This is a genomic window from Aquabacterium sp., assembly GCF_050725395.1.
GTDB lineage: Bacteria > Pseudomonadota > Gammaproteobacteria > Burkholderiales > Burkholderiaceae_C > Aquabacterium.
This window is the reverse complement of record NZ_JBOHHL010000024.1, coordinates 1-55,833: the sequence shown is the minus strand read 5'-3', so window position 1 is coordinate 55,833 and position 55,833 is coordinate 1. Positions and strand designations below refer to the sequence as shown.

55 protein-coding genes (1 of these 55 only partly in view) are annotated in these 55,833 nt (G+C 64.0%); 29 read left to right on the top strand and 26 right to left on the bottom strand.

The genetic code is table 11. The features are described 5' to 3' along the window. Both ACREB4_RS14795 and ACREB4_RS14790 read right to left on the bottom strand, forming a co-directional pair. On the bottom strand, positions 1–58 hold the start of the coding sequence (locus ACREB4_RS14795) for a sterol desaturase family protein (RefSeq protein WP_431588996.1). It extends 848 nt beyond the left edge of the window; 58 of the gene's 906 nt are visible here — the first part of the coding sequence; the start codon lies at positions 56–58; its stop codon lies beyond the left edge, outside the window. Further along, the gene (locus ACREB4_RS14790; protein WP_431588995.1) at positions 42–2,558 is read right to left on the bottom strand and encodes an ATP-binding protein; all 2,517 of its coding nucleotides are present in this window, start codon (positions 2,556–2,558) and stop codon (positions 42–44) included. The genes ACREB4_RS14795 and ACREB4_RS14790 overlap by 17 nt, the downstream gene beginning before the upstream one ends. A gap of 141 nt (positions 2,559–2,699) precedes the next feature. Here ACREB4_RS14790 and ACREB4_RS14785 point away from each other — a divergent pair, with 141 nt between their 5' ends. Both ACREB4_RS14785 and ACREB4_RS14780 read left to right on the top strand, forming a co-directional pair. Then, positions 2,700–5,711: an ATP-binding protein gene (locus ACREB4_RS14785; RefSeq protein WP_431588994.1), complete on the top strand. Its 3,012-nt coding sequence runs from the start codon at positions 2,700–2,702 to the stop codon at positions 5,709–5,711. A 77-nt stretch (positions 5,712–5,788) separates the two neighbouring features. Beyond that, positions 5,789–6,022 (top strand): hypothetical protein, encoded by a 234-nt coding sequence (locus ACREB4_RS14780; protein WP_431588993.1) that lies wholly within the window; start codon positions 5,789–5,791, stop codon positions 6,020–6,022. A 64-nt stretch (positions 6,023–6,086) separates the two neighbouring features. Here ACREB4_RS14780 and ACREB4_RS14775 read toward each other — a convergent pair whose 3' ends face one another. Further along, on the bottom strand, positions 6,087–6,395 hold the full coding sequence (locus ACREB4_RS14775; RefSeq protein ID WP_431588992.1) for a DUF883 family protein: 309 nt from the start codon (positions 6,393–6,395) through the stop codon (positions 6,087–6,089). Positions 6,396–6,575: 180 nt separating this feature from the next. Between ACREB4_RS14775 and ACREB4_RS14770 the strand changes: the two genes are divergently transcribed. Continuing rightward, complete coding sequence (locus ACREB4_RS14770; protein ID WP_431588991.1) at positions 6,576–8,210, top strand: ATP-binding protein; 1,635 nt, start codon at positions 6,576–6,578, stop codon at positions 8,208–8,210. Between the two features lie 45 nt (positions 8,211–8,255). Here the strand turns inward: ACREB4_RS14770 and ACREB4_RS14765 are convergent, their stop codons facing one another. Beyond that, positions 8,256–8,756, bottom strand: coding sequence for an FxDxF family PEP-CTERM protein (locus tag ACREB4_RS14765; RefSeq protein ID WP_431588990.1), 501 nt, complete (start codon positions 8,754–8,756; stop codon positions 8,256–8,258). Between the two features lie 172 nt (positions 8,757–8,928). Here ACREB4_RS14765 and ACREB4_RS14760 point away from each other — a divergent pair, with 172 nt between their 5' ends. The 3 genes from ACREB4_RS14760 to ACREB4_RS14750 all read left to right on the top strand — a co-directional run bounded on the left by ACREB4_RS14760 (position 8,929) and on the right by ACREB4_RS14750 (position 11,546). Next, a complete protein-coding gene (locus ACREB4_RS14760; RefSeq protein ID WP_431588989.1) occupies positions 8,929–9,114 on the top strand; it encodes a CsbD family protein in 186 nt (61 codons plus the stop codon). A gap of 323 nt (positions 9,115–9,437) precedes the next feature. Then, on the top strand, positions 9,438–9,941 hold the full coding sequence (locus tag ACREB4_RS14755) for a pyridoxamine 5'-phosphate oxidase family protein (protein ID WP_431588988.1): 504 nt from the start codon (positions 9,438–9,440) through the stop codon (positions 9,939–9,941). Positions 9,942–10,139: 198 nt separating this feature from the next. Continuing rightward, positions 10,140–11,546 carry a sigma-54-dependent transcriptional regulator gene (locus ACREB4_RS14750; protein ID WP_431588987.1) on the top strand — a complete coding sequence of 469 codons (1,407 nt, stop codon included), beginning with the start codon at positions 10,140–10,142 and terminating at the stop codon, positions 11,544–11,546. A gap of 50 nt (positions 11,547–11,596) precedes the next feature. Here ACREB4_RS14750 and ACREB4_RS14745 read toward each other — a convergent pair whose 3' ends face one another. From ACREB4_RS14745 to ACREB4_RS14735, 3 genes are read right to left on the bottom strand one after another with little or no spacing between them, the layout of a single operon-like run. After that, positions 11,597–11,812 (bottom strand): hypothetical protein, encoded by a 216-nt coding sequence (locus tag ACREB4_RS14745; protein ID WP_431588986.1) that lies wholly within the window; start codon positions 11,810–11,812, stop codon positions 11,597–11,599. Between the two features lie 21 nt (positions 11,813–11,833). Next, positions 11,834–12,292: a response regulator gene (locus tag ACREB4_RS14740; RefSeq protein WP_431588985.1), complete on the bottom strand. Its 459-nt coding sequence runs from the start codon at positions 12,290–12,292 to the stop codon at positions 11,834–11,836. Positions 12,293–12,336: 44 nt separating this feature from the next. After that, positions 12,337–12,687 carry a hypothetical protein gene (locus tag ACREB4_RS14735; RefSeq protein ID WP_431588984.1) on the bottom strand — a complete coding sequence of 117 codons (351 nt, stop codon included), beginning with the start codon at positions 12,685–12,687 and terminating at the stop codon, positions 12,337–12,339. Between ACREB4_RS14735 and ACREB4_RS14730 the strand changes: the two genes are divergently transcribed. Beyond that, positions 12,656–13,687 carry a lyase family protein gene (locus ACREB4_RS14730; protein WP_431588983.1) on the top strand — a complete coding sequence of 344 codons (1,032 nt, stop codon included), beginning with the start codon at positions 12,656–12,658 and terminating at the stop codon, positions 13,685–13,687. The genes ACREB4_RS14735 and ACREB4_RS14730 overlap by 32 nt on opposite strands. A 218-nt stretch (positions 13,688–13,905) precedes the next feature. On the opposite strand, the gene ACREB4_RS14725 is transcribed toward ACREB4_RS14730, so the two are convergent. Continuing rightward, positions 13,906–14,562 carry a DJ-1/PfpI family protein gene (locus ACREB4_RS14725; RefSeq protein WP_431588982.1) on the bottom strand — a complete coding sequence of 219 codons (657 nt, stop codon included), beginning with the start codon at positions 14,560–14,562 and terminating at the stop codon, positions 13,906–13,908. 273 nt (positions 14,563–14,835) lie between these two features. On the opposite strand from ACREB4_RS14725, the gene ACREB4_RS14720 reads away from it, so the two are divergent. The 5 genes from ACREB4_RS14720 to ACREB4_RS14700 all read left to right on the top strand — a co-directional run bounded on the left by ACREB4_RS14720 (position 14,836) and on the right by ACREB4_RS14700 (position 20,726). Further along, positions 14,836–16,809 carry an AsmA family protein gene (locus ACREB4_RS14720; protein ID WP_431588981.1) on the top strand — a complete coding sequence of 658 codons (1,974 nt, stop codon included), beginning with the start codon at positions 14,836–14,838 and terminating at the stop codon, positions 16,807–16,809. A 29-nt stretch (positions 16,810–16,838) separates the two neighbouring features. Then, positions 16,839–17,714, top strand: a complete 876-nt coding sequence (locus ACREB4_RS14715; protein WP_431588980.1) for a DUF6279 family lipoprotein — start codon at positions 16,839–16,841, stop codon at positions 17,712–17,714. Further along, the gene (locus tag ACREB4_RS14710) at positions 17,711–18,133 is read left to right on the top strand and encodes a DUF2177 family protein (protein ID WP_431588979.1); all 423 of its coding nucleotides are present in this window, start codon (positions 17,711–17,713) and stop codon (positions 18,131–18,133) included. The genes ACREB4_RS14715 and ACREB4_RS14710 overlap by 4 nt, the downstream gene beginning before the upstream one ends. A gap of 84 nt (positions 18,134–18,217) precedes the next feature. After that, positions 18,218–19,570, top strand: coding sequence for a PQQ-dependent sugar dehydrogenase (locus ACREB4_RS14705; RefSeq protein WP_431588978.1), 1,353 nt, complete (start codon positions 18,218–18,220; stop codon positions 19,568–19,570). Between the two features lie 43 nt (positions 19,571–19,613). Further along, positions 19,614–20,726 (top strand): catalase family protein, encoded by a 1,113-nt coding sequence (locus tag ACREB4_RS14700; RefSeq protein WP_431588977.1) that lies wholly within the window; start codon positions 19,614–19,616, stop codon positions 20,724–20,726. Between the two features lie 11 nt (positions 20,727–20,737). Here the strand turns inward: ACREB4_RS14700 and ACREB4_RS14695 are convergent, their stop codons facing one another. After that, positions 20,738–22,195 (bottom strand): RNA polymerase factor sigma-54, encoded by a 1,458-nt coding sequence (locus ACREB4_RS14695; protein ID WP_431588976.1) that lies wholly within the window; start codon positions 22,193–22,195, stop codon positions 20,738–20,740. Here ACREB4_RS14695 and ACREB4_RS14690 point away from each other — a divergent pair. Further along, positions 22,194–22,385 carry a hypothetical protein gene (locus ACREB4_RS14690; RefSeq protein WP_431588975.1) on the top strand — a complete coding sequence of 64 codons (192 nt, stop codon included), beginning with the start codon at positions 22,194–22,196 and terminating at the stop codon, positions 22,383–22,385. The genes ACREB4_RS14695 and ACREB4_RS14690 overlap by 2 nt on opposite strands. Positions 22,386–22,652: 267 nt before the next feature. Here the strand turns inward: ACREB4_RS14690 and ACREB4_RS14685 are convergent, their stop codons facing one another. Continuing rightward, positions 22,653–23,567: a YihY/virulence factor BrkB family protein gene (locus ACREB4_RS14685; protein ID WP_431588974.1), complete on the bottom strand. Its 915-nt coding sequence runs from the start codon at positions 23,565–23,567 to the stop codon at positions 22,653–22,655. A 2-nt stretch (positions 23,568–23,569) separates the two neighbouring features. Then, entirely contained in the window at positions 23,570–24,244 is a 675-nt protein-coding gene (locus tag ACREB4_RS14680; protein ID WP_431588973.1) for a porin family protein, read from the bottom strand. A 216-nt stretch (positions 24,245–24,460) separates the two neighbouring features. On the opposite strand from ACREB4_RS14680, the gene ACREB4_RS14675 reads away from it, so the two are divergent. Genes ACREB4_RS14675 through ACREB4_RS14665 form a run of 3 tightly spaced genes read left to right on the top strand, consistent with a single transcriptional unit; the run spans position 24,461 to position 26,755 of the window. Continuing rightward, entirely contained in the window at positions 24,461–24,919 is a 459-nt protein-coding gene (locus tag ACREB4_RS14675) for a PA2169 family four-helix-bundle protein (RefSeq protein ID WP_431588972.1), read from the top strand. Positions 24,920–24,957: 38 nt separating this feature from the next. Beyond that, positions 24,958–25,707 (top strand): DUF4142 domain-containing protein, encoded by a 750-nt coding sequence (locus ACREB4_RS14670; RefSeq protein WP_431588971.1) that lies wholly within the window; start codon positions 24,958–24,960, stop codon positions 25,705–25,707. A gap of 4 nt (positions 25,708–25,711) precedes the next feature. Further along, complete coding sequence (locus tag ACREB4_RS14665) at positions 25,712–26,755, top strand: DNA topoisomerase IB (RefSeq protein WP_431588970.1); 1,044 nt, start codon at positions 25,712–25,714, stop codon at positions 26,753–26,755. Here the strand turns inward: ACREB4_RS14665 and kefC are convergent. The 7 genes from kefC to ACREB4_RS14630 form a co-directional block, all read right to left on the bottom strand. Beyond that, on the bottom strand, positions 26,731–28,548 hold the full coding sequence (gene kefC / locus ACREB4_RS14660; protein WP_431588969.1) for a glutathione-regulated potassium-efflux system protein KefC: 1,818 nt from the start codon (positions 28,546–28,548) through the stop codon (positions 26,731–26,733). The genes ACREB4_RS14665 and kefC overlap by 25 nt on opposite strands. A 2-nt stretch (positions 28,549–28,550) precedes the next feature. Further along, the gene (locus tag ACREB4_RS14655) at positions 28,551–29,165 is read right to left on the bottom strand and encodes an NAD(P)H-dependent oxidoreductase (protein ID WP_431588968.1); all 615 of its coding nucleotides are present in this window, start codon (positions 29,163–29,165) and stop codon (positions 28,551–28,553) included. Between the two features lie 65 nt (positions 29,166–29,230). Next, complete coding sequence (locus ACREB4_RS14650; protein WP_431588967.1) at positions 29,231–29,803, bottom strand: ferritin-like domain-containing protein; 573 nt, start codon at positions 29,801–29,803, stop codon at positions 29,231–29,233. Positions 29,804–29,929: 126 nt separating this feature from the next. Further along, positions 29,930–30,436, bottom strand: coding sequence for a YgjP-like metallopeptidase domain-containing protein (locus ACREB4_RS14645; protein ID WP_431588966.1), 507 nt, complete (start codon positions 30,434–30,436; stop codon positions 29,930–29,932). Further along, on the bottom strand, positions 30,433–31,857 hold the full coding sequence (gene sbcB, locus ACREB4_RS14640; RefSeq protein WP_431588965.1) for an exodeoxyribonuclease I: 1,425 nt from the start codon (positions 31,855–31,857) through the stop codon (positions 30,433–30,435). The genes ACREB4_RS14645 and sbcB overlap by 4 nt, the downstream gene beginning before the upstream one ends. Before the next feature lie 2 nt (positions 31,858–31,859). Then, positions 31,860–32,282 (bottom strand): UPF0158 family protein, encoded by a 423-nt coding sequence (locus ACREB4_RS14635; RefSeq protein WP_431588964.1) that lies wholly within the window; start codon positions 32,280–32,282, stop codon positions 31,860–31,862. 19 nt (positions 32,283–32,301) lie between these two features. Continuing rightward, entirely contained in the window at positions 32,302–33,000 is a 699-nt protein-coding gene (locus ACREB4_RS14630; RefSeq protein ID WP_431588963.1) for an RluA family pseudouridine synthase, read from the bottom strand. A 130-nt stretch (positions 33,001–33,130) separates the two neighbouring features. On the opposite strand from ACREB4_RS14630, the gene ACREB4_RS14625 reads away from it, so the two are divergent. Continuing rightward, positions 33,131–35,980, top strand: a complete 2,850-nt coding sequence (locus ACREB4_RS14625) for an aconitate hydratase (RefSeq protein ID WP_431588962.1) — start codon at positions 33,131–33,133, stop codon at positions 35,978–35,980. Positions 35,981–35,997: 17 nt separating this feature from the next. Here ACREB4_RS14625 and ACREB4_RS14620 read toward each other — a convergent pair whose 3' ends face one another. Next, the gene (locus ACREB4_RS14620; protein WP_431588961.1) at positions 35,998–36,357 is read right to left on the bottom strand and encodes an ArsC family reductase; all 360 of its coding nucleotides are present in this window, start codon (positions 36,355–36,357) and stop codon (positions 35,998–36,000) included. A 59-nt stretch (positions 36,358–36,416) separates the two neighbouring features. Between ACREB4_RS14620 and ubiG the strand changes: the two genes are divergently transcribed. Then, entirely contained in the window at positions 36,417–37,127 is a 711-nt protein-coding gene (gene ubiG, locus ACREB4_RS14615; protein WP_431588960.1) for a bifunctional 2-polyprenyl-6-hydroxyphenol methylase/3-demethylubiquinol 3-O-methyltransferase UbiG, read from the top strand. Continuing rightward, the gene (locus ACREB4_RS14610) at positions 37,124–37,822 is read left to right on the top strand and encodes an HAD-IA family hydrolase (protein ID WP_431588959.1); all 699 of its coding nucleotides are present in this window, start codon (positions 37,124–37,126) and stop codon (positions 37,820–37,822) included. Before ubiG ends, ACREB4_RS14610 begins: the two co-directional genes overlap by 4 nt. A gap of 77 nt (positions 37,823–37,899) precedes the next feature. Here ACREB4_RS14610 and ACREB4_RS14605 read toward each other — a convergent pair whose 3' ends face one another. The 4 genes from ACREB4_RS14605 to ACREB4_RS14590 are packed head-to-tail and all read right to left on the bottom strand — an operon-like array spanning position 37,900 to position 43,124. Next, positions 37,900–39,354 carry a mannose-1-phosphate guanylyltransferase/mannose-6-phosphate isomerase gene (locus ACREB4_RS14605; RefSeq protein WP_431588958.1) on the bottom strand — a complete coding sequence of 485 codons (1,455 nt, stop codon included), beginning with the start codon at positions 39,352–39,354 and terminating at the stop codon, positions 37,900–37,902. Positions 39,355–39,384: 30 nt separating this feature from the next. Beyond that, a complete protein-coding gene (gene galE / locus ACREB4_RS14600) occupies positions 39,385–40,416 on the bottom strand; it encodes a UDP-glucose 4-epimerase GalE (protein ID WP_431588957.1) in 1,032 nt (343 codons plus the stop codon). A gap of 11 nt (positions 40,417–40,427) precedes the next feature. Continuing rightward, positions 40,428–41,717 carry a hypothetical protein gene (locus tag ACREB4_RS14595; RefSeq protein ID WP_431588956.1) on the bottom strand — a complete coding sequence of 430 codons (1,290 nt, stop codon included), beginning with the start codon at positions 41,715–41,717 and terminating at the stop codon, positions 40,428–40,430. 12 nt (positions 41,718–41,729) lie between these two features. After that, positions 41,730–43,124, bottom strand: a complete 1,395-nt coding sequence (locus ACREB4_RS14590) for an undecaprenyl-phosphate glucose phosphotransferase (protein ID WP_431588955.1) — start codon at positions 43,122–43,124, stop codon at positions 41,730–41,732. Between the two features lie 217 nt (positions 43,125–43,341). Here ACREB4_RS14590 and ACREB4_RS14585 point away from each other — a divergent pair, with 217 nt between their 5' ends. From ACREB4_RS14585 to clsB, 10 genes are all read left to right on the top strand, one after another. After that, the gene (locus tag ACREB4_RS14585; RefSeq protein ID WP_431588954.1) at positions 43,342–43,908 is read left to right on the top strand and encodes a hypothetical protein; all 567 of its coding nucleotides are present in this window, start codon (positions 43,342–43,344) and stop codon (positions 43,906–43,908) included. Further along, positions 43,908–45,458 carry a ubiquinone biosynthesis regulatory protein kinase UbiB gene (gene ubiB / locus ACREB4_RS14580; protein WP_431588953.1) on the top strand — a complete coding sequence of 517 codons (1,551 nt, stop codon included), beginning with the start codon at positions 43,908–43,910 and terminating at the stop codon, positions 45,456–45,458. Before ACREB4_RS14585 ends, ubiB begins: the two co-directional genes overlap by 1 nt. 62 nt (positions 45,459–45,520) lie before the next feature. Further along, on the top strand, positions 45,521–46,969 hold the full coding sequence (locus ACREB4_RS14575; protein WP_431588952.1) for a sodium:solute symporter family protein: 1,449 nt from the start codon (positions 45,521–45,523) through the stop codon (positions 46,967–46,969). A 49-nt stretch (positions 46,970–47,018) separates the two neighbouring features. Next, complete coding sequence (locus ACREB4_RS14570; RefSeq protein WP_431588951.1) at positions 47,019–47,366, top strand: FmdB family zinc ribbon protein; 348 nt, start codon at positions 47,019–47,021, stop codon at positions 47,364–47,366. A gap of 76 nt (positions 47,367–47,442) precedes the next feature. Beyond that, the gene (locus tag ACREB4_RS14565) at positions 47,443–48,099 is read left to right on the top strand and encodes a DUF502 domain-containing protein (protein ID WP_431588950.1); all 657 of its coding nucleotides are present in this window, start codon (positions 47,443–47,445) and stop codon (positions 48,097–48,099) included. 100 nt (positions 48,100–48,199) lie between these two features. Beyond that, on the top strand, positions 48,200–49,999 hold the full coding sequence (gene aspS / locus ACREB4_RS14560; RefSeq protein ID WP_431588949.1) for an aspartate--tRNA ligase: 1,800 nt from the start codon (positions 48,200–48,202) through the stop codon (positions 49,997–49,999). A 99-nt stretch (positions 50,000–50,098) separates the two neighbouring features. Beyond that, positions 50,099–50,944, top strand: coding sequence for a CsgG/HfaB family protein (locus ACREB4_RS14555; RefSeq protein WP_431588948.1), 846 nt, complete (start codon positions 50,099–50,101; stop codon positions 50,942–50,944). Positions 50,945–50,947: 3 nt separating this feature from the next. Next, complete coding sequence (gene nudB, locus ACREB4_RS14550) at positions 50,948–51,451, top strand: dihydroneopterin triphosphate diphosphatase (protein ID WP_431588947.1); 504 nt, start codon at positions 50,948–50,950, stop codon at positions 51,449–51,451. Positions 51,452–51,528: 77 nt separating this feature from the next. Continuing rightward, complete coding sequence (locus tag ACREB4_RS14545; RefSeq protein ID WP_431589006.1) at positions 51,529–52,344, top strand: endonuclease/exonuclease/phosphatase family protein; 816 nt, start codon at positions 51,529–51,531, stop codon at positions 52,342–52,344. Continuing rightward, positions 52,341–53,657 (top strand): cardiolipin synthase ClsB, encoded by a 1,317-nt coding sequence (gene clsB / locus ACREB4_RS14540; protein ID WP_431588946.1) that lies wholly within the window; start codon positions 52,341–52,343, stop codon positions 53,655–53,657. Before ACREB4_RS14545 ends, clsB begins: the two co-directional genes overlap by 4 nt. Positions 53,658–53,681: 24 nt before the next feature. Here the strand turns inward: clsB and ACREB4_RS14535 are convergent, their stop codons facing one another. The 3 genes from ACREB4_RS14535 to cobT all read right to left on the bottom strand — a co-directional run. After that, positions 53,682–54,245 (bottom strand): histidine phosphatase family protein, encoded by a 564-nt coding sequence (locus ACREB4_RS14535; RefSeq protein ID WP_431588945.1) that lies wholly within the window; start codon positions 54,243–54,245, stop codon positions 53,682–53,684. Further along, positions 54,242–55,060, bottom strand: coding sequence for an adenosylcobinamide-GDP ribazoletransferase (gene cobS, locus ACREB4_RS14530; RefSeq protein WP_431588944.1), 819 nt, complete (start codon positions 55,058–55,060; stop codon positions 54,242–54,244). Before cobS ends, ACREB4_RS14535 begins: the two co-directional genes overlap by 4 nt. Beyond that, the coding region (gene cobT, locus ACREB4_RS14525; RefSeq protein WP_431588943.1) for a nicotinate-nucleotide--dimethylbenzimidazole phosphoribosyltransferase at positions 55,060–55,833 on the bottom strand (774 nt) is incomplete at its 5' end. The genes cobS and cobT, both read right to left, overlap by 1 nt.

Genomic DNA, 55,833 nt, shown 5'->3' with positions numbered 1-55,833 from the left:
TGGCAGGCACCACCACGAACAGGAGGATGGCGTCAATGCTGTCAAGCTTGCTGTTCATGTTGACTCACCGCGCGACTGGCCTTGTTCAAAGCACCTTGCATGGCCTGTTGCAAGGTCTCGGCGCCAAAGGGCTTGGGCAACACGGCGATGCCTTCTTCAATGGCACGGCACAGCTCTTTCGTGTACCCCGTCACCAGCAGCACGGCCAAGGCAGGGTATTCGCGCCGGATCATCGCCGCCAGGTCGATGCCGCTGGCCTGTCCGGGCATGATGACATCGCTGATCACCAAGTCAACACTTTGATGCCGCGCCTGCAGCCAGGGCAAAGCGGCATCGGCGCTGTCCAGGTGGGTGACCTGACAACCCAGCGCGCGGATGAGTTCGCAGGTGGCTTCGGCCACCTCGGGGTTGTCTTCGACCAGCAGCACCTTGGCCATCAAGGGCGGCACCGACAACAGCACATCCTCGGCGGCCGCTTCGGCCTGCACGGATTGGTCCACGGGCAGGCGGATGATCACGCTGGTGCCCTCGCCATAGTTCGAACGGACCAGCACCTCGCCCTTGGCCTGCACGCAGAAACCGTACACCTGGCTGAGGCCCAGGCCCGTGCCCTCGCCCGGCGCCTTGGTGGAGAAGAATGGCTCGAAGATGCGGTCCCGGATGGCCTCGGGAATGCCAGCGCCGGTGTCGGTCACCACCAGTTCCACGGCGGCGCCGCTGACCGAGGACGATTCGGACAGCAAATCGGCCGCCCCCAGGTTGCGGGAAGTGATGAGCAGTTGCCCGCCACTCGGCATGGCGTCCCGCGCATTGATGATCAGGTTCAGCAAGGCCAGCTCGAGTTCAGCCGGGTCGACCATCAGGGGCGAGGTGTCGGCGGCCAGCTCGATGCTCAGTTGGACCGAGCCGCCCAGGGTGGTCCGGAACAGGTCGGACAAGGCCGGCAGCACCTCCTGCAGCAGCACGGTTTCCGGGCGCAAGGCCTGGCGCCTTGAAAACGCCAGCAATTGCCGCGTCAGCTTGGTCCCGGAAGCCACCGCCCGGTTGATGGCCCCCAGCGGCTTGCTGTCCTTGACGGCAGGGTACAACTGCCCCATCAGGTAGGCGTTGGTGTTGACCACCATCAACAGGTTGTTGAAATCATGCGCCACCCCACCCGTGAGTTGGCCCAGCGCTTCCAGCTTCTGCGAATGCCGAAGCGCTTCTTCGGCGCGCATCCTTTGCTCGGACTCTTCCTGCAGGCGCCGCACGGCATTCAACTCGCGAGAAGCGCGCCGCAGCGCCACCGAGGCCACATAGGCCAAAGCCAGACCTGCCGGGAAGGTGGCAGCGGCCAGCACGGCCAAGCGGCCCTGCCATTCGGCCAGCAAGGCGCCCCGGTCAATGGACGCGGCCACCGACACCGAATAGGGCTCCAGGCGCCTGACCGAGATCAGCGGCCCCACGTTGTCGTCCGAAGCCGAAGAGCCCTCAGCGGCCTGGACCGAGCTGGCGCTGCGTTTCACGAGGCCGGCAATGTCGGAGTCCAGCCGGGCCTGCTGCGATCCTGGATCGACGGCGGGGTAGCGCGCCAGGACCGTGCCATCGGCGCGCATCAAGGCCACTCTCAAGCCCGGCTCGGCATCGGCCATCTTGCGGTAGAAATCCGTGAAGTACTGCGGCAGCAAGGAAACGGCCACCGCCCCCAGCAGGCTGCCATCCTCGGCAAAGCGGCACCGGCTGACATTGAAGAACGAGCGCCCCGTGGTCCGGCCGACCGCCACGTTCGACACGTACCACCCATCAGAACGCTTGCTGCACCAGGCCAGGTAGTCGCGGTCCGTCACGTTCAGGCCCGCGGGCACCGGGAACATGCGGTTGGACACCAACGGGTAGCCATCGGCACCCCAAACCCAGATGGACCGGATCTGCTCTACCTCGGAGGCCACCTGGACCAGCCTCTGGTGCAAGAATGCCTCCCGCTCACGGATGGCGCTGGCGGGCTGCGTGCCCAGTTCATCCATGATGAAGTTGACGATGACCCCGTTCGTTTCGATGACGCGCGCCGCGTGCTCGCGAACTATGGTGGCTGCCCGATCGACACGCGCCTGCCCCTCCTGCAGGATCTGGCCACGGGTGTACCAGGCGATGCTGCCAAAGAACACCACGGGCAGGATCAGGGACATGGCGATCCAGACGCGCAACCACCAGAGGGAGTTCTCGGGCAGGGTGGCGGCATGGGGGTCGTCGGCCGCGTCCAGGCGGCTCACGCCAAGGAATCGGTCCAGGAACAAGGCGATGGCCACGGCCGCCACGAAGAACACGGCCACGTGCAGCACGCTGGGGTGGGGGTTGAGGCCGGGCACCAGTGCCCACACGACACAACCCAGCGCCCCCCAGGTCGCCGCCGCGCGGCCGGCGATGGCCTGCACGGCGATCAAGGCGGGAAATGCCAGGACGAATGGAACGGAATCGGCCAACCAGGGCTGCAGCAAGGCCCGCGAGCCCATGCCGATCACCACGCCCGCCAGCACCACGCCCTGCCTGCGCCAGGACAGATTTTCAGCTAAACCACTCAAGCGTTGTCTCCGATACGCCGACCGCTGGGTCAGAACCGCAGTCTACAACCGCCGGACCATCCCTGGGTGTGGGGTCTCCTCGCGTCGAACAGCCTCGGCGGCCTGTGTCAACATGGCGGGATTGACGTTTTCGCCAGTTCCATGCCCCACCCCTCGCTGAATTTGCGCCCCCTCCTGAGCAAGTTCCACGGCCTTTTCCACTGGCCGCTGGCCTCGCTGCGCGGCTACTTCACCGCGGTCATCATCGTGGCCACGGTGCCCATGTCGGGGCTGGCCTGCTACCTGGTCGTCCAGGAAACCCTCGCCGGCAACCAGGCGCTGGAGGACAGCCTGCTGCGAACGGCCTCCACCTTCGCGCTCACGGTCGAGCGCGAAATGGTGTCTTCCATTGACGCGCTGGCCATCCTGTCGTACTCGGACTCCCTGCAGCGCGACGACGTGGCGGGTTTCTTCGCCACGCTCACGGCCCTGCCCAAGATGCGCAGCACCTGGAGCAGCGCCTACCTGGTCGACCTCAACGGCGACGTGGTGTTCAACACCAAACAACCCCTGGGCAAGCCCCTGGAGAAAATCAGCGACCGGCAGGCGTTGGAACGCCTGGTCAAAACGGGCGAGCCCGAGGTCACCAGCCTGATCGTGGGGCCCAACGGCCAACGCGTCACGGGTGTCCTCGTGCCGGTGTTCGTGCAAGGGCACGTCAAGTACGCCCTGGGGGCCTGGATCACCCCGGCCAACTGGCAAAAGCTGATGACGGGCGTGACCGTCGCCCCTGGCGGCTTCGTCTCGATTTTCGATTCACGCTTCCAGATCATCGCGCGTAGCCTGGAACCCGAGCGCTTCATCGGGCAGAAGATTCCCGATGCCGCCCAAGGCGTGATGGGCGACCGGGTGGCGGGCATCCAGCGCGCCCAGCTCGCCGACGAGACCGCCGACGTCTACGTGGCCTGGAAACGGATCCCCATCTCGGGCTGGGGCGTGGGTGTGGGCGTGCCAGCCGCGCCCATCGACCGCAACCACGCGCAATCGATCGCCACGGCCTTGGGGGCCGGCATGCTCTCGCTGATGGCGGGGCTGGCCTTGGCCATGCTCGTGGCCCGCCGCGTCACCATTCCCCTGCAGCAATTGGCCATCGGGGGCCCGCAGGCCGTCCACCAGCCCAGCGAAGTCAGAGAACTGGCCCTGCTGCAAAGCGCCCTGCGGGTGCTGGAACTGCAACGCGAACTGGCCCGAGAGCGGCTCCAAGCCAAGGCCGACGAGTTCGAGACCCTGTTCCAGAGCAGCCCCATCGGCCTGGCCATCGCGCAGGACAAGGAAGGGCGCAGCGTTCTGCGCAACCCCGCGCTGGCCGCCATGTTCAACGAGGGGAACGACGGCCAATTGCCGCCCCACCAGGTTCTCAAGGATGGTCAGGAACTGCTCGCCGACGAGCAGCCGCTGAAGCACGCGGCCCTGACTGGCACCAAGACCAGCGACATTGAATTGGACGTGGTCCACCAGGACGGCCGCACCTTGCGCCTGATCGCCCACGCCGTCCCGCTGTACGACCACGCCGGCCAACCCCGTGGCGCGATTGGCGCCTACACCGACATCACCGAACGCAAGCAGGCCGAGCAAGCCCTGGTCACCGCCGAGCGCCGATTGCGCGAAAGCCAGCACATGGTGGAGCTGGCGCAGGCGGCCGGTCACGTGGGCTTCTTCGACTACGAATTCGTCCCCGACCGCACCACGTGGACCTCGGGCATGGCGCCGCTGTTCGGCATCAATGTCGCGGAATTCGAAGGCACCTGGGAAGGCTGGCTCAAACTCATCGACGAAAAAGACCGCCAACAGGTCCAGGACGTGCTGACACAGGCCACGCGCGACCGCGAGGAACAGGCTGTTTTCGAGTTCCGCACGTGCCCGCCCGACCAATCCGTGCGCTGGTTGTCCGGCCGCGTGGTGCTGAAGTACGACGACACTGGTCGCCCACTGCACATGATCGGCGTGATGGTCGACGCCACGCAGCAGAAGTCGGTTGAACTGGCCCGCGCCGAGTTCGTGGCCCGTGAGCAAGCCGCCCGCGTCGAAGCCGAGAACGCCAACCGCGCCAAGGACGAATTCCTGGCCATGCTCGGCCATGAATTGCGCAACCCGCTGGGCGCCATCGCTGCCGCATCCGAAGTACTGAACCGCCTCGGCTCGGAAAATCCGGCCGCCATGAGCGCCCGCCAGATCATCACCCGGCAGACCCGCCACCTGGCCCGCCTGATGGACGACCTGCTGGACGTGGCCCGGGTGATCACCGGCAAGATCATGCTGACGCGCCATCCACTGGACCTGGCGCAGGCCACGCAGCGCCTGGTGAACACGCTGGAAGTCTCCGGCATGCTGAAGGCGCACACGCTGCAAACCGAACTGGAAGAGGTCTGGGTGCAGGCCGATGGCACGCGCATCGAACAAATCATCTACAACCTGATGACCAACGCCCTGAAATACACGCCCGACGGCGGCCGGGTCAAGGCCACCGTGCGCAAGGAAGGCGAGATGGGCGTGCTGGAAGTCGCCGACAGCGGCGTGGGCATGACCGAGCCATTGCTCTCCCGGGTGTTCGACCTCTTCGTGCAGGGCGACCGCTCGCTGGACCGCCGCCAGGGTGGCCTGGGCATCGGACTGACGCTGGTCCGCCGCCTGACGGAACTGCACGGCGGCAGCGTCGCGGCGCGCAGCGACGGGCACCAGCAAGGCAGCACGTTCATCGTGCGCTTTCCCTTGGTGCCCCGTGAAGGCACGGCCTTGCCCAGCCCCGAAGCCGTGAAGGCATCGGCCAAGACGGTGGTCGTGGTTGAAGACAACGAGGATGTCCGGGAAGCCTTGCAGGTGTTACTCACCCTGGCCGGGCACACGGTGTCAACGGCTGAAGATGGCCTGACGGGCGCCCAACTGGTGATCGACAGCCGCCCCGACATTGCCTTGATCGACATCGGCCTGCCAAAACTCAATGGTTACGAGGCCGCGCAACGCATCCGGCAAACCGGTTTCAAGGGGCAACTGGTGGCACTGTCAGGCTATGGGCAACCCAAGGACGTGGCACAGGCGCTGGAAGCCGGATTCGATGCCCACCTGGTCAAGCCGGTGGACCCCGCTCAACTTGAACAGTTGATGAACAAGGTCTGAGCCCCATGGGCATGGCCATTGCTGGCTTGAACATGTGCAACCCCGCACGGTTTTTTCAAAACTGAAGGAGCACTTTCATGACACAGCAGCAAAACCAACCTGGTCAACAAAAGAACCAAGCCAACCAGCAACAAGCGGGCGACCAAGCCAAACCCCAAGCCGGTCGCCAGCAGGAGCAGGAAGGCAAGCAGCGTCAGCAGCAGGGATCCGACAACATGTCTTCTTCTGGCTCAAACCAAGGCCAGAACCAATCCCAGCAAGGCGGCCAGGCCAGCCGCAAGTCGTCTGACACCAAGACCGACAACCGCTGAGGCTGAGCGGTGACCGTTGCTGGGCTACCTCATCAGGTGCCCAGCAACGGCAGACCTGATCGTCTCAGCGGGTCAGGCGGCTCAAAAGAACGCCCGCCAACAAACCGACGGCCACTGCTGTCAGCGGCTGTTCGCGAATGTGCGTGCGGGCACTGTCCAACCATTGGTCCTCCCACTCATTGAGCGCATCGGCCTTGGCGTGAAGGACATCAGCGGCCTGACTGGCCGCGTTTTGAACACGCTCAACCGCCGGTTTGGCCTTGGCGGCCACGCTGTCGATGGCTTCGTGGGCCTTCTGGGCCATGCGGTCCACCGTGGCACTGGATTCGAAAGCGTCTCGGTCCGGGACCAGGGATTGGGTCCTGTCATTCATTGGGAATTCTCCTGATTTGATTCAAAGGCCATGAAACCCGGCAAATGGCATGCCGTGTGCATGTCATTTGAAGAACCACGAAAAAAGCAGTTTTTCAAACCCAGGGACCGGCAAGATTTTCTGGATCAGGTAAGCGCTACCGCCTTCACCCACCGAGGAGCACTGCATGAGCAGTCCGTCATGACCAAGCACGAGGTTTCATCTTCAAGCGCACAAGCGATCGAGCTCGTGATGCGGGACACGCCATTTCAACGTTTCACCGAAAGCAGCGACGATGTGTTCTGGCTGGCAGATCTGGGCACCCAGCAGTTGCTGTACGTCAACTCCCGCTTTGAACATTTCTGGGGGATTGGCAGTGACGCCCTGTTGAAGGACGCGTCGCTGTGGGGGCAAGCGGTCATTGACGCCGACGCCCACTTGCTTCCCGACCCCTTCTTCGCCGACACAGCCGCCACCGAAAACACGGTTCGCGAGTACCGAATCCTGGACACCCAAGGCCAATGCCATTGGATTCGCGACCGTCGCTTTTATGTGCGCGATGCCCATGACAAGGCCCTTCGCGTGGGCGGCATCGCCGAAGACATCACCGAACGCAAGCAAGTCGAGCTGGAGCGTGAACAGGTGCTGCAGCGTGAGCAACTGGCACGCAAGGATGCCGAAGCGCTCGCGTCGTCGAAAGACGAGTTCCTGGCGGTGGTCACCCACGAACTGCGGTCGCCGCTCAACGCCATGCGCGGTTGGGCCCATGTCCTGCGCCGGGCCGGGTCGCTCAATGCGCTTCAGGAAAAGGCCCTGGACGCGATCGACCGCAACACCCAGGCGCAAGCCCGCCTGGTGGACGACCTCCTCGACAGCCAGCGCATGCTGTGTGGGACCCTCGAACTCCAATGGGGTCTCGCCAAGCTGCCCACCCTGGTGGAAGATGCCGTGGCGGCCATGCACGACCGCGCCGCCGCCAAGCGCATCACCCTGGAGGTCAGCCACGACGAGCGCATTGACACCGTTTCGGCCGACGTGAACCGCTTACAGCAGGCCGTGAGCAATCTGCTGTCCAACGCCATCAAGTTCTCACCCGAAGACGGCGTCGTGCAGGTGCGGACCTTGCGCCGGCAGAACGCCTTGGCCATCGAAGTGAAGGACAGTGGCATTGGCCTGGCCCCTGCGCAGATGCCCTTCCTGTTCAACCGATTCCAGCAAGCCGACAGCTCCAGCACGCGTCGGCAAAACGGCTTGGGCCTGGGTTTGTCTTTGGCCCAGCAGGTGATCGAACTTCATGGCGGCAGCATCCAGGCCAGCAGTGAAGGCGTCGGACTGGGCGCCACCTTCACGATCGAACTGCCCGACAAAACCATGCCGGTGGGCGATGCCGAGGCACAAACCGCCTTGCCATTGAGCGCATTGGCCGGCAAGCGCGTGGTGGTGGTCGAAGACGACCCGGACGGACGCGAGATCCTGGAACTGTTGCTGCGGGACGCCCAAGTCGAACTGCGCAGCTTCGACCGCGCGGCTGGGGCCTATGAACACCTGGCCCAAGCCACTCCCGAAGAACGACCCGATGCGCTGATCTCGGACATCGCCATGCCGGATGAGGACGGCTACGCCTTCATCCACCGCGTGCGCGAAATGGAAGCCCAACAGCACCGTCCACGCCTGGTGGCGCTGGCCTTGACGGCCTTCTCACGCAAGGAAGATCGGCAAAGGGCCCTGGCTGCCGGATTCGACGAACACGTGGGCAAACCGATTGATTCGCAACTGGTGCTGCAGGCGCTTGAGCAGGCCTTGGACAAAGGTGCTCAACGACTCGTCCAGGCGTAAAAAAAGGCGCTCCGAAGAGCGCCTTTCTTGACCGTTGACCCTTGGTCAGGAGGAACGAACGCGACGACGCGCAACGACGCCAGCCGCCGCCAGGCCAGCCAAGCTCAATGCCAGGGAGCCAGGTTCGGGGACGGCACCGGCCGCTGAGCTGATCGAGTAAAAGCCGCCGAACGAACCGGTGGCATCGCCTTCGACCTTGTAGTAGTAGATACCAGGCAAGGTGATGTTGAAGGTGTGGAAGGTGCTGCCAGTGGTGCCGTCGAAGGCGTAGCTGCCTTGCAAGGCATCTTCGACGCCGGTTTCACGGTAAAGCTTGACCAGGCCGTTTTCGATGTTCAGCAGGTCAGGCGAACCCAGCAAGACCGCCGAGCTCACCAAGCTGGCGCCAGGACCGATCGAGAATGTGTAGGTATCGTTGATTTCGCCTGGATCTGCCAGGTTGGTGCCGATTTCCAGGACGCCATGCGTGCCCCAGTTCGTGCTGGCGGCTTGCGCATTGAATGCCAGCAAGCTGGCAAAAGCAACGGTCAAAAGTTTCAGGCCCATTGTGTATTCCCCCAAGAAAAAAATTCCAGACTCCAATCGAGTCTGGCTTTATAGAGCAAAGCGCATGCCCACCTCAAGAGAAGGCAGATTTTTTTGAAGTGGGCCCCCCATTTGCCAGATGGTGGTGAGGCGGGTTCATGGTGAACCTGTCACATCCAACAGGAGTGAGACCATGAACAAAGACCAAGTGTCCGGCAGAACCGACGAAGTCAAGGGCAAGATCAAGGAAGCCGTGGGCAAAGCGGTGGACAACGACCGCCTGAAGACCGAAGGCAAGGCCGACCAGCTGTCTGGCAAGGTCCAGGCAGGCTATGGCGACGCCAAGGAAAAGGTCAAGGACGCCATCGACAAGGCCTAAGACCTCGATGGAGTGGCGGAGCCTCGTCACTCCCTCCACGTCATTTTTACGGCACCGCCTGCGTGCTCCTGCCATGATCCACATCCCATCCCCCCCGCGCTGGCCCACCGCGATGCTGCTGGGCCCCGCGCCCACACCGTCGCCAGTCCCTCCGCACACGCCTTCGCCGCCCCAGGCGCCGCCACCGCCGCCCGCCCCCGATCTGCCGCCGCCGGAAGTGGAGGATCCTCCGCCCGACGAAATCAAGATCCCTGTGCACGAACCCCCGGTGATGCCCACGCCCATGGCGTTTCACCCTCTCTCCCTAAACTCAGGAGCCCACCATGACAACATCGAATTCGCCCGAGCAACACCTCTGGAAACTGATCCACGACATCCGCTTCGGCATGTTGACCACACAATCCGAATCCGGCGATCTGCGCTCACACCCGCTGACCACGCAGAATCGCAAGCAGGATCAAGGGTCTGTGCTGTGGTTTTTCATCTCGGCCAAAAGCGAAACCCTTCGCGATGCCCTGGCCCGGCCACGGGTGAACCTGGCCTACGCGTCACCTGACGACGACCGCTACGTGTCGATCACGGGCAGAGCCCGGCTGGTCAACGATGCCCAGAAAAAGCAGGAACTGTGGTCGACCCTGTCCCAGGCTTGGTTCCCTGGCGGCGTCACCGACCCCGACCTGGCCCTGCTGGCCGTGGACATCACCCAGGCTGAGTACTGGGATGTCAAGAGCAGCAAAATGGTCCAACTGATCAAGATGGCGCAGGCCGCCGTCACGGGCAAGCAACCCACCCATCTGGGTGAGCATGCGCACGTTCACCCGGGTTGACGAACCTGCGTTACGGCAACTGCTTTTCTCTTTTTGTCACAATCGGCGCACCTGGGTTTCCCGGGTGCGCCTTTTCTTGCTTGGGCTTGCCCACATCAACCGCCGCGGACCCAAAAATTAGGCAAGTTTTGGGACACGAAGCGGGTGATCGCTCATAATCTTTTTTGAACCGGTTTTTACACTTGCAAGGATCTTGGAATGCCTCACGCATTGGTGGTGGATGACGAAGCCGATTCGGCTGAGATGATGGCCACGTTGATCGCCATGGAAGGTTTCACCGTGGCGACCGCGGGCTCGCTCCGCGACGCGCGCAAGCAGTTGGCGCTGCAGGAACCCGACATCGTTTTGTTGGACTTGATGCTGCCCGATGGCAGCGGGATGCAGTTGTTCGACGACGGCAAGAACCTGAACAACACGGAAGTGGTCCTCATCACGGGCCACGCCAGCCTGGAAACTTCCATCCAGGCTTTGCGCCTCGGCGCGGTCGACTACCTGGTCAAGCCCGTCAACATGAAGCAGTTGCACGGCATCCTGTCCCGGGTGACCAAGCCTTCGGCCCTGAAGGCCGAAGCCGCCGACCTGCAGACCGGCCTGGAAGAAGAAGGCCACTTCGGCCTGCTGTGGGGCCGCTCGGCGGTCATGCGGCACGTGTACGAGCAGATCCTGCGCGTGTCCGGCACGGCCGTCACGGTGTTCATCACTGGTGAAAGCGGCAGCGGCAAGGAGGTCGTGGCCAGCACGGTCCACGACCTGAGCCGCCGACGTGGCCGCCCTTTCCTGGGCGTCAACTGCGGCGCCATTTCACCGCACCTGATCGAAAGCGAAATCTTCGGCCACGAAAAGGGCAGCTTCACCGGCGCTGATCGCCAACACCAAGGCTTTTTCGAGCGCGCCAGTGGCGGTACCCTGTTCCTGGATGAAATCACCGAGATGCCGCTCGAGTTGCAGGTCAAGCTGCTGCGCGTGCTGGAAACCGGCACCTTCATGCGCGTGGGTTCGACCCAGGTCCAGGAAACCGATGTGCGCATCATCGCGGCCACCAACCGTTCTCCCATGCAGGCCGTCAAGGAAGGCAAGCTGCGCGAAGACCTGCTGTACCGCCTGAACGTGTTCCCCATCCACCTGCCCGCTCTGCGCGAACGGGCGGAAGACGTGCCCTTGATCGCGACCCACTTCCTGGAAGAGATCTCGCGCCGCGAAGGTCAGGTCAAGACCTTCGACCCTGAAGCCCTGAAACGCCTGTCCGAGTATGGCTGGCCTGGCAATGTGCGCGAGTTGCGCAACATCGTGCACCGCGCCTACGTGATGGCGCGTGGCAGCGTGATCGTCGACGAATGCCTGCCGACCACGGACGCCCCCCTGCCAGTGTTGACGGGTGCGCCCGTGCTGTCGATCCGTGTTGGCACCACGCTGGCCGAGATCGAACGGCAGGTGACCCTGGCCACGCTGGAGTACCTGGGCCGTCACAAGGAAAAGACCGCCGCCACACTCGGCGTCAGCTTGAAGACCTTGTACAACCGCTTGAAAGAGTACTCGACCGTGCCAGTCAGCCTGGACGGCGAGCAGGCTTCGGATTCATCCGCCTGGGGTGATCTGGGCCATTGAGGCCTGCGCCACGGCCCCATCAGGTGATTTTGATGGGGCCTTGGCGTCACTCAACGCTGGGCGTGCGAAAGACGCTCCAATGTCGCAGGACGCCTGCGGTAAGACTGGCCGATCTCGTCATCGATTTCGGCAAAAGCTTCTTGGACCTGGAGTTCGGCCTTCCGCGATGCATACCAACCCTTGCGCGACCTGGACGCGTCCCGCGTGGCCTTGGTGGATTCGAATTCATCGCGCAATGCACGGCGCTGGTCAAAGGTTGCCTTCATCGTGAACTCCATTGAGAGAAATCAGCGGGCGAACGCGGACGCGACGCCTGCCATGGGTTTCGCTTTCATGCCCCAGGGCATCTCGGCGAAAAAAGCCGAGGACTGCCCCAGCAGCAATTGATCAAGCCTTTTGAGGATCGAAGGGATGTCCAGTGGCTTTTGCCACACTTCCAGGAAGGTCGTTTCATTCAAGCTCTGAATGTCGGCCGCCGTCACCGCGATGGCGGGAACCGACGACAGGCCCGGTTGCCCACGAAGGCGTTCCAGCAACTGCGTGCCGTGGCAGTCAGGCAGGTTCAGGTCCAACAGCAACAAGGCCGGTGGCCTTTTGAGCGCAGCCTGATAACCCTCTTCACCCGTGGTGGCCACGGTCAGTTCCAGGGAAGGCATTTGGGCGAACAAGGCCTGCATCAACTGCACGTTGACCGGGTGGTCTTCCACGTACAGAACCTGGGGACGGGGATGGTGGGAAACAGACACGTCGAGCCCTCGGCGAGGTTGAGTTCCCACGGTCTCAGCAATCACTATGCCACCCTCATCAACCCCGTTTCTGGCGCTTTTTCCAGGGAACTTGCCGGAGCAGGTGGGAAATTTTGCAGAAAGGCATACAGCTCAAAGCGGCCCGTCCTGAACGAATGCATCCAGATGTAACGAATGTAGCCGCGGGCCTCTTGTTTGCCAATCACTTCCAGCGCGGGGCATTCGAGCTCCGCCGATGGAGACCCCGCCATGCCTTTCAGTTCAGAAAAACTCGACAACCTACCCGCCGATTTCGCCGAGCAGCGCTTGTGGAGTTCCAGGGGCACCGATCGACTGGATGAACGCCGGATTTCCAATGAGCGCATGCCTTCGGAATTGATCGCGACGATGGCCATGGTCAAGCGCGCCTGCGCCAAGGCCAATCGCGAATTGGACAGGCTGCACCCCGACCTCGCCCAGGCCATCGATCTGGCCACGGCCAAGGTGATCGCTGGTCAACGCGATCAGGATTTTTCCATGTCTGTCTGGCAGACGGCGTCCACTGGCCCCACCCATTCGAACATGAATGAAATGCTGGCCCGCCTGGCCACCGAAAGCCTGGGCCAGCACGCTGGCGCGGAAAGCCGCGTGCAGGCCGATGAACATGTGAACCTCGGGCAATCCAGCGCGCAGGTGTTCACCACCGCCTTGCACGTGGCCATCAGCGTCGGCGTTGCGCACAACCTCCTGCCGGCACTGGCCGGTCTGCGAGCCGAACTCGCGGCCAAGACCGAACTGGGCCTTCATGGAGACCCCATGTCGGCATCCAAGGCGCGCGAAATTGAAGACCACATCGCCCAATTGGCACGGGCTTGCGAAGCGATCGAGCGGACCTTGCCTTCGGTTCACCAGTTGCCCATGCAAGAGCACATGTCCCCGCAGTTTGGCGAACAGGTGGCCAGCGCTCTGGCCGAAGCACTGAACCTGCCCTTCGTCAGTGCGCCCAGCGACGTCACACCTCTCGGCTCGCTTGACACCTTGCTCGGTTTGCACGGTGCTTTGAAGTCCGCTGCCTTGGCGTTGATGACCATCTCGGCCGAGATGCGCCAACAAGCCTCCTTGACCAAATCACCGACCACGCAGTGCGATGCACTCACCATGGTCTGCTGCCAGGTCATGGGCAACGACGTGTCCTTGACCATCGGCGCGGCCACTGGCCAGTTTGAAGGCCGCACCTTCAAACCGCTGATCGCCCACAACCTCCTGCAAAGCATTCGGCTCTTGACGGATGCCACAGCGGTGTTCACCGAGTACTTCGTCCGGGGCATGGCCATGAATCTCCACCGCGAACCCATCGCTCATGGCATGGCCAGTTCACTGATGCTGGTCACGTCGTCACGTGCACCGCAGCTTTGAGCGCGGTCACATCCCTTGCCATGTCAAACCAACAGGAGACCAACGATGAATCACAAACTCTACCAACTGGCATTGGCCGCACTCTTCACCGGGACGGTCTGGTCATTGCGACGCCAAGCCGAACAGAGGCGCCAGAGGGCCGTGCCCCCATCGCACCCCAGGCCTGAAGCAGTTCAGACCTGGGAGCACGAAGGCGGCGCATTGCCGCAAACCGGCAGTCAGATGGGACCCAACCCCGTGCTGCCTTGATGGCTGGACGATGGCATGAGAGGCGCCATGGCGGCCTCGGCCGGCTCGTGGCGCCGCCAATGCCGATCCTTGATGATGGCCGCGACAAATTCTTCGGCCACCCGCTCCAATGCCTGCGCATCGTGGTCGGTCACGATGCCAGGACTGGTGCCCTCGCCAACCCGATCAGGCAATGCCACGCCAAGCTCCTCCAACAAGGCGACAGCCTGACCCGTGGCGGCCAAAGACTTGCCATGCTCGTAAGCCTGTTGCATGAAGGTCAGGGCATCCGGGTCTTGGCGCAGCGTCTCCACGCTGCCATGCCCACCGGGAATGTAGACCGCATCGAACATCACCGATGGCATGTCCAGCCAATGGTGATCCACATCGACCTGTCCACCCGACACACCTCGCAAGGGACCCGAGCGGTTGGAGACCACATCGACATGGGCACCATTGGCCTCTAGAACGCGCCGGACCTCGTTGAGTTGGCACTCATCAAGACCATCACCCGCCAGCACCGCGACACGGCGGGTGGAAAGCGAAGAAGCATCGATCCCGGAGGCGAGTTGGTCCGCTTGAAGCATGCCCAAGGCCATGATCGATTCATCGACCGGGATGCCGAAGAGTTGAGGTGGGTTCTTCATCGCATGTCACCTTGCTCAATTGAACAACAGGTACAGGATGACCAGAACGATCGTCGGGACGCCCAGCAACCAACCCAGAAAGTACTTGCCCATTTTGATTCTCCAAAATTGTGTGAGATGGACAAGCTGAGCAAAGCACGTGCCCTCTGCCTCCACCTGGGCATACCGATTGCCGAATCGGGTCATGATGACCAAAAAGACTCAGGCATGAAGACCGGCGAAACTTCAGAACGTCGGCGTGCAAGGTGGCCAACCATCTTGCTTGGTTTGCTGGTGGCATTTGTCGCGATCGTGGCAGTGTGCGAGTACCGGGGCTGGCCCTTCCTGAGAGGTCCACTGGAACGCACCCTTGGTGAACGCCTGCAAAGGCGCATCATCGTGGGCGACCAGTTCGCCTTGCACCTGCTGGGCTCCATCCGGCTGCGCACCAATGCCTTGAGCATCGGTTCGCCAGGGGGCGAACCTGATTTGCTCAATGCCGTGAATCCACGGCTCGAGATCCCTTATGTGACGGTGCTCAAGGCCATGGGCATGGGCTCATCAAGCTCACCCCTGCGCGTCACCACATTGGAGGTCGACAACATCGACGCCAGGTTGAAACGGAATGCGGAGGGGCAGGCCAACTGGCAATTTGCACCACCAGCGGCAAAGAAGACCGATGAAGCCCATGCGCCCCTCCCCGAGTTCGGCCGGCTGCTCGTGAAATCGGGGCGGGTGCAGATGCAGGACGCCTTGATGAAGCTGGACCTCGATGCCCAGGTGAGCACGGCCGAAGGCGATCAATCGCAGAAGGACGCGGCAGGGCTGCTGATCAAAGGGAACGGCCACTACATGAAGCGCCCCTTCGACTTGAACATCAAGTCGAGCGGCGCCCTGCCCTTGGTGGCCTCGCCAGAAACCGCACCGCCCGTGCCCATCAGCGTGGAAGCCAGGGCGGGCCAATCCCGCCTGAGTTTCAAAGGGCAAGGCGTGGATGTGCTGACCTTGTCGGATCTGGATGGCCAATTGACGGTGTCCGGCCCGTCCATGGCCGCCGTGGGCGATGCCGTGGGCGTGACCTTGCCCACCACCAGCCTGTTCACCTTGAAAGGCCAACTGGGCAAGAAGGGTGAGGTGTGGTCATTGCGGCAATCCAATCTCCACGTGGGCACCAGCCAGCTGGGCGGCTCGTTCACCTTCGACCGACGCCCCAAGGTACCCGTGCTCACCGGCGAACTCACTGGCTCGCGCTTTGTGCTGAGCGATCTGGCACCCGCCTTTGGTGCCCAGGCGCCCGGGGCGGACAACCCAGCGCCGCCCAGTGGCCGCGTGGTGCCGCAACGCACCTTCGACATCCCCTCGCTGCACGCGATGAATGCGGATGTGAAGGTGCGCCTGAGTCGGGTTGAGCTGGGCTCCTTGTTCGCCCGGCCGCTGGAGCCACTGGATGGCCAGCTGAGCCTGAAAAGCGGTGTGCTGACCATCTCCGATCTGCTGGCCAGCACCGCCGATGGCCAGGTCAGCGGCCGCGTCAGCCTCGATGGCAACCCCAAGGTTCCAGCCTGGGATGCCGACGTGCGCTGGAAAGGCATCCGCCTGGAGCAATGGCTGAGTCCGCGCAACGAGTTCGCAAGCAAGGATGAAAAAGACAAGGCCAAGCAGAACAGCTACGTGACGGGGCAGTTGGGTGGGCATGCCAAGTTGCATGGCCAGGGCAATTCCGCCGCGCAGATGCTGAGCACCATGGATGGCGACGCTCAGGCCTGGGTGCAGGATGGGACCGTCTCGCACCTGGTGGTCGAGGCCATTGGCCTGGACGTGGCGCAGGCCTTGGGCGTGGTGGTGGTAGGAGACAACCTCATGCCCATGCACTGCGCCGTGGTCCGGTTGAACGCGCAGCAAGGTGCCTTGAGACCCGAGGTTGGCGTGGTCGACACCGAAGACTCGACCATCCTGGTCTCGGGCTCGCTGTCGCTCGTGGACGAAAGCCTGGCCTTGGTGATGAGCGCAAAACCCAAGGACGTCAGCCCTCTCACGCTGCGGTCCCCCTTGAAGGTGGAAGGCACGTTCGCCAACCCCAAGTTCCGGCTGGAAGCCAAGCCTTTGGGCACCAAGATCATTTCCGCCATCGCCTTGGGTTTCATCAATCCCCTGGCCAGCATCATCCCCTTGATCGACCTGGGCGACAAAACCGATGGCGGCTGCCAGCAGGCTTTGGCGCAGCTCCAGGGTGATCGGCCCAAAACGGGTAAAGTGGCCCGACCGTGAACCCATTCAAACAGGGAGACTTGCCGCACATGAACCGAGCCCACCGATCGCTGAACGCCACGATCCTGATGATGCTCGTGCTGGCATTGACGGCCTGCAGTGTTGTGCGGGTGGCGTATAACCAGGCCAACCATTTGGTTTACTGGCAATTGAACAAGGCTTTTGATTTCAACGACGATCAATCCGCGAAAGTGAAAGTGGCCATCCGGCAATGGTTTGAATGGCACCGGCAGACTGAACTGCCCATCTACACCCAGTTCCTGACCCGCGCCCAAAAGGAAGCACTCGCCCCGGTGTCGGCCACCCTGGCCTGCGAGCGGCGCCAGGAACTTGAAGGCTGGGGCCGCAAAGCCCTGGACCAGGCCGTGCCCGCCATGGCCGAGTTGGTCATGTCCCTCAGCCCGGAACAAGTCAAGCACCTCGAGGCCTACCAGGCCGAGACCAACGAGGACTTCCGGGATGACTACCTGCAGGACGACCCCAAGGACCGACAGGACGCCGCGGCCAAGTTCGTGCTGAAGGTGGCCGAATTGTTCTATGGCCGCCTCGACAAGGCCCAGCGCGACCACGTCAAACACGAGATCGCCGCCCAGCCCCTGAATGCCAAGCACGTGTACGACGAACGCCTGGTGTACCAGCGCGACTTCTTGCAGTTGATCCGGCGCCTGCAGGCGCAAAAGGCCACTCCGTCTCAAGCGCAACAGGCCCTGCGCGAATTGTTCCAGCAGTTTTTTGATCCGCCCAAAGAACCCTTGCGCAGCCAGCGCCAGCAGTGGATCGCCACGGGTTGCAAGTTCACGTCCAGCCTCCACCAGCAAACCACGCCAGAGCAGAAGGAGAAGGCCGCCCAACGACTGCGCGATTGGGAAACCGACCTCCGCATCCTGGCCAAGCAAACCCCATGAACATCATGAAGTACGTGCAGATTTATGGCGGCATCGCCGCGGTGATGATGGTCCTCGACCTGATCTGGCTGAGTGTCATTGCCAAGTCCTGGTACCAGCAAGGCATCGGGCACCTGATGGGCGCCCAACCCAACATGGCCATTGGCGCCTTGTTCTACCTGCTGTTCCCTTTGGGATTGACGATCTTCGCCGTGCTGCCCACCGCCGATGAGCAAGGTTGGATGAAAGCGGCCCTGATGGGCGCGCTGTTCGGCTTCTTTGCCTATGCCACCTACGACCTCACCAACCTGGCCACCTTGAAAGGCTGGCCTGTCGGGCTGTCCATCCTGGACGTGCTGTGGGGCAGCCTGGCCAGCGGCCTGGCGGCGGGGGCAGGCAAGGCCGTGCATTTGCACTTTGGGCACGTCGGACATGTCTGACACGCTCATAGGCGCCTGCTGATGGCGCCTGGAGCCGTTCGGGATGACAGTGGAAGCCATCTGAATCCGTCAAAAGGTCTTTCCATGTCCAAATTTCGCACGGCCTCCACTTGGGCTGTCACCGCGCTGCTGGCCGCCGCGAGCACCGTGGCCATGGGGGAGTCCAAGGTCCCCGTGTCGGCGGGCACCGGCCTCACGCCCCAATTGCCCAAGCCAGACAAATCCCTGATCCCCACGGTGAACATCGCCACCGCCAAAGGCTGGCCCGCGGGCGGAAAACCTTCAACCGCGGCCGGTACCAGCGTCGCGCGCTTCGCGGAAAAGCTCGACCACCCACGCTGGCTCTACGTGCTGCCCAATGGCGATGTGCTGGTGGCCGAAACAAACGCCCCGCCCAAGCCGGAAGACAACAAAGGCATCAAGGGCTGGGCCATGAAAAAGATCATGGGCAAGGCTGGGGCTGGCGTGCCCAGCGCCAACCGGATCACCTTGCTGCGCGACGCCAATGCCGATGGGGTGGCCGAAACCAGAACCGTCTTCCTGCAGGGGCTCAATTCGCCTTTTGGCATGGCCTTGGTGGGCAATGACTTCTACGTGGCGAACACCGATGCAGTCTGGAAGTACCCCTACACCCCTGGGCAAAGCCAGATCACCAGCGCCGGCACCAAGGTGGTCGACCTGCCTGGCGGCCCCCTCAATCACCACTGGACCAAGAACCTGATCGCCAGCAAGGATGGCAGCAAGCTCTACGTCACCGTGGGTTCCAACAGCAATGTGGCCGAGAACGGCATGGACGCCGAGAAGGAGCGCGCCGCCATCTGGGAAGTTGACGTGAAGACCGGCAGCCACCGCATCTTCGCCTCGGGGCTGCGCAACCCGAACGGCCTGGGTTGGGAGCCCGACAGCGGCGCTTTGTGGACGGCCGTCAATGAACGCGATGAATTGGGCAACGACCTCGTGCCCGACTACATGACCTCGGTGCGCGACGGCGGTTTCTATGGCTGGCCCTACAGTTACTACGGGCAGCATGTGGACGACCGCGTCAAGCCGCAGAACAAGGAACTGGTGGCCAAGGCCATCCCGCCCGACTACGCATTGGGGCCGCACACCGCCTCGCTCGGCCTGACCTTCGCGCAAGGCACCACGTTGCCGGTGCAATTCTCCAACGGGGCTTTCATTGGCCAGCATGGCTCATGGAACCGTGAGCCCCGCAGTGGGTACAAGGTGATCTTCGTGCCGTTCAGCAAGGGCAAGCCCACCGGCGAACAGCCCAGGGATGTGCTCACCGACTTCCTGAACAAGGACGGCGAGGCGCAGGGCCGTCCCGTGGGGGTGGCGATCGACAAGCAAGGCGCCTTGCTGGTGGCCGATGACGTCGGCAACATCATCTGGCGCGTGACGGCCCTGCCGGCCGCGCCACCCGTCAAGAGTCCCTGAACCCTCGGCGCCCACCCATCGTTTTCTTCAGGAGGTCGCCACCATGTTCAACCCTGCTTTGGTCTCACCCACTCCGGTTCGCTACGAAGCACGGTTCGAAACCCCTGAAGACGATGAAGCCGACACCACGGCCAGCCTCGTCGACACCCTGCGCAGCATCTCCCAGAAAACGCTGGCCGACGGTGGCCAGCCTTTGCGCAGTGTCCACGCCAAGGGACATGGCCTCTTGCGCGGCGAACTGCGGGTGCTGACGGGCTTGCCCCCCGCACTGGCGCAGGGGCTGTTCACCACGCCCATGGCCTTCCCCATCGTGATGCGCCTGTCGACCATTCCTGGCGACCTGCTGGACGACAGCGTGTCGACCCCGCGGGGCATGGCCATCAAGGTCGTCGGCGTCGAAGGGGCACGCTTGCCGGGATCCGAAGGCGATGTGACGCAGGATTTCGTGCTGGTCAACGGCCCCACGTTCGCGACCGCCACGGCCAAAAGCTTTCTGAGCAGCCTGAAACTGCTGGCCAGCACCACCGACAAGGCCCCCGGACTCAAGAAAATGTTTTCGGCCATGGCGCGTGGCGCCGAGAAGGTCATCGAAAAAGTGGGGGCGGAAAGCACCACCTTGAAAAGCATGGGCGGGCATCCAGAGACCCACATCCTGGGCGAGACCTTCTACACACAGGTGCCCATGCTGCACGGCCCTTACATGGCGAAGCTCTCGATCGTGCCGATTTCTCCCGGCATGCTGCTGCTGAAGAACGCTCAGCTTGACCTGCGCGACAAACCCAACGGCCTGCGTGATGCGGTGGTGGACTTTTTTGGCAGCCACAGCGCGGAATGGGAAGTGCGCATTCAACTTTGCACGGACATCAACACCATGCCCATCGAGGACGCTTCGGCGGTGTGGTCGGAAGACCTCAGCCCCTACCTGCCCGTGGCCCGCATCACCGTGCCGCCGCAGCACGCCTGGAGCGAGGCCCGGGCCGCCGTGATCGACAGCCGCTACTCATTCAGCCCTTGGCATGGCCTGGCCGCACACCGCCCCTTGGGATCGATCATGCGCGTGCGCAAGGCCGCCTATGAGATGTCTGGCAGGTTCAGGGCCAGCCACAGCGGCCAGCAACTCCAGGAACCGAAGTCCCTGGACGACCTGCCCGACTGATCAAGCCATCATCAGGCAGCGTGCTTGCGCCGGCGGTCCACCGGCGGCACCTTCAGCAGTTGACGGTACTTGGTGACCGTGCGACGCGCCACCTGCAAGCCCTGCCTGGCCAGTTGCCGAGCGATCTCGGCATCGGACAAGGGGTTCACCAGGTTCTCGGCGTCGATCATGTCCTTGATGACCCCGCGGATGGCGGTGGCCGAGCATTCACCACCACTGGCCGTGGGCATGGCGCGCGAGAAAAAGTACTTCAACTCGAACACACCCACGGGCGTGGCCATGAACTTGTTGTTGGTCACGCGGCAAACGGTGGATTCGTGCAGGCCCACTTCCTCGGCGATCTCGCGCAAGCCGAGCGGCTTCATCGCCAAGGGGCCAAATTCCAGGAAGTGGTGCTGCCGCTTCAGGATGGCCTGCGACACCGTCAGGATGGTCGAAAAGCGCTGCTCGACATTGCGAACCGTCCAGCGCGCTTCCTGCAGATTCGCGGCCAGTTCAGCGTGGTTGGAATCGCGGTGTTTCTGGAACAGCTCGGCGTACATCTGGTTGATGCGCACCCGCGGCACCACCGCCGGATTCAGAGAGGCGACCCACTCGCCACGGATCTGCTTGACGATCACATCGGGGGTCACAAACTGGGTTTCCGAGGCCGCGCCGAAACGCCAACCCGGACGCGGGTCCAGGTGGCGAATGCGCTCGCAAGCGGCGTCGATGTCTGCGGGCTTGCAACTCAAGGTCTTGGCCAGGCCGGCCACGTCGCGCTGAGCCAGGCGGCTCAGGTAATGCGTGACGATGATGCGGGCCAAGTCGCGGATCTGCTCGTCTTCGATGGATGGCACCTGCAGCAACAGGCACTCGGACACACTGCGGGCCCCCACGCCCATCGGGTCGAGGGTTTGAACCTGCGCCAGGGCCGCTTCCATCTCCGCCTCGGTCACCGTGGGCGACAACTCCGCCAAGGCGGCCAACTCCATGAGCGGCGTGCGCAGGTAGCCGTCGTCGTCCAGGGACTCGATGATGGTCGTCACCAGCACGCGTTCGCGGTCGCTCAAAGGCCACGCGTTCATCTGGCCGCGCAGGTAAGCGCGCAGGCCTGGATCGTCGGCCACCATGTCGATCATGCTCGTGTCGGAATCACCGCCCGAGCCGTTGCGGGTGCCGGTGGCGGACTGCCAGCTGTCGCGCTCCCAGGAGGGTTCGGCATCGCTCATGGCCGAGGGGGTTTCGGCGTCCAGGGCCTCAGACGCGGCGGCGGCCACGGGCTCCGCCACGGGCGGGGTGTCGGGGATCTCGGCCGCATCGGCACCGGCCGAATCCTCGGGCTCCAGGAAGGGATTTTTGCCCATCGCGTCACGCACTTCCTGCGCGAAATCCAGCGATGACAATTGCAAAAGGCGCACCGCCTGCTGCAAGCGGGGTGTCAGAGTTTGATGCTGCCGGTGTTCCTGGCGAATGGCCGGTGAGTTCATGGGCGTCTCTCTGAAAAAGTCATGGGAAGTGACTCTCTTTGCAACACCCGTGCCGGGATTTTTCAAGCCACTTTTCTGCCTGCTTTCCCAGGAGAAAAGCGCCAAAACCATGCGCGTGCCGGCGTGCAATTTTCAAGAGCTCGGCGCGATTTACCGCAACAACTGCCGATGGGCAAGATTTTTGCTCTAACGCTTGGGCTTGGCTTGGCCGCCTGCCGGTTGATCCGACCTGAGCGTGCGGTGATAGACCTCGTCTGTCACTGGTGAACGGTCCGTGTCCACCAAGCCCCGTTCAATGTCGGCCTGCGCCTGCTTCATCTCAGGCCGGGGCTCTTCCACGTGTTGGCTGTCCGCCGATTCATCGTGTTCGTGCGGCAAACGCGGCGACGGTTTGCCCTTGACGCGAGGAAGGGTATCGCCTTGGGGGGGCGTTTTTGGGGGAGAGGTTTTCATGCTTTCAAACGGGCAATCCCCGTGCCGCCACGGCGGCGGGCGAATATTCTTCGTCCACCACGGCGCCCAGGGCCCCGCCCAGCAACAAAATTTGCGCGGAGTAGTACACCCACAGCATGACCACGACGAAGGAGCCTGCGGCCCCATAGCTGGACGCCACACTGGCGTGCACCAGGTACAAGCCGATCAAATGCTTGCCCACCGAGAACATCACCGCGCTGCTCACCGCCCCCACCCACACCGCCAGCCGGCTGGGCCTGTGCTCTGGCAGCCAGCGCAACAAGGCGGCGAACGCCATCACCAGCACGCTGGTGGACACCAGCACGTCCACCAGGCCCATCAGTTCGGACAGGGTCGGATAACGAACCGCAAGGTAGGACCCCAGGGCCGCCAACACGGCACTGAGCAGCAAGGAAACAATCGCCAGGAAGCCAAAACCCAGCACCAGTGCGAAACCGATCAAGCGGGCCCGCACAAAGGTCGACAGCGCGGACGACGGACCCGGCACCACATGGGCAATGGCATTGAGCGCGCGCCGCAGTTCCGCGAACACGCCCGTCGCACCCACCAACAAGGTGACCACGCCCAGCAGGCTGGCCCACAAGCCATTGGGATGACGCCAGGCCGATTCGATCATGGCTTCGATGCTTTTGGCAGCGGCCTGCCCCACCAGGCCTTCGATCTCGCCAACGATCTGGCCACGCGCGGCGTCCTCGCCAAACACCGCGCCCGCGATCGCGATGGCCACCACCAACAAGGGTGCCACCGCGAACATCGTGTAGAAGGCGATCGCCGCACCCAACTGGGGGCCTCGGTCTTCGGACCAGCGGCTCACGGCCTTGAACAAGATCTGCAAGGGTTGCCGCAACACGCGCGGCAGCAGGCCCCAGAATCGATCAGGCCAAGCCACCGTGTCCATCGTCAGTATCGGTAGCGCAGGCTCAGCGTGGCGGTGTCGACGCTGTCGCGGCCCGTGACGAACTTGAAGTCGTGCCGGTTCAAGTCGGTCGCGGCGGACCAGCGATCGGAAATGTCCCAGTTCAGGCCCACACCGTAGGACAAGCCGAAGCCGTGGGCCTTGCCTGCGATGTCCATCCGGGTCCACGCATAGTTGGTCCCCAGCCTGCCGGACAAAGTCAGGCGTGATGCCAGCGGCAATTCACCCAGCAGGTTCAAATTCACGCCCCTGACGCGGATGGCATTGCCCTGGTGGGCCAAGTTGCTCATGCGCATGTAGGCCAATTCGAAACCGAGGCGCTTGCTGAAGTCGCCACCGGCGTGCAAGGTGATGGCGCGACCATTTCTGCGGCAAACCATGCCTTCAATGCAAGGCATGTTGAAACGCGCTTTGCCAATCGACAAACCCACGTGGTGCTTGTTGACACGGGGTTTCCATGAATCAACCACGCTGTCGTCGGCGGATTGCTCGATGACATTGCCCGAAGCCGTGCCCGCCACGTTGCTCACGAAGGGACCATCGCTCACGGGCGGAACGTTGTCGACGTCGGCCGCGTGGCTGATCTGTGAACAAACGCACAACGTGGCCAGCAACCATGCTTTCGCTTTCGGTTTGCCAGATCGTTGAAGGGTGTTCATCCGTCGCTCCTTGCCAGTGGTTGCGCGACGCGCAGGTGGATCACGAACTGTCATGAGCAACCGGCGTGCCGCTTGGCGAGCCTTCTTTGCGATATGCAGGCGGCACGCTGCTTGCCTGCCCATGGTAGGTCTCGACCGCCCTGCCTGATCGCGGGAAATGCGGCCGATTCTGGCTTCACACCGGCGTTGAAAACGCCTCAAACCAAAGGACCCATCATGACGACCAACAATGACATCATCGAGACATTGAACGACTTGATCGAAACCTCCAAGGACGGCGAGTACGGCTTCAATGCTTGCGCCAAGCACGTCAGCACCAGTGAGCTGAAGAGCCTGTTCATCCAGCGTGCCATCGAATGCCAGCGCGCGGCCGCTGAACTGCAGCCATTTGTGCTTCAGTACGGTGGCAAACCCGAACACGACGGCAGCGTGGCGGGCAAGTTGCACCGTGGCTGGGTGGCCGTGCGTGGCTCGTTGACGGGCTACAGCGACGCCGCCGTGCTGGAAGAGTGCGAACGTGGCGAAGACGCCGCCCTGGCCCGCTACCGCAAGGCCCTGAAAGAAGAGGCCTTGCCCCCCGCCTTGCGGGCCGTCATCGAGCGGCAGTTCGCCGGCGTTCAGCGCAACCATGACCAGGTCAAGCGCCTGCGCGACCAGCACAAGGCCACCCTGTAGACCCTTCTGCAGGCTTTACCAGCAACTGAGGAGAAGCCATGAACACCAAAAAGCACATCATGGGATTGGTCGGGATCGCGGTATCGGCCACCTTCGCGCTGAGCGCTTGTGACCGGCGTGACGACGTGTCGCAGACCGCGACGGCGAATTCCACGGACACGCCTTTGCAGGACAGCTCGATGGTGGCCGCCAACGACTCGGCGGCCTCGGCATCACGCAGCAGCAACCCGACCGGAGACAGCAGCTTGCTGCGCGATCCGAACGAGACCATGGGCCAATCGCCCACGGGCGCTGGCATGCCCACCACCCCATCGCCCACGGCGGCCAGCACCGCGTTGAACTCGGCCGAGAAGAAGTTCCTGACCGATGCCGCGAGTGGTGGCCAGTATGAGTTGGCCTTGGCGCAGTTGGCCACGGCGCAGGCCTCGGACTCGTCGGTGAAATCCTATGCCGCGATGCTGGTGAGCGACCACACCATGGCCAATCAGAAGTTGCAGTTGCTGGCACAACGGCGCAATGTGGTGCTGCCCACCACATTGCCGCCTGAGAAGCAGCAGGTCATCGACCGCCTGACCAAACTCACTGGTCCGGAGTTCGATCGCCAGTTCGTCCAGACGGTGGGGCTGCATGACCACAAGACGGACATCGGGCTGTTCGAGAAGGCAAGCCGCGAAGCCAAGGACACCGAGGTCCGCGAGTTCGCGTCGGCCACCTTGCCCACCTTGCGAGCCCACCTCAGTGCAGCGCAGAACCTGCCATCCAGCGTGAAGGGCAGCGGCGGGACTTGAGCCCATGGACAAGTCTCCCGAGTGCGTGCCTTCGGGTCTGGTCTACGTCAGCTGCGACATGCCCGGCATTCGCCGGGTGCGCCGTGGACGCCATTTCGGCTACCGTCACCCCGACGGCCGCTGGTTGAAAGACCAGCAGGCGCTGGACCGCATCCGGCGCCTGGCCATTCCGCCCGCTTACGTTGATGTCTGGATTTGCCCCTTGCCCGAGGGCCACCTCCAGGCCACAGGCCGGGATGCGCGCGGCCGCAAGCAGTACCGGTACCACCCCGAGTGGCGCGTGGCGCGGGACACCGACAAGTTCGAACGCATGGCCGAGTTTGGCGCCGCCTTGCCCCGCATCCGCGAGCAGGTGGCGCGGGACCTGGCCTTGCGCGTGGGCGACAAGCCGCGCAGGGCCTCGGTGCTTGCGGCCGTGGTGCGGCTGCTGGACACCACCCTGATCCGCGTGGGCAACGAGGAATACGCACGCACCAACGGTTCATTTGGCCTGACCACCCTGCGCAATCAACACGTGGTGGTGCAGGGCCACACCTTGAAACTGCGATTCAAAGGCAAGAGCGGCGTGCCCCACCAGGTCAAGCTGCAAGACCCCCGTGTCAGCCGCATCGTGCAACGCTGCCAGTCCATGCCTGGCCAAACCTTGTTCCAGTACGAAGACGAGCAGGGCGTGCTGCACGCCATTGGTTCGGGTGACGTCAACGCCTACCTGCGCGAAGCTTGTGGCGCCGACTTCACGGCCAAGGACTTCCGCACCTGGCATGCCACCGCACATGCCCTTGACCTCATGTGCCAGCCAGGCGGTGACAACACCTGCGGCCGCCTCACGCCGAACCAGATCCTGAAGGAGGTGGCGAGCCGCCTGCGCAACACTGTGGCGGTGTGCCGCAAGTCCTATGTGCACCCAGGCGTGCTGGCCGCCGATGACGAGTCGATCAACGCCTTGACCGCCAAGGGCAAAAGGCAGCGGCGCGCGGCGCCCGGCCTCAGCTCATCCGAGCAACGCCTGATGCGCTTCCTGAGTCAAGGCTCGTCGCCCCAGCCTTGAGGCCGTTTGCCCTGCGGCGCCTCGCGCTCCTGGGCGAACAGTTCCTCCAGTTGCTGGCGGCCTTGCTTGGCCATCGCCACCAGGGCTTTCTGATCCTGGTGATGAGGCCAGAACTGTTCGAGCTGCTTCACGGAATGCTGGCGAAACCGCATGGCCATCTGCCGGGCATGGTGCGGGTGCCAGCCCATCAGTTCCAGCACACTGCGGCCGCTCATCAAGGCGGCATCCAGGGTTTCACGCTCGATCAGCGTGACGCCTCGGTCTCGCAAGGCGTACCAATGCTGGACATTGCGCGCCCGCGCCACGATGGCCAGTTGCGGAAAATGCGCCTTGGCCAGGTCCACCAATTTCAGGCTTTGCTCGACATCGTCGATGGCCACCACCAGCACCTTGGCCGACTCCGCGCCCGCCATGCGCAGCAGGTCGAGGCGCGTGGCATCGCCATAGTGGACCCGGAAGCCGAAACGCCGAAGCGCCTCGACCTGTTCGGCATCGTGGTCCAGCACCGTGGCCTTCAGGCCATTGGCATACATGAGGCGGCCGACCACTTGGCCATAGCGACCGAAACCGGCAATGATGACGGGCACTTCCTGCCGCTGGGTCAGCGAGGCCTCGGGTGAAGGCGCGGCCGATCGGGCAAAGCGCGGCAGCAACCATCGGTCGATGGCCACCAGCAAGATCGGCGTGACCACCATGGACAGAGCCACGGTGCCGATCAGCCATGACGAGACTTCGGGCGAGAACACCTGTGCACCCGCCGCCTGCTGGAACACCACGAAGGCGAACTCGCCGCCCTGGGCCAACAGCAGCGTGAACACCGGGCGTTCGCTCACCGGCACCTTGACCAGTTTGGCCAAACCCCACAGCACCACGCCTTTGACCGACAGGAATCCAAACAGGATCGCCACCACCAGCCCCATGTGCTGGGACAAGGCGCCAAAGTCGATGGACATGCCCACGGCCATGAAGAACAAGCCCAGCAAGAGGCCCTTGAAAGGCTCCACATCGGTTTCGAGCTCGCGCTTGTACTCGCTTTCAGCCAACAGCACGCCGCCCAGGAAAGCCCCCAGTGCCATCGACAGGCCCACCGCCTGCATCAAAGTCGCGATGCCCACGACCAACGCCAGCGAAGCGGCCGTGAAGATCTCTTGCGATTGGCTGCGTGCGATCCAGCGCAAGGCATGGCGCAACAAGAGGCGCCCCACCACCACGATGCCCACGATGACCGCCAGGGCCCGAAAGGCCTCCAGCCAAGGATTGCCCGCCGCCTCGGCCTTGGCCCCCAGCAAGGGGATCAAGGCCAGGATGGGAATGGCCGCCACATCCTGGAACAAGAGGATGGCGAAGCCCGCCTGCCCGCCGGATGTCGGCAGCATGTTGCGTTCGTTCATCACCTGCAGGGCCACGGCCGTGGAAGACAGCGCCAGGCCCAGCCCAGCCACCAGGGCGACCTGCCAGGTCACGCCAAAGGCCATGGCCCCCGCGGCCACGGCCAAGGCGCAACCCAGCAGCTGCAAACTGCCCCACCCGAAGATGGGCCGGCGCAAGGCCCAGAGGCGCGGCGGCTCCAGTTCGAGCCCGATGAGGAAAAGCATCAGCACCACGCCGAATTCGGCGAAGTGCAAGATGGACTCGGTGTCGGACACCACCTGCAGGCCAAAAGGCCCGATCGCGATGCCCGCCACCAGGTAGCCGATGATGGACCCCAGGCCCAGCTTCTTGGCCAGAGGCACCGCGATGACCGCGGCGGACAGGTAGACCAGGGTGCTGAGCAGCCAGTTGCCGTGTTCCATGCTCAGGCCCCTTCGCTCGGACGCTCATCGAGCGGCACTTCGCACATCGGGCAGGCCTCCAACTCGTCCATCTCAGGCCACATCGGGTAGGTGCCGAGGCGGTCGCGGAAAACCGCCACGTGCGCTTCGAAAGCCTCGCGCGACACGGCGTGCGCACCATGCAAGACCAGCGGCGGTAAAAAGCGCAGGCCGCACAAGGTGGCCGTTTGTTCGTAGGGCGGCAAGAAGGCGTCGAAAAAATAACGGTTGTAGCCTTGCGGGCTGTAGGCCTCTTCGGTGCCACCGGTGGTGGCCACCAGCCACAGGTCCTTGCCACGCAAGGCCTGGCCGCCGTGGCCGTAAGCCCAGCCCAGCGTCAGCACTTCGTCCAGCCACAGCTTCATCAGCGGCGGCATGCTGTACCAATGGATGGGGTGCAACCACACGATCAAGTCGGCCTTCGCGGCCAAGGCTTGTTCCGTGGACACGTCGATCACATGGTCGGGGTAAAGCGCATAGAGGTCGCGGACGGTGGCGTTCGCGAAGCTCTGGGCGGCCTGCATCAGCACGCGGTTGACCCGCGAATGGCGCAGATCAGGGTGCGCCGCCAAGACGAGGATGGAAGGGGAAGAAGGCATCAGGGGCACAAAAAACGCACACGGGTGCGCCTTTGTACCCCAGGAAAGCCTCGGCTACGGCGAGATCACTCTTCCAGCCAGTCCTTCAGTTCGTCGGCGTGCTCTTGCTCGTCGCTGAGGATGTCTTCCAGCAGGCGGCGGGTGGTCGCGTCCTTGTCGCCGATCAGGTCGATCATCTGGCTGTAGGTCTCGATGGCCACGCGCTCGGCCACGAGGTTGGCGCGGATCATGGCCGTCAGGTCCAGCGATTCGTCGTATTCGGCGTGGCTGCGCTGGGTCAGGCTGTCGGGCGAGAAGTTGGGCTCCCCGCCGAGTTGCGAGATGCGGGTGGCCAGGCGGTCGGCATGGGCGGCCTCTTCGTTGGCGTGCACCAGGAATTCATCGGCGATCCGGGGGGAAGCCCGACCTTCGGCCGTGAAATGGTGGCGCTTGTAGCGAAGCACGCACACCAGTTCGGTGGCCAGCGCGTCGTTCAGCAACTTGATGATGTCCTCACGCCAGGGGGCATCGTGAGGGGTGACCGCGCCTTTGTCCAACCCCGACTTCGCGGCGTTGATGGCGGATTCATCCAGCACCAGCCGCTTGCCCTTGGCGTCGGCTTGCGTCGGGGCGTCAATGGTGGGGGTGTCAGTGCTCATGGGGATGTCCTCGTGTGCTGGGGTGATTCCAGGACTTCACTTTAAAACCCAGGGCCGCACGCGCTGCATCGGCCTATGGCGCGTGCGTTTGTAGGACATCGCCGCATGGCAGACCGGCGGGCTGCACTAGGGCGAGGAGCCGCTCAGGTCCAGGTGTGTGAGGTAAAGGCGCAAATCGAATTCGAGCTGGTGGTAGCCGGGCTCCATGTGGGTGCACAACTGGTAGAAGGCCTTGTCGTGGTCCTTCTGCTTGAGGTGGGCCAACTCGTGCACCACGATCATGCGCAGGAACTCGGGCGGGGCCTGCTTGAACAGGCTGGCCACTCGGATCTCGCGCTTGGCCTTGAGCTTGCCGCCCTGCACGCGCGAGATCGCGGTGTGCGTGCCCAGCGCATGCTGAATGACCTTGAGCTTGCCGTCGTAGGCCACCTTGCTGATCGGGTCGGAGCTGCGCATGTAGCGCGCCTTCAGATCGAGCACGTAGTCGTACAGGGCCTTGTCAGTGCGGACCTCGTGCGTGTTGCCATACTTGCGCTGGATCACATCGCCCAGTTGCCCCTGCTCGATCACCTTGCGCACCTGCGCCAGCACGTGCTCGGGGTAGCCCAGCAGGTATTTCAGGTCCGAGCTCATGGCGCGATCTGTTCGGCGTAATCGTACAGAGCACCCAGGATGCCCTCGCCACGCTCGTCGGCCGTTTCGCTGAGCACATCGATGCGGTCGAAAAAGGCTTGGAGCGACAGACCGCCGCCGGCGCCATCGTGCAGGCGCTCCATGCGGTGCTGTTGCCAGCGTTCTTGCTCGGAACTGCTCAAGGTCTGCGGGAAATTGCGGGCGCGGTAGCGGAAGAGCAGCTCTTCGAGGCGCTCGTCTTCGAACCCCGTGCGCCGCTCGGCCAGGACCGAAGGGCTCAAGGCCCGCAGGCGGTCCAGCGCGTTGCGGTCGTCCTTGCCCAGGAAGCCACCGTACAGGTCCTCGTCCACATCCGGCGCCTGATCCCTGGCGGGCCGCACGAACACATCGGGCCAGATGCCGGCCATGGACGCACCCTGCCGGGCCGCCACTTCGGCGTGTCGCAAGGCTTGGTCCACGTCCAGCCCCCAACGGGCGATCACCTCGGGCGTCAAGGTCTTGAGGTTGCCGATGACCACCGGCGACTTGTTGATGTGGATGGTCTTGATCGGCAGGCGCTTGGTGCCTTCCGGCAACTCGTCGGCCTTGCTGAACAGGCGCTGGCGGATGGCCTGGGCGTTGAGGCCGAACAACTCGGTGGGGTCCTCGCTCAAGTCCCACACGATCAGTTCGTTCTTGTTCGACGGATGCGGTGCCAGCGGCCACACGATGGCCAGGCCGCCCCGCTCCACACCATAGTGGCCGGAAATGTGAAGAAAGGGGCGCCCCACGCCGATCTCGGCCAGCACGGCGTCCTTCTTGCGCAGCTTCAGGCAGAAGTCGAACAGACGGGGTTGCTTTTGCTGGATCAGGCGGGCCAGCGCGATGGTGGCGCGCACGTCCGACAAGGCATCGTGCGCGGCCTCGTGCGCCAGGCCGTTGGCTTTGGTGAGGTGCTCCAGTTTGAACGATGGGCGGCCATCGTCGTGCTTGGGCCATTCGATGCCTTCGGGGCGCAAGGCCCAGGTGCAGCGCACCACGTCCAGCAAATCCCAACGGCCACATTCGTTCTGCCATTCGCGGGCGTAGGGGTCCATCAGGTTGCGCCAGAACAGGTGGCGCGTCACCTCGTCGTCGAAGCGGATGGTGTTGTAGCCCACGCCGATGGTGCCGGGCCAGGCCAGCTCGCGCTCGATGGCCTGGGCGAACTCGTGCTCGGGCACGCCTTGCGCCAGGCAAGTTTGCGGCAGGATGCCAGTCAGCAGGCACGACTCGGGGTCGGGCAGGTAGTCGGGTGCGGGCTGGCAGTACAGCATGAGTGGCTGCGCGATTTCGTTCAGCTGTGCATCGGTGCGGATGCCGGCAAACTGCGCGGGCCGGTCTCGGCGAGGCACGCGTCCGAAGGTTTCATAGTCATGCCAGAAAAAGGTGCCGTCGCTCATGCTCACCGCCATTGAGGTTCGATGCCGTGGTCCTGGCACCATTGCCGCGCCAGTTCGGTGTACGCCGCCAGCTGGAACGAGAACCAGGTTCCACGCAGGTGCGACAGGTCGGCCAGGGCCTCGGTGAAGGCCTCGAAAGGCTCGTTGTCCTCGAAGGCCGCCGTCAACGACGCACGATCACCCTCGTCGGCCAGCTGCGCGATGAAAGCCTCCATGATGTGCAAGGCCGGTTCGGCCTCGACGGCCTCGATCCAGGCGTAGCGTTGCGGATTCGTCGCCAAGTCGGCAGGCAGGCCCTCAAGCCCTTCGCCCGCGTAGATGACCTCGCCCTGCTCCAGGTCCAGGTAGTGGCTGGGGTCGTCCAGCTCGTAGCGCGTGGACAAGGCCATGATGAGGTCGTCCAGGTCGATGCTCAGGGTCTTCAAGGGATGGGTCCAATCGATGTCAGAAGGGAGTCGGGCTGGTGACGTGCACCCATTCACCGGTTCTCGGGTGCGGCAATTTCAATTCAGCGGCGTGGAGCAGCAGGCGGCCAGCCTGGGCCCGCACTTCGGCGCTGGCGTACAAGGGATCGCCCAGGATGGCATGCCCGATGGACATCATGTGCACCCGCAATTGGTGCGAACGGCCCGTGACGGGCTCCAGCGCCACCCGCGTGTGGCTTTGCAAGGCATCGCGCGCCAACACCTGCCAGCGCGTGAAGGCCGGCTTGCCACCCACCTCGTCGACCTTCTGCCGGGGCCGGTTCGGCCAGTCGGTGATCAAGGGCAGCGCCACCTCGCCTTGGTCCGCGCTCATCAGGCCGTCCACCTGCGCCACGTAGCGCTTGTGCACCTGCCGGGCCTGGAACAGCTCGCTCAGTTCGCGGTGCGCGAGTGGCCCCAGGGCCAGCACGAGCAGGCCCGAGGTTTGCATGTCCAGCCGGTGCACGGTCAAGGCCTGTGGAAATTCAAGCATCACCCTCGACACCATGCTGTCATGAAACCGCTCACCCCGCCCCGGCACGCTCAGCAAGCCGCTGGGCTTGTTGACGATCAGGAAAGAGTCGTCGGCATGGACGATGTCCAGCCCCCTGTGCGGCGGGGGTGCGTAGTCGACCAGTTGATGCAAGGCCGGCGCCGCTTCTCGCGGTTCACTCATCATGAACGCAACACCTCATTCCCACATACCCAGACATCACAAAACCCCATGGCGCCAAGCCTAGCGCAGAACTTGGCAGGCCCTGCCACAATGGTATTTTCGCATCGCGTCTGTTTTGCACGGAGAGTCCCCCATGGCCAAGGTTCCCAAGCATGCGTTTGTCAAAACGCTCAAAACTTTCAAGACCGCCTCGGGCAAGTCGCTGCAGTTTTTTTCACTGCCCGAACTGAGCAAGCAATACCCAAGCATCTCGCGCCTGCCGGTGTCGATCCGCATCGTGCTGGAATCCGTGCTGCGCAATTGCGATGGCAAGAAAGTCACCGCGGAACACGTGGCCGAGCTCGCCAACTGGCAACCCGTCACCCCGCGCACCGATGAAATCCCCTTCGTGGTCGCCCGGGTGGTGCTGCAAGACTTTACCGGCGTGCCCCTGCTGGCCGACCTGGCCGCGATGCGCAATGTGGCGGCCAGCCTGGGCAAGCCGCCCAAGTCCATCGAGCCCCTGGTGCCCGTGGACCTGGTGGTCGACCACTCCGTGATGATCGACCACTATGGCGACAAGAAATCCCTCGACCTGAACATGAAGCTGGAGTTCCAGCGCAACCAGGAGCGCTACCAATTCATGAAATGGGGCATGCAAGCCTTCGACACCTTTGGCGTCGTGCCACCCGGCTTCGGCATCGTCCACCAGGTCAACCTGGAGTACCTGGCGCGCGGCGTGCACCAGACCAAGGATGGCGTGGCCTACCCTGACACCCTGGTCGGCACCGACAGCCACACCACCATGATCAACGGCATCGGCGTGGTGGGCTGGGGCGTGGGCGGCATCGAGGCCGAGGCGGGCATGCTGGGCCAGCCGGTGTACTTCCTGACGCCCGATGTGGTGGGCTTCGAGCTGACGGGCCAATTGCGCGAAGGCGTGACCGCCACCGACCTGGTGCTGACCGTGACCGAGATCCTGCGCAAGGAAAAGGTCGTGGGCAAGTTCGTCGAATTCTTTGGCGCCGGCACCGCCACGCTGGCCCTGCCCGACCGGGCCACCATCGCCAACATGGCGCCCGAGTACGGCGCCACCATGGGCTTCTTCCCGGTCGATGACAAGACCATCGACTACTTCAAGGGCACCGGCCGCACCAAGGCCGAGATCGAGGCCTTCGAGGCCTACTTCAAGGCGCAGAAGCTTTTTGGCGTGCCCCAGGCGGGCGAGATCGACTATTCCAGCGTCGTCAAACTCGACCTGGGCGCGGTCACGCCCTCGCTGTCCGGCCCCAAGCGCCCGCAAGACCGCATCGAACTGGGCAACGTGAAAAGCCAGTTCACCAGTCTTTACAGCAAGCCCCCCGCCGAGAACGGCTTCAACCAGCCGGCCGACAAGCTGAACGAGCGCTACACCCTGGGTGGCGGCGAACCGGCGCCGCAAGCCACGCCCACGCCCGCTGGCGCACCTCGCCAAGTCATGGAAATGGTGGGCAACCGGCCCACGCTCGAATCGGCCCAGGGCAAGCCCATCCAGAACGTCGACGCCGTCAGCATTGGCAATGGCGACGTGCTGATCGCGGCCATCACCTCCTGCACCAACACCTCGAACCCCAGCGTGCTGCTGGCGGCCGGCCTGCTGGCCAAGAAGGCGGTCGAGGCGGGCTTGAAGGTCAAACCTCATGTCAAGACATCGCTCGCGCCCGGTTCGCGCATCGTCACCGAGTACCTGGAGAAGGCCGGTCTGCTGCCGTACCTGGAAAAGCTGGGCTTCAACCTGGCGGCCTACGGCTGCACCACCTGCATCGGCAACGCTGGCGACCTCACCCCAGAGATCAACGAGGTCATCACGAAGAACGACCTGGTGTGCGCCGCCGTGCTGTCGGGCAACCGCAATTTCGAAGCCCGCATCCATCCCAACCTCAAGGCCAACTTCCTGGCCTCGCCGCCGCTGGTCGTGGCCTATGCCATCGCAGGCAACGTCACCAAGGACCTGATGACCGAGCCGGTGGGCCAGGGCAAGGGCGGCAAGGACATTTACCTGGGCGACATCTGGCCCAGCAGCGACGAGATCTACAAGCTGCTCAAATACGCGCTGAACGGCAAGGCCTACCGCGAGAACTACGACAAGGTGTCGAGCGACCCCGGCAAGCTCTGGAACAACATCAAGGGCGTGAAGGGCAATGTGTACTCTTGGCCGCACAGCACCTACATCGCCGAGCCCCCCTTCTTCAAGGACTTCACGCAAGAGCCGGTTTTCTCGGCCCCCGGCGTGAGCGGCGCCCGCATCATGGCCCTGTTCGGTGATTCGATCACCACCGACCACATCTCGCCCGCCGGCTCCTTCAAGGAAACCACGCCGGCCGGCCAGTACCTGCTGGCGCACGGCGTGCAGAAGGCCGACTTCAACAGCTATGGCTCGCGGCGCGGCAACCACGAGGTGATGATGCGCGGCACTTTCGCGAACGTGCGCATCAAGAACCTCATGCTGCCCCCCAAGGCCGACGGCTCGCGCGAAGAAGGCGGCTACACCCTGTACCAGTTGGACGACGAGGACCAGGGCGCCAAGCTGCCCATCTACGACGCGGCCATGAAGTACCAGGCGGCCAAGGTGCCCACCATCATCCTGGCCGGCGAAGAGTACGGCACGGGCTCCAGCCGCGACTGGGCAGCCAAGGGCACGCAGTTGCTGGGCATCAAGGCCGTGGTGGCGCGCAGTTTCGAGCGCATCCACCGCTCCAACCTGGTGGGCATGGGCGTGCTGCCCCTGCAGTTCAAGGGCACCGACACCTGGGAAACCTTGGGCCTCAAGGGCAACGAGACCATCGACGTGCAACTGGGAGACGAGATCAAGCCCCAGGCCGACGCCAAGCTTGTCATCCACCGTCTGGATGGCAGCGTGCAGGAGGTGGTCGTCACCCTGCGCATCGACACCCCGATCGAGGTGGACTACTACCAGCATGGCGGCATCCTGCCCTTTGTGCTGAGGCAGTTGCTGGCCGCCTGACGGCCTGGGTCAGAAGCTCAAGGCCGCTGTTCCAGCAGGACAGCGGCCTTTTTCTCGTCGAAGCCCACCACCTTCACCTGGCCATCCTGCTCGATCACCGGGCGCTTGATGACACTGGCATGGGCCAGCATCAGGGCCTTGGCGCTGGCCGCGTCGGTCACGCCGGCCTTGGTCGCATCGTCCAGCTTGCGCCAGGTCGTGCCTTGCCGGTTGACCAGCACCTCCCAGCCCACCGCCTTGATCCAGGCGTCCAGCCGGTCGGCCGGCACCCCCTGTTTCTTGTAGTCGTGGAACTGGACATCAAGGCCTTGCGCGGCCAGCCAGGTGCGTGCCTTCTTGACCGTGTCGCAATTGGGGATCCCATAAACCGTCAACATCGCGGCCCTTTCGCAAAAGCCCCATTTTGCCCGCCGCGCCACGCGGTAGGATGACGCCCATGACGACGAACGCCGACCCCCAAGAACTGGCCAAATTCAGCGACCTGGCCCACCGCTGGTGGGACCCTGAAAGCGAGTTCCGCCCCCTGCACCAGATCAACCCCCTGCGCCTGGACTGGATCGACCAGCAAGCCAACATCGCCGGCAAGCGCGTGGTCGATGTAGGTTGCGGTGGCGGCATCCTGGCCGAATCGATGGCACGACGCGGCGCCCATGTGCTGGGCATCGACCTGGCCGACCGGCCCCTGAAGGTCGCCCAGCTGCACGCCATGGAAAGCGGCGTGGCCAACCTGGACTACCGCAGCATCGCCGCCGAAGACCTGGCCGCCGAACAGCCCGGCCAGTTCGACGTGGTCACCTGCATGGAAATGCTGGAACACGTGCCCGACCCATCGTCCATCGTGCGCGCCTGTGCGCAGATGGCCAAGCCCGGCGGCTGGATTTTCTTCTCCACCCTCAACCGCAACCCCAAGGCTTTTCTGTTCGCCATCGTCGGCGCCGAATACCTGCTCAAGCTGCTGCCCAAGGGCACGCACGAGTTCGCGCGCTTCATCCGCCCGGCCGAGCTGACGCGTTGGGCCCGCGAGGCCGACCTGTCGACCACGCAGATGAAGGGACTCGAATACAACCCGATCACGCGCCGCTACTGGCTGTCGGGCGACACCAGCGTCAACTACATGATCGCCTGCCGCAAGCCGGCCAGCGCATGAGCGTCCACGCCATGGCCTTGAACTGGCCCCTGCAGCCCCAGGCCGTGCTCTTCGACCTGGACGGCACGCTGGCCGACACCGCTGGCGACCTCGGTGGCGCACTCAACCGCCTTCGGGTGCAGCGCGGCCTGGCCCCCATGCCCCTGGACCTGCTGCGCCCACACGCCTCGGCCGGGGCCAGGGGCCTCATCGCCGTGGGCCTCGACATCCACCCGGGTCACGCCGAATACGAAACGCTGCGCCTGGCGTTCCTGGACGCCTACACACACTGCCTGAGCGACACCACCGCCTTGTTCGACGGCGTGGCCGAGTTGCTGGACCAGCTTGAGCAAGCCGGGCTGAAATGGGGCGTGGTCACCAACAAGCCGCACCGCTTCACCATCCCGGTGATGCAGGGCCTGGGACTCGACCAACGCAGCATGAGCACCATCAGCGGTGACAGCACGGCCCACGCCAAGCCTCACCCATTGCCCTTGCTCACGGCCTGCGAACAGCTCAAATCCGACCCGGCCGCCACCCTTTACGTGGGCGACGACCTGCGCGACATCCAGGCCGCCCAAGCGGCCGGCACACGCAGCGCCGCCGCCGCCTGGGGCTACATCGGCCATGGCCAGGACATCCAGGATTGGGGCGCCGACGTCATCGCCCAGCGCCCGCTCGACCTGCTGACCGTGCTGGGTTTGAACCCGCGCTGACTCCCCAAAAAGCAAAAGGGGCCTGTCGAAGGGCCCCTTTTGCTTTTTGGACGCTCGCGGACCTTGCCGCGACGCGGTCAGGCGGAACGCCCGTAGTTGTCCTGGAAGCGCACGATGTCGTCTTCGCCCAGATAGCTGCCGGACTGCACCTCGATGATCTCCAGAGGAATCGTGCCGGGATTGACCAAGCGGTGCACGGTGCCCAGGGGAATGTAGGTCGACTGGTTCTCCGACAGCATCAGGACCTTGTCGCCGTTGGTGACCTCGGCCGTGCCGCTGACCACGATCCAGTGCTCGGCGCGGTGGTGGTGCATCTGCAGGCTCAGGCTGGCCTTGGGCTTGACCATGATGCGCTTGACCTGGAAACGTGGCCCGAAGTCGATCGAGTCGTACCAACCCCAGGGCCGGTGCACGCGGCGGTGCAAGGTGCCTTCGCTGCGCTCTTGCAGGGCCAGGGCATTGACGATCTGCTTGACCTCCTGGCTGCAGGCGCGGTCGGCCACCAGCACGGCATCGGGCGTTTCGACCACGACCACATTGTCCAGGCCCACCGTCGCCACCAGGCGGCTGGTGGCGTGAACCAAGGTGTTGCGGCTGTTGTGGAACATGGCATCACCCTGGCTGGCATTGCCTTGTGCGTCTTGCTCACTGACCTGCCAGACGGCGTCCCAAGCGCCCAGGTCGGACCAGCCGGCGTCCAGCGGCACCATGCGGACCACGAATCCGCTGGCGGGCTTGCCAGGGCATTGCTCCATGACGGCGTAGTCCACCGACTCCGACGGCACGGTGGCGAACTCGGCCTTGCCCGGGCGCACGAAAGTGGCGTCGGTGGTGCGCACCTCGAACGACTTGCGCGTGGCCTCGAGGATGTCAGGACGGAAATGCTCCAGGGCGGCCAGCCAGCGCGAAGCGCGCATCACGAACATGCCGCTGTTCCAGAAGTAGCCGCCTTCGGCCAGGTAGCCCTTGGCAGTTTCCAGATTGGGTTTTTCGACGAAAGCCGCCACGCTCCGGGCGCCATCGGCTTGGGCATCGCCCGTGCGGATGTAGCCAAACCCGGTTTCAGGGCGGTCGGGCGTGATGCCCAGGATCACGATGTCACCCTTGGCCGCCGCGCGAACGGCGGTCTGCAGGGCCTGGGTGTACGCAACCTCGTCGGTCACGGTCTGGTCGGCGGGGGTCACCACCAGGATGGGGTCATCGCCCTCGGCCACGGCCTGCAAGGCGGCCAAGGCCACGGCCGGTGCGGTGTTGCGGCCCACGGGCTCGAGCAGCAGGGAAGAAGGCTCGCCCTTGAGTTCACGCAACTGGTCCAGCACCAGGAAACGGTGCTCTTCGTTGCCGACCACGCAAGGCTTGGCGACGTCGATGTCCTCGGCGCCCAGCGATTGCAAGCGCAAGTGGGCTTGCTGGAACAAGCTCTGGTTGCCTTGCAGCACCAGGAACTGCTTGGGGTACAGCGCGCGGGAAAGCGGCCAAAGGCGGGTGCCCGATCCACCGGCCATGATCACGGGAAGCAAATTGAGTTTCATACGATTCATTCAGCAAAATTCAGGCCGGACTCATCCCGCGAATCCTTGGGGATTGTTGAATTGCCAGCGCCAGGAGTCGGCACACATGTCGTCCAGACCTCGGCGGGCCTTCCAGCCCATGGTCTTGAAAGCGTGAGCGGGGTCAGCGTAACAGGCATCGATGTCACCCGGGCGACGAGGGGCAAAAACCAGCGGGATCTCGCGCCCGGCCGCCTTGCCATAAGCCTGCGCCAATTCGATGACGCTGTAGCCCTGCCCGGTGCCCAGGTTGACTGTCAGGGAACGATTCTGATCGGCCAGGTAACGCAAGGCCGCCACGTGGCCCTCCGCCAGATCGCACACGTGGATGTAGTCGCGCACCCCGGTGCCATCGGGCGTGTCGTAGTCATTGCCGAACACATTCAGGTGCTCGCGCTTGCCGGCCGCCACCTGGGCCACATAGGGCATCAGGTTGTTGGGAATGCCGCGCGGGTCTTCGCCGATCTGGCCGCTTTCGTGCGCGCCCACGGGGTTGAAATAGCGCAGGTAGGCGATGTGCCACTGGCCATTGCAACGCTCCAGCTCGCGCAGGATTTCCTCGCCCATCAGCTTGGTTTGACCATATGGATTGGTCACGCGCAGGGCAGCATCTTCGGTGATGGGCAACTGATCGGGCTTGCCGTACACGGTGGCCGACGAGCTGAACACCAGCTTGAACACACCATGGCGGTTCATGGCCTGGGTCACGGACAGCAGACCGCCCAGGTTGTTCTCGAAATAGTCCAGGGGCTTTTCGACCGATTCACCCACGGCCTTCAAGGCCGCGAAATGCACCACGGCGGAGATGCCGCCGAACTCGGCCTGCCCCAGGGCGAAGCAACGGTCCAGCACCACCGGGTCACGAACGTCGCCTTCGACGAAACGGGGCTTGATGCCGCCCAGGTGCTCCAGGCGGGCCAGCACTTTGGGCGAACTGTTGACGAAATTGTCGACCCCGACCACGTCAAATCCGGCTTGCTGCAAGGCGAGCCAAGTGTGGGAGGCGATGTAGCCCGTGGCGCCGGTCAGGAGGATGCAGGGCATGGGGTCGGGCCTCAGTCGATGGTGAAGCTGGCGTTGCAGCTCACCGTCTGGCCATCGAAGGCGACGCGAGGGACGCCATTGCTGACCCCAGGGTTGCTTTCGGCACCCTGCTTGTACTGCTGAACACTGCAGCCCATGGCAATGGCGCGAGAGTATTGGTAGTCGGCCGACAAGCCAAACACCCGATAGCGGCTGGAGGTTTCACCGCTCAAAGTACTTGCTACCGAGTATGACTTCTTGACCTTGTACAAATCCCAACCCACATTGGCGTTGAATCCCAGCTTGGCGGTCGGCGCCCAGCGAACCTTGCCATCCAGGGAGGTTGTTACTGTTTGGTATGACGTATCGATGTAGCGCTTCACGAGTTCGGCGGTGCCTGGCCCTGTTTCCACAATGTCTTGGTAATAGACATTGTTGCGCAGTCCGGTTCCACTGCCATCGTTGTTCGTGGACCGCGAGAGTCCCAGGTTATAGGTGGTCGCGCCGCCTGGTTTGTAATCCCAGTTCAAGCGCCCCGTGAAACCCTTGAAGTTCGCAGCCGCGTCTGATTTGTATTTATTCTTGGCGTAACTCAGGATCCCGTTCAATCGGCTGGAGCCGGTGGCCTGGTAATTGGTCGAGAAGTCGATGCTGCGCTGTTTGACCTCTTCCGGAACACCAGCCACGATCTGATTGGGATACTCGTTGTTCGCAGCGGACACCCCAAAGCCGAAACTCAGCAGGTCGCTGGTGTTGTACACCAAGCGCAAACCGCCGGAGCTTTGATCTCGATTCTGGTAATCGAAGGAATCCAGGGAATAAGACGTGCGCGACGCCCCCAAGGAGCCCAGCAATGACCAACGGCCCGCCACCCCATATTGCAGGTTCAAACCCGCATCGTGCTGGCTGAGCTCATTTTTGGAAAGGCGTTGGTTCAATGGGTTGTTTTCAACCGAATTGAGGCGCCTGCTGCTGGAACCATTCACGGACAAGGCCCAATTCGACGCGATTTCCGACACAAATCGGCCATCCACGTCGTAACTGTTGTTGTCCTGTTCCTTGAAATTCTTGTGCTTGTTGACGTCGAATTTGCCAGAGGCAAAGTAGTTTTGACGGCCATACAACTTGTTGAAAGTCAGGCCAACGCCCGTGCTTGAAATCACTTCGGCCTGATCGGTGGCATTCCGGGCATAGTTGCTGTCGTAGGACACCGTTTCGCTCAGGCGCAAGGCGAGCGGATCGGCCTGGGCCGGCACAGCACAGGCCCACAAAGCGGCCACGGCCACGGAACTCAGCGCACGTTTATTCATTGTCTTGTTCACGGCCAACCTCTTTCAATAAGCGTTGCGGTCAAAGATCATCAGGCGAATGGTCCGGATGATGATTTGCAAATCCAGCCCCAACGACCAGTTGCGCAGGTATTCCAGGTCAAATTCGACCCGCGCCTGCATTTTTTCGATGGTTTCGGTTTCGCCCCGGTAGCCGTTGACCTGGGCCCAGCCGGTGATGCCAGGGCGCACCTTGTGGCGCACCATGTAGGCCTTGATCAGGCGCCGGTATTCCTCGTTGTGCGCCACGGCGTGGGGGCGCGGCCCCACGATGCTCATGCGCCCTTGGAGCACGTTGATGAACTGAGGGAGTTCATCCAGCGAGGTCCGGCGGATGAAGGCGCCAAAAGGCGTGATGCGCGAATCGCCCTTGGTGGCCTGCTTGACCACCGAGCCGTTGTCCTGCGAGCGCATGGACCGGAACTTGTAGACGATGATCTCTTCGCCATCCAGGCCATTGCGCTTCTGCCGGAAGATGGCCGGGCCGGGCGAGCTCAGCTTCACCCCGATCGCGATGGTCAGCAGGATGGGCGAAATCAGGACCAGGATGATGCTGCCCAGGATGATGTCGGAGACCCGTTTGACCAGCTCGTTGGTGCCGGTGAAAGGGGTTTCGCAAATGCCGACCACCGGCACGCCGTTCATGTCCTGCAAGCGGCCCTGGATGATGCTGATGCCGAACACGTCGGGCACGAAATACAGCGATGCCGTGGTGCCCTGCACCGCTTCCAGCAATTCCACAATGCGGGGCTGCGAGCCCAGCGGCAAGGTGATGTAGACCTCGTGGATGCTGTGGGCGTACACATAGTTGGCCACGTCGCGCAGGCCACCCAGTCTCATGCTGACGGCCTCGGACAACACGCGGCTGTCGGTGCGGTCGTCGAAATAGCCGACGAACTCGGTGCCCTGATCAAGGTTGCTTTGCAGCGCACGGGCCACCTTGCCACCCAGGGGCCCCGCCCCCACCACGATGGCGCGGCGGCGCGCGTTGGGCTGCGATGAACGGTGTTTCAGGATAGCCTTGCCGATCAGCACCGCCACCCACTGAAGCACGGGGGTGACCACCGCCCAGGACAGCATCACGGTGAAGTCGAAGAACATCAGGCTGTTGGTGGCGTACCCGCACAGCCACAAGATCAGCAGCATCGAGATCCAGGAGCTGGCAATGTCCACGCCCGCTTCAAGGCGGGAATCGTTGAATCGGTTGCGCCCCGGGAAAGTCAGGGCGAAGACCAACAAGCACAGGGCCATGGACGCGCGAAGGACTGGCTCGTCGTAATAAGCCATGGTTCCCAGCAGCGAAAGCACCGTGATCAGCGGCTCCAGGAATGCCGCGATGAAGGACGTTACCGACTGAGGTGCGTTGAAAAACGTTCGGTTGTAGTTGCGGTTATTGAACATGTACACCAGGGGCTGACCCCGAGGCCCCGGAAATCGTTGAACTCTGCCCACGTCATGGCCCAGCGTGAGCAGCCCATGACCACAGCGGGCCCAGGGTCGGGCGCCATGCATAAAGTCTGCCAACGATTGTGGCTCAAAAAACATGACAAATGGAACGGTGACCACCCGAATTGGTAGCCGTCCGTTTCAGCTGTCGGGCCCCACCTACAATTGGTTCATGGCAATCAACCCCTTCTCTCTGATTGGCCCGCTGGCACTGCCGCGGCTCGCACTGTTGCTCAACCACGTGGTGGCCAGCGAACCCGTGGCCATGGCCAAGCTCACGCCGCACGTGGGCCGCACCATCGACATCCGCTGGACATCCTCCTTCGTGCCCCCCTTCGCGGCGTGGCTCGCGCCGGGCAGCACCAGCGCCGACTGGGCACCCCAGCCGGTCCGCCTGACCGTGACCCCCGCCGGCCTGTTCGAGCTGGCCACCGCCGACGCCGCATCCGACATCCCCGCCGGCCTGACCCTGACCGTGCACCTGACCGCCCCCTGGACCATGGCCCGCCGCGCTTTGCAAGGCGAACGCCCCGAGGTCAGCATCGATGGCGATGCTGCACTGGCTGAAACGGCCTCCTGGCTGATGAAAAACCTGCGCTGGGACATCGAGGACGACCTGGCGCGGTGGGTCGGCAACACGCCCAGCCAGGTGCTGCGCTCCGTGGGCGAAAGCCTCCGGCAGGCGGTGCTGCGCTGGCGTCCGCAGGCTGGCGGCCGCCCTGGCTTCAGGGAACCCTGATGCGCGCCCTGTTCATCGGCCTGATCTTCCTGCGGTACGGATTGGATGCACTGGCGCTGGACAGCCTGCGCCGCCCCAGCCTGCGGCTGCTGTCGCGTGTCATCTCGACCGGACGGCGCCTGCATGCGCCGCGTGGCGAACGGCTGCGCCAGGCCCTGGAACGCCTGGGGCCGGTGTTCGTCAAGTTCGGGCAGATGCTGTCCACGCGGCGCGACCTGCTGCCGCCGGACGTGGCCGATGAACTCGCCAAACTGCAGGACCGCGTGCCACCCTTCCCCGGCGAAGAATCCGTCAAGCTGATCGAGAAGGCCCTGGGCAAGCCCATCGCCGCCGTGTTCAAGCAGTTCGACCCCGAACCCGTGGCCAGCGCCTCCATCGCGCAGGTGCACTTTGGCGTGCTGCACGATGGGCGCGAAGTCGCCGTGAAAGTGCTGCGCCCTCGCATGCTGCGCGTGATCGACGACGACCTGGCCCTGATGCGCAAGCTGGCAGGCTGGGTCGAATTCCTGTGGGTCGATGGCCGCCGCCTCAAGCCACGCCTGGTGGTCGCCGAATTCGACAAATACCTGCACGACGAACTCGACCTGGTGCGCGAGGCCGCCAATGCCGCGCAACTGCGCCGCAACATGAAGAACCTCGACCTGGTGCTGGTTCCGGAGATGATCTGGGACTACTGCACCTCGACCGTGATGGTGATGGAACGCATGAAAGGCGTGCCGATCAGCCACATGGCGCGCCTGCGCGACGCTGGCGTCGACATCAAGAAACTGGCGCGCGACGGCGTCACCATCTTCTTCACCCAGGTGTTCCGCGATGGTTTCTTCCACGCCGACATGCACCCCGGCAACATCCAGGTCAGCCTGGCGCCTGAAAGTTTCGGCCGCTACATCGCGCTGGATTTCGGCATCATCGGCACGCTGACCGAGGTCGACAAGGAATACCTGTCGCAGAACTTCATCGCCTTCTTCCGCCGCGACTACAAACGCGTCGCCGAATTGCACATCGAAAGCGGCTGGGTGCCACCCAACACACGCGTCGACGAGCTGGAAGCCGCGGTCCGCACGGTGTGCGAGCCCTACTTCGACCGCCCCCTGAAAGACTTGTCCCTGGGATTGGTCTTGTTGCGTTTGTTTCAGATTTCGCGGCGTTTCAACGTCGAAATCCAGCCACAACTGGTGCTGCTGCAGAAAACACTGCTCAATGTCGAAGGCCTGGGCCGACAACTGGACCCCGACCTGGACCTGTGGAGCACCGCCAAGCCTTTCCTGGAGCGCTGGATGAACGAGCAGGTGGGCTGGCGCGGCATGCTCGACCGCCTGAAGCAGGAAGCACCCCGCTACGCCAAGATCCTGCCTGAACTGCCCCGCCTGATCCACCAGAACCTGGAGCGCAACGACAGCGCCATCCGACGGGACTTGGCCGCCATCTTGAAGGAGCAGCGCAAGACCAACCGGACCATGTCCGCCGCCCTGTGGGTGGGCCTGGGCTTCGTCGCCGGCATCCTCGTGGCGCAACTCTTGCTGAAGCTTCACTTGGCCGGCATGATTTAGGCGAGCAAGGCTTTACACTGCGCGCCGATCCTTGGCCCGACAGTGAAAAGGTTTTTGGCGACATGAACACCACTTTGCTCTGGTTTGTGATCCTGTACCTGGTGGGAACCATGGGCATCGGGGTCTACGCCGGCACACGCATCAAGAACACGACCGACTTCGCCATCGCGGGCCGCAGCCTGCCGTTGGCGATGGTGATCACCACCACCTTCGCCACCTGGTTCGGGGCGGAAACCGTGATGGGCATCCCGGCCAGGTTCGTGCAAGGCGGACTTCATGAAGTGGTCGAGGACCCGTTCGGCGCCTCGATGTGCCTGGTGCTGGTGGGCGCCTTCTTCGCCACGCGGCTGTACAAGATGAAGCTGCTGACCATCGGCGATTTCTACCGCGAACGTTTTGGCGAAGGCGTGGAGGTGTTTTGCTCCATCGCGATCATCCTGAGCTACCTGGGCTGGGTGGCCGCCCAGATCACGGCCCTGGGTCTGGTGTTCTCGGTGCTGTCGGGCGGCACCATCGCGCCCTGGGTGGGCATGATCATCGGCACTTCGCTGGTGCTGGTCTACGTGCTGATCGGCGGCATGCTGGCCGTGGCCTGGACCGACTTCATCCAGATGATCGTGCTGGTGATCGGCCTGTCGCTGATCGCCGTGATGGCGGGCCACCAGGCAGGTGGGGCCGACAAGGTGATCGCGCTGGCCCACGCCAACGACTGGTTCAAGATCTTGCCCGAGCACACGCCTTCAGGGTGGATCGCCTTCATCGCCGCGGCCATCACCATGATGTTCGGCTCCATCCCGCAGCAGGACGTGTTCCAGCGTGTGATGTCGGCCAAAGACAGCAAGACCGCCAGCCGGGGCGCCGTGATCGGCGGCTTCAGTTACCTGGCCTTCGCGTTCGTGCCCATGTTCATCGTGGCCTCGTCTCTGCTGATCATGCCCGAGCAGACCAGGGAACTGCTGGCCAACGACCCGCAGAAGGTGCTGCCCACGCTGATCCTGACCCACATGCCGCTGGTGGCACAGATCTTCTTCTTTGGCGCCCTGGTGTCGGCCATCAAGTCGACCTCGTCGGCCACCTTGCTGGCGCCATCGACCAGTTTCGTCGAGAACATCCTCAAGAACATCAAGCCGGGCATGACCGACCAGCAGACGCTGAAAGCCCTGCGGATCACCATTTTCGTGTTCACGGCGCTGGTGCTGAGCTACGCCATCATGATGCAGGGCACGGCCATCTACGACCTGGTGTCGTCGGCCTACCAGGTCACGCTGGTGGCGGCCTTCGTGCCCCTGACACTGGGTCTGTACTGGCGGCGCGCCACCACGCAAGGCGCCATCCTGTCCATCTTCATGGGCATCGTGGTGTGGGGCAGTTTCCTGGCGCATGAGCCCTGGGGCGAGGCCTTCCCCGGCCAGCTGGCGGGGCTGATCGCGGCCTTGATCGGCATGCTGGTCGGCTCCCTGGCGCCCCAGCTCATCCCCAACAAGGGCAAGAAAACCCAGCACCTGGCCTGAGCCCGGCCCTTTAGAATGGTGCCTTTCCTGGAAAACCCGAGGGTTTGAGATGCCGATCTACGCTTACCGCTGTGAGTCTTGCGGTCACGCCAAGGACGTTCTGCAGAAGATGTCCGACCCTGTCCTGTCCACCTGCCCCGCCTGCGGCGCCGAAAGCTTCAAGAAACAATTGACAGCGGCCGGTTTCCAGTTGAAGGGCTCGGGCTGGTACGTCACCGATTTCCGCAACGGCTCCAATGGCGGCGCGGCCGCCCCGGCTGAAGCCAAGGACAAGGGCGCTGCGTCCGCTGGCAGCGACGCACCGGCCGCCACCGGCACCGCCGCGGCCACGACACCGGCCGCGACCACCACACCCGCCGCTGGCGGCACCAGCGCGCCGGCGTCCGGCACAGCCTGAACACGCTCCCCCCTGTTGATGGCACCTTCCTGGAGGCCATCACCCCGCCTCCACGGCCTATTCCTGAAGCGAATTTGTGAAGAAATACATCCTGACCGGCTTGCTCGTGTGGCTGCCCCTGACCATCACCATCTGGGTGATGCTGCAGGTGCTCGGCCTGCTGGACGGCGTTTTTGCCGGCCTGATCATCGCCGCGCAGACCGTGCTGCCCGAAAGCCTGCGCCCCAGCCTGGAAGCGCTCAAGCACATCCCTGGCCTGAGCGCCATCGTGATGGTGTCGGTGCTCCTGCTGACGGGCCTGGCCGTCACCAATTTCGCCGGCCAGTGGATCGTCAACCAATCGAACCGGGTGTTTTCCAACATCCCGATCGTCAAATCGATCTACAGCTCGGTCAAGCAGGTCTCGGACACACTGTTTTCCAGCAGCGGCCAGGCCTTTCGCCACGCGGTGCTGGTGCAGTACCCACGCGCCGGCTCCTGGACCATCGGTTTCGTGACCGGCAAGCCCAGCGGCGAAGTGGCGGCGCAACTGAGCGACGACCACCTCACCCTGTACGTGCCGACCACGCCCAATCCCACCTCGGGATTCATGCTGATCGTGCCGCGCAGCGATGTGATCGAGCTGCAAATGTCGGTGGACGAAGCCCTGAAGTACATCATTTCCATGGGCGTGGTGGCCCCGCCACCGCATTTGGTGGTCGACAACACCCACGCCCGCAGCCACACAGGCTGAACGAGCTCGATTCCTGAGGGACAATCGAGGGTTCCGGGCGGGCCCGCGCTTTTTTGCGCCGCCACCCCACGAACACGAACAGATCATCCGGAGAACAACGATGCGAACCACTTACTGCGGACTGGTCAGCGAAGCGCTGATGGGCCAGACCGTGACGCTGATGGGCTGGGCCCACCGTCGCCGCGACCACGGCGGCGTGATCTTCATCGACCTGCGTGACCGCGAAGGCCTGGTCCAGGTCGTCTGCGACCCCGACCGTGTGGACACCTTCAAGGTGGCCGAAGGCGTGCGCAACGAGTTTTGCCTGAAGCTGACCGGCCTGGTGCGCGCCCGCCCCGCCGGCACCGAGAACGCCGCCCTGACCAGCGGCAAGATCGAGATCCTGGCCCACACGCTGGAAGTGCTGAACCCCAGCGTGACACCGCCCTTCCCGCTGGACGACGAGAACCTGTCGGAAACGACCCGCCTGACGCACCGCGTGCTCGACCTGCGCCGCCCCTACATGCAGAAGAACCTGCGCCTGCGCTACCGCGTGGCCATGGAAGCGCGCAAGTTCCTCGATGAGCACGGCTTCATCGACATTGAAACACCAATGCTGACCAAGTCGACGCCCGAAGGCGCGCGCGACTACCTCGTGCCTTCGCGCGTGAACGATGGCCAGTTCTTCGCCCTGCCCCAGTCGCCCCAGCTGTTCAAGCAGCTGCTGATGGTGGCCGGCTTCGACCGCTATTACCAGATCACCAAGTGCTTCCGCGACGAAGACCTGCGCGCTGATCGCCAGCCCGAATTCACCCAGATCGACATCGAGACATCGTTCCTGGGCGAGCAAGAGATCCGCGACATGTTCGAGGGCATGATCCGCCACGTCTTCAAGACGGCGCTGGACGTCGACCTGGGCGATTACCCGGTCATGAAGTACGCCGACGCGATGCACCTGTACGGCTCGGACAAGCCCGACCTGCGCGTCAAGCTGGAGTTCACCGAGCTGACCGACATCATGGCCGGCGTGGACTTCAAGGTGTTCTCGACGCCCGCCACGACCAAGGGTGGCCGCGTGGCCGCCTTGCGCGTGCCCGGCGGTGGCGCCATGTCGCGCGGCGAGATCGACGCCTACACCGAGTTCGTCAAGATCTACGGCGCCAAGGGCCTGGCCTGGATCAAGGTCAACGAGGTCGAGAAGGGCCGTGAAGGCCTGCAATCGCCCATCGTGAAGAACCTGCACGACGAAGCGCTGACCGAGATCCTCAAGCGCACCGGCGCGCAAAACGGCGACCTGATCTTCTTCGGCGCCGACAAGGCCAAGGTGGTCAACGATGGCCTGGGCGCCCTGCGCGTCAAGATCGGCCACAGCGACTTCGGCAAGAAGAACGGCCTGTTCGAGAACAAGTGGGCCCCGCTGTGGGTGGTCGACTTCCCGATGTTCGAGCACGACGAAGAAGGCGACCGCTGGAACGCGGTGCATCACCCCTTCACCGCGCCCAAGGACGGCCATGAAAACCTCATGGACACCGACCCCGAGAAGTGCATCGCCAAGGCCTACGACATGGTCTTGAACGGCTGGGAACTGGGTGGCGGCTCGATCCGGATCCACCGCGCCGAGGTGCAGAGCAAGGTCTTCAGCGCCTTGAAGATCGGCCCTGAAGAAGCACAGCTGAAGTTCGGCTTCCTGCTGGACGCGCTGCAATACGGTGCGCCCCCGCATGGTGGCCTGGCCTTCGGCCTGGACCGCCTGGTCACGCTGATGACGGGTGCCGAGTCGATCCGCGACGTGATCGCCTTCCCGAAGACGCAACGCGCCCAGTGCCTGCTGACGCACGCGCCGAGCCCGGTCGACGAGAAGCAGCTGAAAGAGCTGCACATCCGCCTGCGCAACCCGCAGGCCGGCACGGCCGCGGCCTGACCTCATCATTAAGAGGGATCGCCCACGGGCGGCTCCCTCGGTACACTGCGCGGGCTGCCTTCGGGTGGCCCGTTTTTCATGGCTTACAGGGAATTGGACATGCTGCATTCAAGTCATCGGATTCACCGCTCAGCCATTTTTTGTGCGCTGACGCTGTCGTTTGGTCTGGGCCTCAGCGCCTGCGGCGACAAGATGACCCAGCAGGCCAAGACCGAACTGGGCCAGGGCGGCTCGGTGGTGTCCGGCTCGGCCGGGCCCAAGGGAGCGCAAGGCGCCGACAGCGGTCTGGTGACATGCACCGCACCGGTGGCGACGCTGGCGCTGGCCGAGAACCCCGACGGGTACACCATGACCTCGCGCTACCAGCTGCCGGCCTCGCCCGTGCCGCTGCTCAAGCTCATTGCCCAGCAAAGCGGCTGCTTCCGGGTGGTGGACCGCGCCTCGGGCCTGCGCAGCACCATCCAGGAAAGCCAGCTGAAGGAAGCCGGCATCGTGCGCGCCGACAGCACGGTGTCCAAAGGCAAGGGCTATGAGGCCCAGTACACGCTGATCCCCAGCCTGACGTTCAGCGAGCAGGACGCTGGACGGGGCATCAGCGGCCTCATCGCGGCCATCCCCGTGCTGCGCGACATCGCCGGGCTGGCGGGCCTGGTCGACCAGGTCAAGGTCAAGGAAGCCCAGGTGGCCCTGCTGCTGACCGACAACGAAACCACCGAACAACTGGCCGCGTCCACCGGCTCGGTCAAGGTCACCGACCTGGGCGTGGGCGGCTTTGTTGCCGGCAAGCTGGGCGGGGGCGCCGGGCTGGGCTGGAGCAATTCCAACGAAGGCAAGGTCATCGCGGCGGCCTTCTACGATGCGCACAACAAGCTGGTGACGCAGGTGCGCGAGCTGCAGGCCAAGCAGTTGCCGCCAGCCGTGGCGGTGGTGGGCAAGAAGTCCTGAGCCGTGGGCAGCGATGCCAAGGTGGCCCGCCCGCCCAAGATCCCCCTGTCGGTGCTGGTGGTGATCCACTCGCCCGAACTGGACGTGCTGCTGATCGAACGCGCCCAGCAACCGGGTTTCTGGCAAAGCGTGACCGGCTCGAAAGACCTCGAAGACGAGCCCTGGGATGTCACCGCGCGGCGCGAGGTCGAAGAGGAAACCGGCATCGTCGTCGGCAGCCCTGACCTGCCCCTGGAAGCCCTGCAGGACTGGGCCATCGAGAACATTTACGAGATTTACCCCATTTGGCGGCAACGCTATGCCCCGGGCGTGACCCACAACACCGAGCGGGTATTCGGACTGTGTGTGCCACGCGACATTCCCGTGACTTTGGCGCCACGCGAACACACGGCCTGGGCCTGGCTGCCCTGGAAAGAAGCCGCTGACCGCTGCTTTTCCCCCTCGAACGCCGAGGCGATCCTGCAATTGCCGAGATTTACCGGGAAAGCCAAGCCTTTCCCCGACTGAACAGGAACGCCACTTGCAGCTATCGTGTGAAGCGTGAACACTTTCGTTCGCGCCGCTGTGGGAAATGATCTGCCGTGCTGAATCCTCTCCAGTCCTCACTGCTGCCACCCTCGACGCTGTCGTCCACACACCTGCGGGTGGCCACTTACAACATCCACAAGGGCGTCCGGGGCATGGGCCCCACCAAACGCCTGGAAATCCACAACCTGGGTTTGGCGGTCGAGGCCTTCGATGCCGACATCGTCTGCCTCCAGGAAGTTCGCCAGTTCCACAAGGCCGAGGCCAAGCGTTTTTCGCGCACGGATTACGGCCCCCTGTGCTGGCCGCAGCAGCCCCAAGCCGACTTCCTCGCCCCCGATGGCTACGACGTGGCCTACCGCACCAATGCCATCACCAAGGACGGCGAGCATGGCAATGCCCTGCTAAGCCGTTGGCCGCTGGGCAACATCGGCCACCACGACGTCTCGGACCACCGCTTCGAGCAGCGCGGCTTCCTGCACGTGCCGGTGTTCTGGCGTGGCACCGAGATCCACGTGATCGTGGTGCACCTGGGCCTGATCCACGCCAGCCGTGTGCGGCAGGCCGAACAGTTGGCCCGGCTGGTGATCAAGGAGATCCCGCCCGAAGCGCCCGTGGTGATCGCGGGCGATTTCAACGACTGGAATGAGAAGCTCGACCAGGTGCTGCACTCGGCCAAGCTCAAGCGCGCGGGGCTGCCCAAGGCACCCAACACACCCACCTTTCCTTCGCGCATCCCTGTGCTGGCGCTGGACCGCGTCTACACGCGCGGCCTGACCTGCCAGTCGGTGATGGTGCCGCGCGGTGGCGCCTGGGCCCGCATGTCGGACCACCTGCCTCTGGTGGTCGAACTGGACCTTGACCACCCCGGATGATGGACCTGCTGCCCGGCGAAAGTTCGGCGCACGCGCTGCGCGGCCTGGCCTGGTATGGCCAGCGCAAGCCGGTGTTCACGGGCGGCAACCAGGTCACCTTGCTCAAGGGGGCCACCGAGCAGTTCCCGGCCCTGTGCACGTGCATCGATGCCGCCACCCGCTCGGTCTGGATGGCCACCTACCTGGTGTCCTCCGTCGGCCAGAGCCACTCCGTGCTCCAAGCGCTGATGAGGGCGGCCCGCCGGGGCATTGCCGTGCATTTCGTGGTGGATGGCGTGGGCTCGCGGGACGCGCCCGATGCGCTGTGGCGTGATCTGGAAGAGGCCGGCGTCAAGCTGGTGGTCTACCGCCCCGTGCGCGGCTTGTTTGGCTTGCTGGACACCGCGCAATGGCGGCGCATGCACATGAAGCTGTGCGTGATCGACGACGCACTGGGCTTCGTGGGCGGCATCAACCTGATCGACGACCGCTACGACCTGGTGCAAGGCTGGTCGTCCAACCCCAGGCTGGACTATGCCTTGCAGGTGGGCGGGCCGGCGGTGATGCCGATGGCGCACACGGTCAAGGCGATGTGGACACGGGCCGCCGTGGGACGCGACTGGCGCGATGACATCGTCCACTGGATGGCCGACCACCGCAGCATGAAACGCCTGCGCGCCTTGTGGCAAAAGGCCCGCTTGCGCCTGCCGCCGGGGGAGCAAAAGCACCTGTCGGCGGCCACGGCCACCAGCGCACCCATGCGCTGCGCCTTCATCCTGCGCGACAACCTGCTGCAGCGGCGCACCATCGAGCGCACGGCCCTGCAGGCCATCCAGCATGCGCGCACGCGGGTGGACATCATCACGCCTTACTTCTACCCGGCGCGCGCCCTGCGGCATGCGCTGCGCAACGCCGCCAAGCGCGGCGTCACGGTCAGGCTGCTGCTGCAAGGCAAGGTCGACTACCGGATCGCGGCCATCGCGGCGCGGGTGCTGTACCACGACCTGCAGTTGCACGGGGTGCGCATCTTCGAATACCAGCCGGCACTGCTGCACGCCAAGGTGCTGTGCGTGGACGATGAATGGGCCACCATCGGCTCGTCCAACCTCGACCCTTTGTCGCTGGTGTTGAACCTGGAAGCCAACCTGGTCGTGCGCGACCGAGGTTTCGTGCGCACGCTGTCTGCGGCGCTGGCGCGCGATTTCGCCGACAGTGCCGAGATCGCGGCGCCGCTGCTTCGGCAACGCAGCTGGATGACGCGGGTGCGTCGTTCAACCATCGCGTGGATGGCCAAGACCTACTTGCGGCTCGCCGGGGTCACGGGGCGGTACTGAGGCGAACGCACCGCCCGCTCGCGATCAAGCCAGGTGCCACAGCGCGCCATAGGCGGGAGAGGCTGGCCACTCGCTGGCCTTCAGCGGCGGCATCGGGTGTTCATGAACCCAGCGGCGCGACAGCATCCAGCCAGCGTGCGCCACCAGCACCACCGCTTGCGGATGCCTTGGCGCCCAGGCTCCGGCCCGGTCCAACAGCGACTGCAAGCACTCGCCACCGCCCGGCGCGTGGTTGGCGAAGGCCTCGCACCAACGATCGACGTCGGCCTGCGGGATGGTGCTCCAGGCCTGGCCGTCCCAGGTGCCGAAATGCAACTCAAGCAAAGCCGGGTCGGTCACATGCGTCCAACCCCAGCGCCGCAGATGGCGCCCCACCAGCGCGCAACGTTGCAAGGGCGAGGTGTAGACGACGCGCGCGAGGCCATGGCGACGCGACGCCTTCTGGATGCGTCGGGCCAGGCGCTTGGCCCGGCGGTTGGACACCTTGACATCGGTCTGGCCGATGCACAAACCGGACACCTGCGCCGGCTTGGGATGGCGCCATGCCCATAGCGCGCCAGCGCCCTCAAGCGCATCGTCGTCCCTCATGCCTGGTGCACCACCGCCAGCCAGGCCAGCAACGCCGCGGCCTCGCTGAACTGCTGCGCAGCCCCCAAGGTGTCCCCGGTGTAACCACCGAGGCGTCGCCGATACCAGCGCGCGCACACCATCGTCACCAAGGCACAGGCCAGACCTGCCGCCAGCATGGCAGGCAGGAGCCGAGCCCATGGGTCCGCGAAGGGCGACAGCATGACCATGAGCAGCGTGGCCAGCAGCACCCAACCCCAGGCCACCAGCACCGCACCGGACCGCACGCTCAAGGCCAGGGGCTTGGCCTTGGCATGTTCGATGTCGCCCGCGTAGGGCAAGAGGCGCATCAGGGCGACGGCGACGGCCCGCGAGGCCGCGTGGGTCCACACCAGGGCCAGTGCCGGCCACCAGGCACCGTGCTGTGCCAGGCCGCCCAAGGTGCTGGCCTTCAGGCCGAGCATCAGGGCCAAGGCCAGGGCGCCGTAGGCCCCGATGCGCGAGTCCTTCATGATCAGCAGGGCCTTGTCACGGCCGACGGCGCCACCCAGCGCATCGCAGGTGTCGCTCAGGCCATCTTCATGGAAGCCGCCGGTGAGCCAGACGGTGGCCGCCATGCTCAGGACCACCGCCACCATCGGCGGCCACACCTGAAGGGCCGCGGCCCAGACGAGCGCACCGAAGGCCCCGATGCCCAAACCCACCAGGGGCAGGTGGCGGGCGCATTCGTTCAACCAGCCGGCCTCGAACCCCACCCAGCGCGGCACGGGCACGCGCGTCAGGAACTGCACGGCCACCAGCAGCAGGCGCAGTTCATGGACGAAGCGTTTGAGCATCACTGGCCTGGCACATCGGCGGTGCTGACACCGGCCGATTCGAAGCTGGCCATCTCGGCCAGGATGCGGCAGCTGGATTCCAGCAGTGGCCAGGCCAAGGCGGCGCCGGAGCCTTCACCCAGGCGCAGGCCCAGGTTCAACAAGGGCTGGGCCTTGAAGTGGTCCAGCATGCGGGCATGGCCCTGCTCGTCGGACTGGTGCGCGAACACGCAGCGCTGCAGCACCAAAGGCTGCAAAGCCTGGGCGACGAGCACTGCGCTGCTGGCGATGAAACCATCGACCACGATGACACGGTTCTGCGCGGCGGCTTCCAGCACGGCGCCGGCCATCATCGCGATCTCGAAGCCGCCCATGGCCGCCAGGGCTTGCAGAGGCTCCACGGCTTGGGAGTGGCGGTCCAGCACGCGGCGCAAGACCGCCAGTTTGCGCTGGACGCCTTCATCGTCCAGGCCCGTGCCACGGCCCACGCAGTGCTCGATGGGCAGGCCGGTCAGGCGGGCCATCAGCAAAGCCGCGCTGGAAGTGTTGCCGATGCCCATCTCGCCCAGCAGCAAGGCGTTGCCAGGCAGGCCGCGCAGCAGCTCGGCGCCCGCGTCAACGGCAGCCTGGCATTGGGCAGGTGTCATGGCAGGGCCTTGGCTGGCGTCCGCCGTGCCGGGTGCGATCTTGCGCAGTTGAAGGCCTGGCCGGGGCGCGAAGTCGTGGGCCACGCCGGCGTCCACCACCGTGAGGGCCAGGCCATGCTGGCGCGCCAGCACGCTGACGGCGGCGCC

Coding starts and splice junctions, on each gene's coding strand:
- ubiG (WP_431588960.1), top strand. CDS start 36,417: ATGACGACGAACGCCGACCCCCAAGAACTGGCCAAATTCAGCGACCTG.
- ACREB4_RS14725 (WP_431588982.1), bottom strand. CDS start 14,562: ATGAAGAACCCACCTCAACTCTTCGGCATCCCGGTCGATGAATCGATC.
- aspS (WP_431588949.1), top strand. CDS start 48,200: ATGCGAACCACTTACTGCGGACTGGTCAGCGAAGCGCTGATGGGCCAG.
- ACREB4_RS14590 (WP_431588955.1), bottom strand. CDS start 43,124: ATGTTCAATAACCGCAACTACAACCGAACGTTTTTCAACGCACCTCAG.
- ACREB4_RS14675 (WP_431588972.1), top strand. CDS start 24,461: ATGACGACCAACAATGACATCATCGAGACATTGAACGACTTGATCGAA.
- ACREB4_RS14695 (WP_431588976.1), bottom strand. CDS start 22,195: ATGAACTCACCGGCCATTCGCCAGGAACACCGGCAGCATCAAACTCTG.
- ACREB4_RS14775 (WP_431588992.1), bottom strand. CDS start 6,395: ATGAATGACAGGACCCAATCCCTGGTCCCGGACCGAGACGCTTTCGAA.
- ACREB4_RS14630 (WP_431588963.1), bottom strand. CDS start 33,000: ATGATGAGTGAACCGCGAGAAGCGGCGCCGGCCTTGCATCAACTGGTC.
- ACREB4_RS14770 (WP_431588991.1), top strand. CDS start 6,576: ATGACCAAGCACGAGGTTTCATCTTCAAGCGCACAAGCGATCGAGCTC.
- ACREB4_RS14715 (WP_431588980.1), top strand. CDS start 16,839: ATGAACCGAGCCCACCGATCGCTGAACGCCACGATCCTGATGATGCTC.
- ACREB4_RS14670 (WP_431588971.1), top strand. CDS start 24,958: ATGAACACCAAAAAGCACATCATGGGATTGGTCGGGATCGCGGTATCG.
- ACREB4_RS14750 (WP_431588987.1), top strand. CDS start 10,140: ATGCCTCACGCATTGGTGGTGGATGACGAAGCCGATTCGGCTGAGATG.
- ACREB4_RS14555 (WP_431588948.1), top strand. CDS start 50,099: ATGCTGCATTCAAGTCATCGGATTCACCGCTCAGCCATTTTTTGTGCG.
- ACREB4_RS14755 (WP_431588988.1), top strand. CDS start 9,438: ATGACAACATCGAATTCGCCCGAGCAACACCTCTGGAAACTGATCCAC.
- ubiB (WP_431588953.1), top strand. CDS start 43,908: ATGCGCGCCCTGTTCATCGGCCTGATCTTCCTGCGGTACGGATTGGAT.
- ACREB4_RS14535 (WP_431588945.1), bottom strand. CDS start 54,245: ATGAGGGACGACGATGCGCTTGAGGGCGCTGGCGCGCTATGGGCATGG.
- ACREB4_RS14690 (WP_431588975.1), top strand. CDS start 22,194: ATGGGCGTCTCTCTGAAAAAGTCATGGGAAGTGACTCTCTTTGCAACA.
- ACREB4_RS14785 (WP_431588994.1), top strand. CDS start 2,700: ATGCCCCACCCCTCGCTGAATTTGCGCCCCCTCCTGAGCAAGTTCCAC.
- ACREB4_RS14645 (WP_431588966.1), bottom strand. CDS start 30,436: ATGAGCTCGGACCTGAAATACCTGCTGGGCTACCCCGAGCACGTGCTG.
- sbcB (WP_431588965.1), bottom strand. CDS start 31,857: ATGAGCGACGGCACCTTTTTCTGGCATGACTATGAAACCTTCGGACGC.
- kefC (WP_431588969.1), bottom strand. CDS start 28,548: ATGGAACACGGCAACTGGCTGCTCAGCACCCTGGTCTACCTGTCCGCC.
- ACREB4_RS14710 (WP_431588979.1), top strand. CDS start 17,711: ATGAACATCATGAAGTACGTGCAGATTTATGGCGGCATCGCCGCGGTG.
- ACREB4_RS14625 (WP_431588962.1), top strand. CDS start 33,131: ATGGCCAAGGTTCCCAAGCATGCGTTTGTCAAAACGCTCAAAACTTTC.
- ACREB4_RS14655 (WP_431588968.1), bottom strand. CDS start 29,165: ATGCCTTCTTCCCCTTCCATCCTCGTCTTGGCGGCGCACCCTGATCTG.
- ACREB4_RS14730 (WP_431588983.1), top strand. CDS start 12,656: ATGCCTTCGGAATTGATCGCGACGATGGCCATGGTCAAGCGCGCCTGC.
- ACREB4_RS14745 (WP_431588986.1), bottom strand. CDS start 11,812: ATGAAGGCAACCTTTGACCAGCGCCGTGCATTGCGCGATGAATTCGAA.
- ACREB4_RS14735 (WP_431588984.1), bottom strand. CDS start 12,687: ATGGCCATCGTCGCGATCAATTCCGAAGGCATGCGCTCATTGGAAATC.
- ACREB4_RS14575 (WP_431588952.1), top strand. CDS start 45,521: ATGAACACCACTTTGCTCTGGTTTGTGATCCTGTACCTGGTGGGAACC.
- ACREB4_RS14650 (WP_431588967.1), bottom strand. CDS start 29,803: ATGAGCACTGACACCCCCACCATTGACGCCCCGACGCAAGCCGACGCC.
- ACREB4_RS14610 (WP_431588959.1), top strand. CDS start 37,124: ATGAGCGTCCACGCCATGGCCTTGAACTGGCCCCTGCAGCCCCAGGCC.
- ACREB4_RS14570 (WP_431588951.1), top strand. CDS start 47,019: ATGCCGATCTACGCTTACCGCTGTGAGTCTTGCGGTCACGCCAAGGAC.
- ACREB4_RS14765 (WP_431588990.1), bottom strand. CDS start 8,756: ATGGGCCTGAAACTTTTGACCGTTGCTTTTGCCAGCTTGCTGGCATTC.
- clsB (WP_431588946.1), top strand. CDS start 52,341: ATGATGGACCTGCTGCCCGGCGAAAGTTCGGCGCACGCGCTGCGCGGC.
- ACREB4_RS14665 (WP_431588970.1), top strand. CDS start 25,712: ATGGACAAGTCTCCCGAGTGCGTGCCTTCGGGTCTGGTCTACGTCAGC.
- ACREB4_RS14685 (WP_431588974.1), bottom strand. CDS start 23,567: ATGGACACGGTGGCTTGGCCTGATCGATTCTGGGGCCTGCTGCCGCGC.
- cobS (WP_431588944.1), bottom strand. CDS start 55,060: ATGCTCAAACGCTTCGTCCATGAACTGCGCCTGCTGCTGGTGGCCGTG.
- ACREB4_RS14700 (WP_431588977.1), top strand. CDS start 19,614: ATGTTCAACCCTGCTTTGGTCTCACCCACTCCGGTTCGCTACGAAGCA.
- ACREB4_RS14705 (WP_431588978.1), top strand. CDS start 18,218: ATGTCCAAATTTCGCACGGCCTCCACTTGGGCTGTCACCGCGCTGCTG.
- ACREB4_RS14780 (WP_431588993.1), top strand. CDS start 5,789: ATGACACAGCAGCAAAACCAACCTGGTCAACAAAAGAACCAAGCCAAC.
- galE (WP_431588957.1), bottom strand. CDS start 40,416: ATGCCCTGCATCCTCCTGACCGGCGCCACGGGCTACATCGCCTCCCAC.
- ACREB4_RS14585 (WP_431588954.1), top strand. CDS start 43,342: ATGGCAATCAACCCCTTCTCTCTGATTGGCCCGCTGGCACTGCCGCGG.
- ACREB4_RS14760 (WP_431588989.1), top strand. CDS start 8,929: ATGAACAAAGACCAAGTGTCCGGCAGAACCGACGAAGTCAAGGGCAAG.
- ACREB4_RS14605 (WP_431588958.1), bottom strand. CDS start 39,354: ATGAAACTCAATTTGCTTCCCGTGATCATGGCCGGTGGATCGGGCACC.
- ACREB4_RS14680 (WP_431588973.1), bottom strand. CDS start 24,244: ATGAACACCCTTCAACGATCTGGCAAACCGAAAGCGAAAGCATGGTTG.
- ACREB4_RS14620 (WP_431588961.1), bottom strand. CDS start 36,357: ATGTTGACGGTTTATGGGATCCCCAATTGCGACACGGTCAAGAAGGCA.